This is a genomic window from Rhodococcoides navarretei (assembly GCF_038069675.1).
In the GTDB taxonomy this organism is placed as follows: Bacteria; Actinomycetota; Actinomycetes; order Mycobacteriales; family Mycobacteriaceae; genus Rhodococcoides; species Rhodococcoides navarretei.
On sequence record NZ_JBBPCN010000001.1, the window covers coordinates 57672 to 112342 of the forward strand.

At 63.9% G+C, this 54671-nt stretch carries 66 protein-coding genes and 1 pseudogene (2 of these 67 cut by a window edge); 34 read left to right on the forward strand and 33 right to left on the reverse strand.

Going from position 1 to position 54671, the window contains the following annotated elements:
- Positions 1-271, reverse strand: partial view of a putative bifunctional diguanylate cyclase/phosphodiesterase gene (locus AABD04_RS00240; RefSeq protein WP_341439785.1) — the 5' end (the start) only. The gene continues 1115 nt to the left of window position 1, outside the view; 271 of the gene's 1386 nt are visible here — the first part of the coding sequence; it begins with the start codon at positions 269-271; its stop codon lies beyond the left edge, outside the window.
- Between the two features lie 99 nt (positions 272-370).
- Complete coding sequence (locus AABD04_RS00245; protein WP_341439786.1) at positions 371-1429, reverse strand: substrate-binding domain-containing protein; 1059 nt, start codon at positions 1427-1429, stop codon at positions 371-373.
- A gap of 47 nt (positions 1430-1476) precedes the next feature.
- On the opposite strand from AABD04_RS00245, the gene AABD04_RS00250 reads away from it, so the two are divergent.
- From AABD04_RS00250 to AABD04_RS00265, 4 genes are all read left to right on the forward strand, one after another.
- Positions 1477-2673 carry an MFS transporter gene (locus tag AABD04_RS00250; RefSeq protein ID WP_341439787.1) on the forward strand — a complete coding sequence of 399 codons (1197 nt, stop codon included), beginning with the start codon at positions 1477-1479 and terminating at the stop codon, positions 2671-2673.
- Between the two features lie 176 nt (positions 2674-2849).
- Entirely contained in the window at positions 2850-3878 is a 1029-nt protein-coding gene (locus tag AABD04_RS00255; protein ID WP_341442907.1) for an ABC transporter substrate-binding protein, read from the forward strand.
- Positions 3875-4900, forward strand: coding sequence for a FecCD family ABC transporter permease (locus AABD04_RS00260; RefSeq protein WP_341439788.1), 1026 nt, complete (start codon positions 3875-3877; stop codon positions 4898-4900). Before AABD04_RS00255 ends, AABD04_RS00260 begins: the two co-directional genes overlap by 4 nt.
- Positions 4897-5685 (forward strand): ABC transporter ATP-binding protein, encoded by a 789-nt coding sequence (locus AABD04_RS00265; RefSeq protein WP_341439789.1) that lies wholly within the window; start codon positions 4897-4899, stop codon positions 5683-5685. The genes AABD04_RS00260 and AABD04_RS00265 overlap by 4 nt, the downstream gene beginning before the upstream one ends.
- A gap of 74 nt (positions 5686-5759) precedes the next feature.
- Here the strand turns inward: AABD04_RS00265 and AABD04_RS00270 are convergent, their stop codons facing one another.
- Entirely contained in the window at positions 5760-6230 is a 471-nt protein-coding gene (locus tag AABD04_RS00270) for a nuclear transport factor 2 family protein (RefSeq protein ID WP_341439790.1), read from the reverse strand.
- Positions 6231-6290: 60 nt separating this feature from the next.
- Between AABD04_RS00270 and AABD04_RS00275 the strand changes: the two genes are divergently transcribed.
- The 3 genes from AABD04_RS00275 (at position 6291) to AABD04_RS00285 (ending at position 7796) form a co-directional block, all read left to right on the forward strand.
- Positions 6291-6659 carry a VOC family protein gene (locus AABD04_RS00275; protein WP_341439791.1) on the forward strand — a complete coding sequence of 123 codons (369 nt, stop codon included), beginning with the start codon at positions 6291-6293 and terminating at the stop codon, positions 6657-6659.
- Positions 6660-6741: 82 nt separating this feature from the next.
- Entirely contained in the window at positions 6742-7281 is a 540-nt protein-coding gene (locus tag AABD04_RS00280; protein WP_341439792.1) for a tetratricopeptide repeat protein, read from the forward strand.
- An 83-nt stretch (positions 7282-7364) separates the two neighbouring features.
- Positions 7365-7796 carry a PPOX class F420-dependent oxidoreductase gene (locus AABD04_RS00285; protein ID WP_341439793.1) on the forward strand — a complete coding sequence of 144 codons (432 nt, stop codon included), beginning with the start codon at positions 7365-7367 and terminating at the stop codon, positions 7794-7796.
- A 69-nt stretch (positions 7797-7865) separates the two neighbouring features.
- Here AABD04_RS00285 and AABD04_RS00290 read toward each other — a convergent pair whose 3' ends face one another.
- The 3 genes and pseudogenes from AABD04_RS00290 to AABD04_RS00300 form a co-directional block, all read right to left on the reverse strand.
- Complete coding sequence (locus tag AABD04_RS00290; protein WP_341439794.1) at positions 7866-8933, reverse strand: IS110 family RNA-guided transposase; 1068 nt, start codon at positions 8931-8933, stop codon at positions 7866-7868.
- Between the two features lie 269 nt (positions 8934-9202).
- Positions 9203-9658, reverse strand: coding sequence for a DUF3237 domain-containing protein (locus tag AABD04_RS00295; RefSeq protein WP_341439795.1), 456 nt, complete (start codon positions 9656-9658; stop codon positions 9203-9205).
- A 1-nt stretch (position 9659) separates the two neighbouring features.
- A pseudogene (locus AABD04_RS00300) lies at positions 9660-10187 on the reverse strand (phenolic acid decarboxylase).
- A 59-nt stretch (positions 10188-10246) separates the two neighbouring features.
- On the opposite strand from AABD04_RS00300, the gene AABD04_RS00305 reads away from it, so the two are divergent.
- A complete protein-coding gene (locus tag AABD04_RS00305) occupies positions 10247-10690 on the forward strand; it encodes a MarR family winged helix-turn-helix transcriptional regulator (protein WP_341439796.1) in 444 nt (147 codons plus the stop codon).
- 102 nt (positions 10691-10792) lie between these two features.
- Here AABD04_RS00305 and AABD04_RS00310 read toward each other — a convergent pair whose 3' ends face one another.
- Both AABD04_RS00310 and AABD04_RS00315 read right to left on the reverse strand, forming a co-directional pair.
- A complete protein-coding gene (locus AABD04_RS00310; protein WP_341439797.1) occupies positions 10793-11287 on the reverse strand; it encodes a hypothetical protein in 495 nt (164 codons plus the stop codon).
- Between the two features lie 146 nt (positions 11288-11433).
- The gene (locus AABD04_RS00315) at positions 11434-12303 is read right to left on the reverse strand and encodes an AraC family transcriptional regulator (RefSeq protein WP_341439798.1); all 870 of its coding nucleotides are present in this window, start codon (positions 12301-12303) and stop codon (positions 11434-11436) included.
- Positions 12304-12530: 227 nt separating this feature from the next.
- On the opposite strand from AABD04_RS00315, the gene AABD04_RS00320 reads away from it, so the two are divergent.
- Positions 12531-13013 (forward strand): aldo/keto reductase, encoded by a 483-nt coding sequence (locus tag AABD04_RS00320; protein WP_341439799.1) that lies wholly within the window; start codon positions 12531-12533, stop codon positions 13011-13013.
- Here AABD04_RS00320 and AABD04_RS00325 read toward each other — a convergent pair.
- Together AABD04_RS00325 and AABD04_RS00330 are read right to left on the reverse strand one after the other, a co-directional pair.
- Positions 13000-13479, reverse strand: coding sequence for a GNAT family N-acetyltransferase (locus AABD04_RS00325; RefSeq protein ID WP_243595743.1), 480 nt, complete (start codon positions 13477-13479; stop codon positions 13000-13002). The genes AABD04_RS00320 and AABD04_RS00325 overlap by 14 nt on opposite strands.
- Entirely contained in the window at positions 13476-13799 is a 324-nt protein-coding gene (locus AABD04_RS00330) for a cupin domain-containing protein (protein ID WP_243595923.1), read from the reverse strand. Before AABD04_RS00330 ends, AABD04_RS00325 begins: the two co-directional genes overlap by 4 nt.
- Positions 13800-14111: 312 nt before the next feature.
- Here AABD04_RS00330 and AABD04_RS00335 point away from each other — a divergent pair, with 312 nt between their 5' ends.
- Complete coding sequence (locus AABD04_RS00335; protein ID WP_341439800.1) at positions 14112-14837, forward strand: HAD-IA family hydrolase; 726 nt, start codon at positions 14112-14114, stop codon at positions 14835-14837.
- Positions 14830-15072, forward strand: coding sequence for a hypothetical protein (locus AABD04_RS00340; RefSeq protein WP_243595746.1), 243 nt, complete (start codon positions 14830-14832; stop codon positions 15070-15072). The genes AABD04_RS00335 and AABD04_RS00340 overlap by 8 nt, the downstream gene beginning before the upstream one ends.
- Positions 15073-15231: 159 nt before the next feature.
- Here AABD04_RS00340 and AABD04_RS00345 read toward each other — a convergent pair whose 3' ends face one another.
- Positions 15232-15681, reverse strand: a complete 450-nt coding sequence (locus tag AABD04_RS00345; protein WP_341439801.1) for a MarR family winged helix-turn-helix transcriptional regulator — start codon at positions 15679-15681, stop codon at positions 15232-15234.
- A gap of 54 nt (positions 15682-15735) precedes the next feature.
- Between AABD04_RS00345 and AABD04_RS00350 the strand changes: the two genes are divergently transcribed.
- Positions 15736-16320, forward strand: a complete 585-nt coding sequence (locus AABD04_RS00350; protein WP_341439802.1) for a hypothetical protein — start codon at positions 15736-15738, stop codon at positions 16318-16320.
- A 4-nt stretch (positions 16321-16324) separates the two neighbouring features.
- On the opposite strand, the gene AABD04_RS00355 is transcribed toward AABD04_RS00350, so the two are convergent.
- The 3 genes from AABD04_RS00355 to AABD04_RS00365 all read right to left on the reverse strand — a co-directional run bounded on the left by AABD04_RS00355 (position 16325) and on the right by AABD04_RS00365 (position 18564).
- Positions 16325-16537: an oxidoreductase gene (locus AABD04_RS00355; RefSeq protein WP_341439803.1), complete on the reverse strand. Its 213-nt coding sequence runs from the start codon at positions 16535-16537 to the stop codon at positions 16325-16327.
- A 16-nt stretch (positions 16538-16553) separates the two neighbouring features.
- Positions 16554-17624 carry a phospho-N-acetylmuramoyl-pentapeptide-transferase gene (mraY, locus tag AABD04_RS00360; protein WP_243595750.1) on the reverse strand — a complete coding sequence of 357 codons (1071 nt, stop codon included), beginning with the start codon at positions 17622-17624 and terminating at the stop codon, positions 16554-16556.
- A 115-nt stretch (positions 17625-17739) separates the two neighbouring features.
- On the reverse strand, positions 17740-18564 hold the full coding sequence (locus AABD04_RS00365) for a helix-turn-helix transcriptional regulator (RefSeq protein ID WP_341439804.1): 825 nt from the start codon (positions 18562-18564) through the stop codon (positions 17740-17742).
- A gap of 50 nt (positions 18565-18614) precedes the next feature.
- On the opposite strand from AABD04_RS00365, the gene AABD04_RS00370 reads away from it, so the two are divergent.
- Together AABD04_RS00370 and AABD04_RS00375 are read left to right on the forward strand one after the other, a co-directional pair.
- The gene (locus tag AABD04_RS00370) at positions 18615-18992 is read left to right on the forward strand and encodes a VOC family protein (protein WP_341439805.1); all 378 of its coding nucleotides are present in this window, start codon (positions 18615-18617) and stop codon (positions 18990-18992) included.
- Positions 18973-19398: a VOC family protein gene (locus tag AABD04_RS00375; RefSeq protein WP_423228100.1), complete on the forward strand. Its 426-nt coding sequence runs from the start codon at positions 18973-18975 to the stop codon at positions 19396-19398. Before AABD04_RS00370 ends, AABD04_RS00375 begins: the two co-directional genes overlap by 20 nt.
- A gap of 4 nt (positions 19399-19402) precedes the next feature.
- Here AABD04_RS00375 and AABD04_RS00380 read toward each other — a convergent pair whose 3' ends face one another.
- The 3 genes from AABD04_RS00380 to AABD04_RS00390 all read right to left on the reverse strand — a co-directional run bounded on the left by AABD04_RS00380 (position 19403) and on the right by AABD04_RS00390 (position 21102).
- Entirely contained in the window at positions 19403-19927 is a 525-nt protein-coding gene (locus AABD04_RS00380; RefSeq protein ID WP_341439807.1) for a mycothiol transferase, read from the reverse strand.
- A gap of 102 nt (positions 19928-20029) precedes the next feature.
- A complete protein-coding gene (locus tag AABD04_RS00385; RefSeq protein WP_341439808.1) occupies positions 20030-20383 on the reverse strand; it encodes a PLD nuclease N-terminal domain-containing protein in 354 nt (117 codons plus the stop codon).
- 101 nt (positions 20384-20484) lie between these two features.
- Positions 20485-21102, reverse strand: coding sequence for a LysE/ArgO family amino acid transporter (locus AABD04_RS00390; RefSeq protein WP_341439809.1), 618 nt, complete (start codon positions 21100-21102; stop codon positions 20485-20487).
- 75 nt (positions 21103-21177) lie between these two features.
- On the opposite strand from AABD04_RS00390, the gene AABD04_RS00395 reads away from it, so the two are divergent.
- Entirely contained in the window at positions 21178-22032 is an 855-nt protein-coding gene (locus tag AABD04_RS00395) for a LysR family transcriptional regulator ArgP (protein WP_423228101.1), read from the forward strand.
- A 1-nt stretch (position 22033) separates the two neighbouring features.
- Here AABD04_RS00395 and AABD04_RS00400 read toward each other — a convergent pair whose 3' ends face one another.
- Positions 22034-22438 (reverse strand): hypothetical protein, encoded by a 405-nt coding sequence (locus AABD04_RS00400; RefSeq protein WP_341439811.1) that lies wholly within the window; start codon positions 22436-22438, stop codon positions 22034-22036.
- A 130-nt stretch (positions 22439-22568) separates the two neighbouring features.
- Here AABD04_RS00400 and AABD04_RS00405 point away from each other — a divergent pair, with 130 nt between their 5' ends.
- A complete protein-coding gene (locus AABD04_RS00405; protein ID WP_243595758.1) occupies positions 22569-22895 on the forward strand; it encodes a hypothetical protein in 327 nt (108 codons plus the stop codon).
- On the opposite strand, the gene lat is transcribed toward AABD04_RS00405, so the two are convergent.
- Complete coding sequence (gene lat / locus AABD04_RS00410; protein ID WP_423228196.1) at positions 22892-24187, reverse strand: L-lysine 6-transaminase; 1296 nt, start codon at positions 24185-24187, stop codon at positions 22892-22894. The genes AABD04_RS00405 and lat overlap by 4 nt on opposite strands.
- 157 nt (positions 24188-24344) lie before the next feature.
- Between lat and amaB the strand changes: the two genes are divergently transcribed.
- The 3 genes from amaB (at position 24345) to AABD04_RS00425 (ending at position 27623) form a co-directional block, all read left to right on the forward strand.
- Positions 24345-25880 (forward strand): L-piperidine-6-carboxylate dehydrogenase, encoded by a 1536-nt coding sequence (amaB, locus tag AABD04_RS00415; protein WP_243595760.1) that lies wholly within the window; start codon positions 24345-24347, stop codon positions 25878-25880.
- Positions 25881-25896: 16 nt separating this feature from the next.
- Positions 25897-27123, forward strand: coding sequence for a hypothetical protein (locus AABD04_RS00420; RefSeq protein ID WP_341439813.1), 1227 nt, complete (start codon positions 25897-25899; stop codon positions 27121-27123).
- A gap of 68 nt (positions 27124-27191) precedes the next feature.
- Positions 27192-27623, forward strand: a complete 432-nt coding sequence (locus AABD04_RS00425) for a hypothetical protein (protein ID WP_341439814.1) — start codon at positions 27192-27194, stop codon at positions 27621-27623.
- Positions 27624-27713: 90 nt separating this feature from the next.
- Here the strand turns inward: AABD04_RS00425 and AABD04_RS00430 are convergent, their stop codons facing one another.
- Positions 27714-29423 carry a cutinase family protein gene (locus AABD04_RS00430; protein WP_423228102.1) on the reverse strand — a complete coding sequence of 570 codons (1710 nt, stop codon included), beginning with the start codon at positions 29421-29423 and terminating at the stop codon, positions 27714-27716.
- Between the two features lie 104 nt (positions 29424-29527).
- Between AABD04_RS00430 and AABD04_RS00435 the strand changes: the two genes are divergently transcribed.
- The 7 genes from AABD04_RS00435 to AABD04_RS00465 are packed head-to-tail and all read left to right on the forward strand — an operon-like array spanning position 29528 to position 36169.
- Complete coding sequence (locus AABD04_RS00435) at positions 29528-30040, forward strand: GNAT family N-acetyltransferase (RefSeq protein ID WP_341439816.1); 513 nt, start codon at positions 29528-29530, stop codon at positions 30038-30040.
- 26 nt (positions 30041-30066) lie between these two features.
- Entirely contained in the window at positions 30067-30954 is an 888-nt protein-coding gene (locus AABD04_RS00440; protein WP_341439817.1) for a hypothetical protein, read from the forward strand.
- Complete coding sequence (locus tag AABD04_RS00445) at positions 30951-33137, forward strand: heavy metal translocating P-type ATPase (RefSeq protein WP_341439818.1); 2187 nt, start codon at positions 30951-30953, stop codon at positions 33135-33137. The genes AABD04_RS00440 and AABD04_RS00445 overlap by 4 nt, the downstream gene beginning before the upstream one ends.
- A 43-nt stretch (positions 33138-33180) precedes the next feature.
- Positions 33181-33414, forward strand: a complete 234-nt coding sequence (locus AABD04_RS00450) for an RNA-binding S4 domain-containing protein (RefSeq protein ID WP_032397061.1) — start codon at positions 33181-33183, stop codon at positions 33412-33414.
- On the forward strand, positions 33411-34148 hold the full coding sequence (locus tag AABD04_RS00455) for a class I SAM-dependent methyltransferase (protein WP_243595767.1): 738 nt from the start codon (positions 33411-33413) through the stop codon (positions 34146-34148). Before AABD04_RS00450 ends, AABD04_RS00455 begins: the two co-directional genes overlap by 4 nt.
- On the forward strand, positions 34145-35662 hold the full coding sequence (locus tag AABD04_RS00460) for an NAD(P)/FAD-dependent oxidoreductase (protein WP_341439820.1): 1518 nt from the start codon (positions 34145-34147) through the stop codon (positions 35660-35662). Before AABD04_RS00455 ends, AABD04_RS00460 begins: the two co-directional genes overlap by 4 nt.
- A gap of 51 nt (positions 35663-35713) precedes the next feature.
- Positions 35714-36169, forward strand: a complete 456-nt coding sequence (locus tag AABD04_RS00465) for a GNAT family N-acetyltransferase (protein WP_341439821.1) — start codon at positions 35714-35716, stop codon at positions 36167-36169.
- Between the two features lie 51 nt (positions 36170-36220).
- Here AABD04_RS00465 and AABD04_RS00470 read toward each other — a convergent pair whose 3' ends face one another.
- Complete coding sequence (locus AABD04_RS00470) at positions 36221-36394, reverse strand: hypothetical protein (RefSeq protein WP_243595770.1); 174 nt, start codon at positions 36392-36394, stop codon at positions 36221-36223.
- 39 nt (positions 36395-36433) lie between these two features.
- Positions 36434-36883, reverse strand: coding sequence for an Hsp20/alpha crystallin family protein (locus AABD04_RS00475; protein ID WP_243595771.1), 450 nt, complete (start codon positions 36881-36883; stop codon positions 36434-36436).
- A 230-nt stretch (positions 36884-37113) separates the two neighbouring features.
- On the opposite strand from AABD04_RS00475, the gene AABD04_RS00480 reads away from it, so the two are divergent.
- The 3 genes from AABD04_RS00480 to AABD04_RS00490 all read left to right on the forward strand — a co-directional run bounded on the left by AABD04_RS00480 (position 37114) and on the right by AABD04_RS00490 (position 38484).
- On the forward strand, positions 37114-37605 hold the full coding sequence (locus tag AABD04_RS00480; RefSeq protein ID WP_341442908.1) for a GNAT family N-acetyltransferase: 492 nt from the start codon (positions 37114-37116) through the stop codon (positions 37603-37605).
- Between the two features lie 70 nt (positions 37606-37675).
- Positions 37676-38020 (forward strand): ArsR/SmtB family transcription factor, encoded by a 345-nt coding sequence (locus tag AABD04_RS00485; protein ID WP_335742628.1) that lies wholly within the window; start codon positions 37676-37678, stop codon positions 38018-38020.
- Positions 38017-38484, forward strand: coding sequence for an SRPBCC family protein (locus AABD04_RS00490; protein ID WP_341439822.1), 468 nt, complete (start codon positions 38017-38019; stop codon positions 38482-38484). Before AABD04_RS00485 ends, AABD04_RS00490 begins: the two co-directional genes overlap by 4 nt.
- A 1-nt stretch (position 38485) precedes the next feature.
- Here AABD04_RS00490 and AABD04_RS00495 read toward each other — a convergent pair whose 3' ends face one another.
- From AABD04_RS00495 to AABD04_RS00505, 3 genes are all read right to left on the reverse strand, one after another.
- The gene (locus tag AABD04_RS00495; RefSeq protein WP_341439823.1) at positions 38486-39505 is read right to left on the reverse strand and encodes a DUF5914 domain-containing protein; all 1020 of its coding nucleotides are present in this window, start codon (positions 39503-39505) and stop codon (positions 38486-38488) included.
- A gap of 515 nt (positions 39506-40020) precedes the next feature.
- Entirely contained in the window at positions 40021-40332 is a 312-nt protein-coding gene (locus AABD04_RS00500) for an AzlD domain-containing protein (protein WP_341439824.1), read from the reverse strand.
- A complete protein-coding gene (locus AABD04_RS00505) occupies positions 40329-41057 on the reverse strand; it encodes an AzlC family ABC transporter permease (protein ID WP_341439825.1) in 729 nt (242 codons plus the stop codon). Before AABD04_RS00505 ends, AABD04_RS00500 begins: the two co-directional genes overlap by 4 nt.
- A 66-nt stretch (positions 41058-41123) precedes the next feature.
- Here AABD04_RS00505 and AABD04_RS00510 point away from each other — a divergent pair, with 66 nt between their 5' ends.
- The gene (locus tag AABD04_RS00510) at positions 41124-41681 is read left to right on the forward strand and encodes a helix-turn-helix domain-containing protein (RefSeq protein ID WP_243595777.1); all 558 of its coding nucleotides are present in this window, start codon (positions 41124-41126) and stop codon (positions 41679-41681) included.
- A gap of 285 nt (positions 41682-41966) precedes the next feature.
- On the opposite strand, the gene AABD04_RS00515 is transcribed toward AABD04_RS00510, so the two are convergent.
- From AABD04_RS00515 to AABD04_RS00530, 4 genes are all read right to left on the reverse strand, one after another.
- On the reverse strand, positions 41967-42353 hold the full coding sequence (locus AABD04_RS00515) for a hypothetical protein (RefSeq protein WP_341439826.1): 387 nt from the start codon (positions 42351-42353) through the stop codon (positions 41967-41969).
- 29 nt (positions 42354-42382) lie between these two features.
- Positions 42383-42913, reverse strand: coding sequence for a DUF3558 family protein (locus AABD04_RS00520; RefSeq protein ID WP_341439827.1), 531 nt, complete (start codon positions 42911-42913; stop codon positions 42383-42385).
- 691 nt (positions 42914-43604) lie between these two features.
- A complete protein-coding gene (locus tag AABD04_RS00525; RefSeq protein ID WP_341439828.1) occupies positions 43605-43997 on the reverse strand; it encodes a hypothetical protein in 393 nt (130 codons plus the stop codon).
- Positions 43998-44017: 20 nt separating this feature from the next.
- Positions 44018-44569 carry a DUF3558 family protein gene (locus AABD04_RS00530; protein WP_341439829.1) on the reverse strand — a complete coding sequence of 184 codons (552 nt, stop codon included), beginning with the start codon at positions 44567-44569 and terminating at the stop codon, positions 44018-44020.
- A gap of 441 nt (positions 44570-45010) precedes the next feature.
- On the opposite strand from AABD04_RS00530, the gene AABD04_RS00535 reads away from it, so the two are divergent.
- Positions 45011-46270, forward strand: a complete 1260-nt coding sequence (locus tag AABD04_RS00535; RefSeq protein ID WP_341439830.1) for a reverse transcriptase family protein — start codon at positions 45011-45013, stop codon at positions 46268-46270.
- A gap of 50 nt (positions 46271-46320) precedes the next feature.
- Positions 46321-46596 carry a YrhK family protein gene (locus AABD04_RS00540; RefSeq protein ID WP_243595784.1) on the forward strand — a complete coding sequence of 92 codons (276 nt, stop codon included), beginning with the start codon at positions 46321-46323 and terminating at the stop codon, positions 46594-46596.
- 18 nt (positions 46597-46614) lie between these two features.
- Here AABD04_RS00540 and AABD04_RS00545 read toward each other — a convergent pair whose 3' ends face one another.
- From AABD04_RS00545 to AABD04_RS00560, 4 genes are read right to left on the reverse strand one after another with little or no spacing between them, the layout of a single operon-like run.
- The gene (locus tag AABD04_RS00545; protein WP_341439831.1) at positions 46615-48747 is read right to left on the reverse strand and encodes an alpha-galactosidase; all 2133 of its coding nucleotides are present in this window, start codon (positions 48745-48747) and stop codon (positions 46615-46617) included.
- The gene (locus tag AABD04_RS00550) at positions 48744-49673 is read right to left on the reverse strand and encodes a carbohydrate ABC transporter permease (protein ID WP_341439832.1); all 930 of its coding nucleotides are present in this window, start codon (positions 49671-49673) and stop codon (positions 48744-48746) included. The genes AABD04_RS00545 and AABD04_RS00550 overlap by 4 nt, the downstream gene beginning before the upstream one ends.
- Positions 49673-50572 carry a carbohydrate ABC transporter permease gene (locus AABD04_RS00555; protein WP_243595787.1) on the reverse strand — a complete coding sequence of 300 codons (900 nt, stop codon included), beginning with the start codon at positions 50570-50572 and terminating at the stop codon, positions 49673-49675. Before AABD04_RS00555 ends, AABD04_RS00550 begins: the two co-directional genes overlap by 1 nt.
- A 52-nt stretch (positions 50573-50624) precedes the next feature.
- A complete protein-coding gene (locus AABD04_RS00560) occupies positions 50625-51923 on the reverse strand; it encodes an ABC transporter substrate-binding protein (protein ID WP_341439833.1) in 1299 nt (432 codons plus the stop codon).
- 212 nt (positions 51924-52135) lie between these two features.
- On the opposite strand from AABD04_RS00560, the gene AABD04_RS00565 reads away from it, so the two are divergent.
- Together AABD04_RS00565 and AABD04_RS00570 are read left to right on the forward strand one after the other, a co-directional pair.
- Positions 52136-54169, forward strand: coding sequence for a beta-galactosidase (locus AABD04_RS00565; RefSeq protein WP_341439834.1), 2034 nt, complete (start codon positions 52136-52138; stop codon positions 54167-54169).
- Positions 54169-54671: the 5' portion of a DeoR/GlpR family DNA-binding transcription regulator gene (locus AABD04_RS00570; RefSeq protein WP_243595790.1), read on the forward strand. Its footprint extends 316 nt past the window's final position; 503 of the gene's 819 nt are visible here — the first part of the coding sequence; it begins with the start codon at positions 54169-54171; the stop codon falls past the right edge of the window. The genes AABD04_RS00565 and AABD04_RS00570 overlap by 1 nt, the downstream gene beginning before the upstream one ends.

Sequence of the window (54671 nt, forward strand, 5' to 3'; positions counted from 1 at the left end):
GGAGCCGGTCGGCGATCATGCACAGCAGTTCATCGCCCTGGGCGGGTCCGAGGGCGTCGTTGAATGCTCGGAATCCGTCGATGTCGACCAGCAGGACGCTGAACTGGCGGTCCGGGGTGCGTCCGTCGATCTCGGCGGCGATGAGGGCGAGGATCTCGGCGCGGTTCGGCAAGCCGGTCAGCGCGTCGCGTTGAGCCGCTGTACCGGACACGGCAGCGGTTCCGGACACTGCGGCGACATGATGGGGCGGCGCGTCGTGCTCTCGACTCACTGTTCCCCCTCATGGCCGGATAGCCAAGAGTGATACTAGCCGAAGAGTTTGCTTCAGCGCTATAAACAGGGAACATCCCCTTTTTTAAGATCTATTACATCACACCGTCCTCGGTTTCGGTGCAGTTTCGGATGCGGTCGATGTCCGCTCTTCGACCCGCCAGATCGCGTTCTCCACGCCGTCGCTGAGCCCGAGCACCCACCGCGCCGCCGACCGACCTTGGTCGAACAGCGACTGCGCAACGGTGGTCAGACCGGCGGCGGCAGCGGCGGGGGAGTCGTCCCATCCGGTGACGGCCAGTCGCGCGGGAACGTCGATTCCGGATGCCGCCGCCGCGTCGAGTGTCCCGAGTGCAAGTTCGTCGCTCATCACCAACAGTGCGTCGATATCGTTGTCGTGCAACAGTAGTCGCGCTGCGCGTTCACCTTCGGCTCGGGTGTTGTCGGTGGTGAACAGGGTAGGGACCGTCGACCAGTCGATCCCGGAGTGCAGACAGGCGTCTCGGTAGCCCTCGAGTCGGGATCGGGTCACCGGCATCGATATGTCCGACGCGTCCGCGCCACGCACGACGGTCGATTCGCGTCGGGTATCGGGTCTGAGAGCGATGACTGCCGGGCGAGATCGGCCGTTCAACGCGGCGATGGCGACGGCGCCGGCGGCTGCCCTGTCGTCGATCGCGATCCAGTTCAACCCGGGGTGGTCGGGCCCACCTTGGATGCACGTCGGGCGGCCGGTCTCGACGAGGACGTCGAGCAGGGGGTCGTCGATCTCGGTGGTCCACACGACATACCCGTCGACCTGTGCGTCTCGGATTCGCGCGATGTCCTTGTCGCGGTGCAGGTTCGGCAACATCACCAGCGCGGTGTCCGCGTCGAGGCAGGCGTCGGCGATGCCGGAGAGAAAGCGTCGCGCCTGGGGATCCTCGAAGGCGTACGTGAGTTTTTCGCCGAGGACGACGCCGATGCTGTTGTGCCGGCCACTGCGCAGCGAGCGCGCGGTGCGGTTGGGACCGGCATATCCCAGGGTGGCCGCCGCCGCGCGCACACGTTCCCGAGTGGCAGCCGAGACCCGGCTCGGTCGGTTGTAGGTGTAGGAGACGCTCATGGTGGACACGCCGGCGGACGCCGCGACGTCGGCCATGGTCACCCGAGTGTTCACCGACCCACTGTAGCGCGTCGCACGACGTGTGTGTAACGATACACAACATGTCTTCGCCGCTTCCGAAGCTGCTGGTGCTCGCCGCAGCCGCGTTCATCTACGTCACGGCGGAAACGCTGCCCGTGGGGTTGCTCCCCGAAATTTCCCAGGACCTCGGTGTGGGCGAATCGGCGGTCGGCCTCCTGCTGACCTTCTACGCGTACGGCGTCGCAGTGATGACGATGCCGTTGATCCGGTTCGTGCGCGAGTGGCCACGACGGCGCGTGGTCGTCATCACCGTTGCCGCACTGGCACTCTCACAACTTCTCTCCGCAGTATCCGTCGGCTATCCGATGCTGGTGATCTCCCGAATGCTCTGCGCGGCAACGCACGGAGTCTTCTGGGCCGTGGTCGCGCCCGTCGCGGCGTCGCTCGCACTACCCGGCAAGCAGGGCAAGGCCATCGCCACGGTGTATGCCGGTACCTCGCTGGCATTGGTCGCCGGCAATCCACTCACCGCCGCGATGGGCCAGTGGCTCGGATGGCGAACGGCAGCAACAATTCTCGGTATCGTGGCCGCAGCCATTGCAGTGGCGTTGTACTTCGTCCTCCCGGCCCTACCGGTCAGCCGGGCGGATTCGGCGACGAAAGAGACACCGCGGGTGCTCGCCGGCTCTCTGGCCATTCTGTGTGGCGTGACGTTCCTGGCCGTCCTCGGTCATTTCGCGGCGTACACCTACTTCTCGGTGATCGTCGACCGGGCGATCGGTTCGGCCGGCACCACACTGACTCTGATGTTGATGCTGTACGGATTGTTCGGGGTGATCGGCATCTGGGTGATCGGCCGAACCTACGACCGGTGGCCCCGGCACTCGACCATCGCCGCTCTGGGCGCAGTGACCGCTGCGGTGGCAGTTCTCTGGTGCACCCTGAGCGGAGCGCCGGGAAGCTGGGCCGTGTTCGCCGTCGGTGCCATCGCGTTGTGGGGGCTGGCATTCACCACCCTCCCGGTGTGTATCCAATCGGCAGTGGTCAGAGCGGCCCCGTCCGATGCGGACAAGGCGTCGGCGATCTACGTCGTTGCCTTCCAGTTGGCGATCGCGACGGGCGCTCTGGTGGGCGGTGTGGTGATCGACCTCAGCGGCATCGTGGCCGTCACCGCTGCTGCAACGGCGCTGGTGGCTGCAGCGCTGGCCGTAGTCGTGTTGGCACGCAGGACCTTTCCCCGCAGCTATGCACAGGAGCCGATGACAGCGCCGCACTGACCGCCGAGGTACCCCGCACGATAAGGTCAGCACGCGACGAACGAGGGAATCCGGTGCAATTCCGGAGCTGGCGCGCAACGGTGACGAGCGAGAGCTCGAAGTCCGAATGCTCGGACGTCGTGATTCACCTCCATCCGCGGCTCCGCGACACGAGCCCTCAGCAGGAAGCTCTGACCATGCGCACCACTCTCGCCGTTCTAGGCGCTGTCTCGATCCTCGTTCTCGCCGGTTGCTCGTCCACTGCGACGACCGCCGCAGCCACCCCGACCACCGGATACTACCCGCTGACCATCGCCAATTGCGGCCGCGACGTCGTCGTCGACGCCCCACCGCAACGTGCGGTCTCGTTGAATCAGGGTTCGACGGAAATCCTTCTCTCACTCGGCCTCGCCGACCGGATGGTCGGCACCGCCACCTGGACCGATCCCGTCCGCGCGAACCTCGAATCGGAGAACGCGAAGGTCCCCAGGTTGGCGGACAACAAGCCCTCCCTGGAGGTGGTGTTGGACGCCGAGCCCGACTTCGTTTCCGCGTCGTTCGGCGGCACCCTCGGTTCGGGAGGCGTCGCTGACAGGGATCAGTTCGAGCAGCTCGGTGTGCCGAGCTATCTCTCTCCCACCGACTGCAACGGCAAGACCGACGACAGCGTCAACTCCGACGGCGCGCGTACATCACCGCTCGAAATCGAGACCGTCTACCAGGAGATTCGCGACCTCGCCGCCATCTTCGACGTGCGGGATCGCGGCGAACGCTTCGTCGGCGAGCTGGAGGATCGCTTCGCGAGGGCATCAGGAGCCGTCGACGCATCGGGTGTGACGCTGGCGTACTGGTTCGCCGATACCGACACCCCGTACATGGCCGGATGCTGTGGATCGTCGGGCATCATCACCGGATCCGTCGGTGCCCAGAACATCTACGCCGACACCACCGACGAATGGCCACAGGTCAATTGGGAGAGTGTGCTCGATCGCAATCCCACCGCGCTCGTGCTCGCCGATCTGAGCCGACGGAGCATCGCCGGTGATGCTCTCGACAGCAAGATCGCCTTCCTGGAGTCGAATCCCGTGACGAGTCGGCTCACCGCCGTCGAGGACGAGCGGTACATCGTCGTCAACGGTGCCGACCTCAACCCCTCGATCCGGACGATCGACGGGGTCGAGAAAGTTGCTGCCGCTCTGCAGAATTGGGGCCTGACCACCCCATGAGCCGAACCGATCGCGGATTGCTGATCCCGCTCCTGCTCGGCGGCGTCGTGGTGTTGGTGCTCTCGATCGGCGTGGCAGTGACGATCGGCCCGGCCAGCGTGTCGGTATCCGATGTGTACCGAGTGATACTGGGGCACATCGGGATCGGCACGGCCGAAGTGAGCCGCATCGAGGACGGGATCGTCTGGCAGCTGCGCCTGCCCCGAACTCTGCTCGCCGCCATCTGCGGCGCCGGCCTGGCCCTGTGCGGAGCCATCATGCAGTCGCTGTTGCGTAATCCGTTGGCCGACCCGTTCGTGCTGGGTATCTCGTCCGGCGCATCCACCGGTGCCGTCGTCGTCGCCGTGCTCGGCGTCGGCGGCGGAGCGCTGTCGCTGTCCACCGGAGCGTTCGCCGGAGCACTGTTGTCGTTCGTCCTGGTGATGCTGCTCGCCGCTGGTGCGGGTGGCGGCAACGACCGCGTCGTACTCGCTGGTGTTGCTGGTACGCAACTGTTCTCGGCTCTGACGTCGTTCATCGTCATCTCCTCGGCGGATGCCGAACAGACCAGGGGAGTGCTGTTCTGGCTGCTCGGCTCCCTGAGCGGTGCCGACTGGACGGACGTTGCCCTGTGCGGCGCAGTGGCGCTGCTGGGAATCGTGGTGTGCCTGTTCAACACCTCGGCTCTCGATGCGTTCACCTTCGGTCATGACGCGGCCGCATCTCTGGGCGTTCCCGTGAAGTGGGTGCGAATCCTGTTGCTGGTCATCACCGCATTGATCACGGCCGCCCTCGTCAGTGCCGCCGGCGCCATCGGATTCGTCGGACTCGTGCTTCCGCATGCCGCCCGCTTTCTCGTGGGGGCGCGTCACCGAAGACTGCTGCCCACCACGGTGATGATCGGCGCGATCTTCATGGTCTGGGTCGACACCATCGCTCGAACGGTGTTCGCACCGCAAGAAATTCCCGTCGGAGTGGTCACGGCACTCATCGGAGTGCCGGCTTTCGCTCTCATTCTGTTCCGGCTCAGGAGGTCCCGATGACACTGCACGCCAACCACATTCGATGGACCCGCGGCGGACACCCGATTCTCGACGGAATCAGCTTCGAGCCGGAACCCGGCGAGACCATCGGCTTGATCGGACCCAACGGGTCTGGTAAATCCTCGCTACTGCGCATCCTCGCCGGCATCGTCGCCCCCGACAGCGGCGACGTGCTGCTCGACGGAGACAATCTCCGCACGTTGCGTCGACGCCGCGTTGCCAGACGTGTAGCGATCGTCGATCAACACTCCGACACCGACGTCGACATCAGCGTCCGCGACGTCGTTCGCCTCGGTCGCATCCCACATCACGGGATCCTCGGCGGCGACGCATCCGACGACGACGCCGCCATCGCACGAGCACTCACCGACACCGCCATGGCGTCGAAAGCCACCCGGCGATGGCACACCCTCTCCGGCGGCGAACGCCAACGAGTCCAGATCGCCCGAGCCCTTGCCCAACAACCCACCGAACTACTGCTCGACGAGCCGACCAATCACCTCGACATCCAGCATCAACTCGACATCCTCACCCTCGTCGCAGGCCTACCGCTGAGCAGTTACATCGCCCTCCACGACCTCAACCTCGCCGCCATGTTCTGCGACCGGATCATCGTCCTGAACAACGGTGCCATCGTGGCGTCGGGAACCCCGAGCGAAGTAATCACCGAACACCTGGTGCGCACGGTATACAACGTGCACGCCTGCGTGACGAATGCCGACAACTACCCCCAGGTGACCTATCGCCGCCCCGGCCCATCCGACCCCGGCGTCCACTCGATGTGACATTGACCCCCGAAAAGGCCACCAAATGTCACATCGAGTACCGGCGGATCGCGCAGTGTCACGCGCCGGCGGATCTAGAGTTGCCGCAGTTTCTTCTCGAATGCGTCGATGCGAGTGGTGTCCTCGAAGAAGTCTTCCTGCGAGATGATTTTCCCCCAGCTCGTGCGGACGAGGAGCACTGTGCGGTTGCTGTAGATCTCGGTGCCGTCGGCTGCGTGGGTTTGGTCGTCGAAGCGGACGAGCAGGGTCATGCGCCACGGTGCACCGCCACTGTAAAGTTCGGTGATCTGGCCTTTGATTCCGGCGGCAACGAAGTCCTGGAAGAAGTTTTCGATGGCCGCGCGGCCGCGGTGTGTGCCCGACCAACGGCTGTCTCCATCGGCGAACTTCAGCACTGCGTTTCGGTGGAAGGACGACAGTAGCGGGCGGTAGTCGCCGTTGTTGAGTGCCTCGATGTCTCGCTGCAGCTTGAGTGTCAGCGCTCGCATCACCAGGAGCTTGACTGCGAAGGCCGTCGAGACGCCGGCCAGAAATCTCAGTTGCATACCCATACGTTTGCCTACCGTTCATCGACGTGTCAATCGAGTCGGCGGTACGTTCGTTCGATGATTCACCACGTGCAGGTCGCATGTCCGGCGGGCGGCGAAGACCGCGAGCGTGAGTTCTATTCGGGTGCCTTGGGCTGGGAGGAGATCCCGAAGCCTGCGCCGTTGGCCGTCCGCGGGGGCTGTTGGTTTCGCGTACCGGGAGTCGGCGGTCCCGATGGTGAGGTGCATGTCGGCATCGAGGACGACTTTCGTCCCGCACGGAAGGCGCACCCGGCCTTCGTCGTCGACGTCGATGCAACCGCTGCAGCGTTGACGTCCGCTGGCTACCCAGTGAGTTGGGCCGACCCTCAGGAGATACCGGGTCGTCGACGGTTCCATACCCGCGACGGTGTGGGCAATCGAATCGAATTCGTAGCAGCTCGATAGCTGTCGAGTGTGATCGCTACGTCAGGGAGTCGGCTTCGTCGCTTCTCCGAACTACGTTGCTCGTGTCGCGAAGACACTGCACATGCCGAGGGACACAGCGGTGGCGGCAGACCCCAGCATCGTGGACGATCGTCTCATGCTGAGTTGGGAAGATCGAATGGCCGAATTCTGGCGCGATGCCGACGATGCAGATGCGGTTCGTATGCGAATCCAGATCAACCAATTACTCTCCACTGCAAAGTGTTCCGATGCCCGTGCATTGTTCGAGCGAGCATGCCTCGAGGGCTTCTTGGGTGAAGAATCCGCGGCCGTTCCGCTGTACGAGGCATCGTTGTCCCACGGGCTCGATACCGACAGGGAGAACCAGGCTCGGATTCAACTGGCGAGTTCGCTCCGCAACGTCGGTCGACAGGACGACGCGCTGCGAGTGCTGGAGGAGTTCGAGTTCTCCACCGAATACCGCTCTGCGCGAGATGCATTCGTGGCACTCGCGCTCTGGGACAAAGGCGACGGGGCACAGGCTCTGCGGAACGCACTGCATGCGGCAGACCCGGTGCTGGGGAGATACCGTCGAGCAATCGGGGCCTACGCGGCGGAGCTTTTCGACGACAGACAGTCGTGAGGCCGGAACGGAACAATCGCGTCGTCGACGGCGTTTTCTTCGGAAGCTCGTGCACGCTTGTTTCCACGACCGAAGGGGACTCCATGACCGGAACTACCTACGATCCACACGACCTTCTCGAGCAGAGCCGAATCGGAGTCCTGGCCACCATCAAATCCAGCGGACTTCCGCAGCTATCCCCGGTGACGCCGTTCTACGACCGGGCAGCCGGCACCATCACGATCTCGGTCACCGAAGGACGAGCGAAAACGACGAACCTACGCCGAGATCCTCGCGCCGCGCTCGAAGTGACCAGCGCCGACGGCACCTCATGGGCGACGGCGGAAGGAACCGTCACTCTCACCGGCCCGGGATCGTCACCCGAGAGCCCCGAAGTCGATGCCTTGGTGGACTACTTCCGCGCCGCCGCCGGTGAGCACCCCGATTGGAACGAATACCGAGCAGTCATGGTCGCCGACCGACGAGTACTGGTGACCATCGCGGTGACACACGTCTACGGCCAAGCGATCGCCTGACGCCCCTCCAAGTCCACTCGATGTGCCATTGACCGCCCAAAAGGCCACCGAACGATGCTCCTATGTTTGTCAAGTGGTCTGGGGCGGCTTGAGTAGGCCGTAGATTTCGCGGGCGATGGCGCGTTTGAGGCATCGGGTGATCTCGCGTGGGGTCTTGCCTTCTGTCAGTCGCCGGTCCCGATACTGCTGGGTTCGTTCGTCGCCGCGTAGGCGGGTGATGGCGATCGTGTAGAGCGCCCGGTTCGCTTGACGGTCACCGCCTCGGTCGAGGCGGTGACGTTGTGTGCGGCCCGAGGATGCCTGGATCGGTGCAACTCCGCACAGGTGCGCGAAGGACGCTTCGGAGGTGATCCGTTCGGGGTTGTCGCCGACTGTTATCAACAGTTGTGCAGCTGTGCTGGTTCCGATCCCGAATCGGGCGAGGAGCTGCGGTGCGTGTGCGGTGACGAGTGCCTCTATTTGTTTGGCGAGGATTCGTTCCTCGGCGGTGAGGTCGAGAATTCGGCGGGACACCGACCGCAGTGCGGCACCGACTGCGGAATCGAGATCGACGGGCCGACGCGGTGCGTGTGGCAATGCTGCGCATGCGGCGAACAGGTGCGCGTCGGTGAGCTGACGGAGCTCGGCGCGTATGCCTTCTGGGGCATTGACGATCATCGATTTCAGTTGTGTGACCGCTTCGGCGCGGGCTTTGACTGCCGAGTGACGTGCGTTGTGCAAGAAGCGAATCGCTTCGACGTTGCCGTCGTGGGCCTTCGGTGTGGTGGTGGCCTTTCCGGTCAATGCTGCGCGCGCTGCGGAATGGGCATCGAGTGGGTCGGATTTGCCGTGGAAGCGGCGAGAGCGTCGGTCGGGGCGATCGACATCGACGACCTCGAGCCCGCTCAGGCGTAGCGCAGTGGCCAGTGTCGATCCATAACTGCCGGTACCTTCGACTCCGATTCGCTCGACCTTTCCGGCCGCGGTGATCCAGGCGATCAGGTCCACGTGGCCGGCGGCGGTGGTGGGGAATTCTCGGTCGCCGACCTCGCGTCCGAGGTGGTCGATGATCGCGGCGTGATTGGTGTTCTTGTGTGTGTCGACGCCGACGAAGACGGTGGTGCTGACATCGGGTGGATTGTCGGTCATGCTGGACATGGCTATCCCTTCGTGGTGGTGGCCACGCACCGGCCGGGGACGGCGGACAAGACTGTGATGGGACTCTTTGGACAGGCTCCTATGAAGTCACTTCGCCCCACCGGTCGCGTGTGAGCAGCAACAGCGGGTCGGGTACCGACACATCGTTCGAAGGACAGCCCACCGGGCGTCGGTCACATTGAGAGTCAGGCCCCAACCCACCGCAGATATCCAGTATCACCGGACACATTCATACTCACAGTCACATTGACTGCGCGGAATCGCGTCGGTCAGGTGACCTGGTAGACGTCCAGCTCCACGGAGTTCGGCAATCGCTGGGCGGATCCGATGAACATGCGCTCGTTCATCCATCGGAGTCTGCTCGCGGCGGAGGACAGTCTGGGTTGACTACGGAAGTAGATGCGATCGGCGGGCACAGGTTCACCGCGGACAAGTGCGGCGATGTCATCTTCGGCACCACTTCGTACGCCGACGTTGCGTATCGTGATCCGCTCGCCCGCATCGGTCTCGAGTGCGTATCTGGCGTCCAACTCGGTGAGTGTCGCCGTGCGGAGAATCTGGTGATCCGCACCTCCGGGTAGAACTCGGCCCTGCAGGAACGGGCCCTCGACGGTACCGCCGAGGATCGGCACCAGGCGACGGTGACCATCGGCCACCTCGCCAAGGTCGATCGGTTCACCTACGGTCACCGACAGATGGGCGACGAAGACCAGTTCTGGACGCATGTCAGTTGGTTCGGTCGGCAAATCCGTCGGGCAAATCGCTGGGCGCAACCGACACGATCGTCTCGTCGTCGACGCCGACGTGCTCGAACAGAGTGATGGTGGCGAATTCGGGAACCACATAGATGGGGTAGGTCGGGCCCGTGTCGCGGTAGGCGCGCATTCGGTCGAGGTGGTCATTCTGATACAGAACGGTCTTGGTTCCGTCGAGTTCGATCCATTGCGGGAAGAAGATCGTGCCATGCAGGCGCCGCTTGCCGGGAATGACGTTGACGACGACGGATGTCCCGGTCGGCTCGTTCCACGAGATCTTGTAGACATCGTCGTCGAGTTGGACCAGATCGACTTCCTGGTCCTTGACCCATCGACCACCGACCATGCCGGTGTGGATGCGGTAGTCGATCGTCGTGGCGTTCTTGACGTACATCTCTTACTGCCAGTTGTTCGCGTACGTGTAGATGAATCGATGTCCGACGATGCCGCTCAGGTCCTGATCCGGCACCGGATTCTGAACCGAGGTCTCTGTAGTCATGAAAACATTTTGTCACAAAACTATGTTTGCGGCAAAACTACATGTGAGATCATCGGACAGTGCATTCCTCCGCAATCGAACTCGGTCGACAACTGGGACCGCTGCGGCGCTCGTTGCTCCGCGCGACCCGCGAAGCCGCGGACTTGCCGGACCTCCCTGACTCACACGTCGAAGTGATGAGAGCCCTCGCCGACAAGCCGTCGATGAGCCCCGGAGTCCTCGCCGCACATCTCGACCTCGCCCGCTCCACCGTCAGCAACCTGATCAAAGCAATGGCCGACGCTGGTCTCGTCGAACGATCGATCTCGTCGAACGATCTCCGGGGAGCGACCCTGACGGCGTCGCCGAAGGCCCTCCGTCTACTCGCCGAATATGACGCAGTCAGTTCGCAGGTGCTTTCCGACGCACTCGACGAGCTGACCGTGGACAGCCGTAGAGCACTCTCTGCGGCAATCCCTGCTCTGGCCGACATCGCAAAAATCCTGTCTCGTCGATCGTCCTGAACTCGCAGACCGGTCACCCGAAGTCCACTCGATGTGACATTGACCCCCGAAAAGGCCACCGAATGTCACATCGAGTACCCGCGAGGGACTCCGTCGGTGGCGTCAGGCAACAGTGATCATGTCGTGCGCCAATCGAGGTGTGCGCAGCTGGCTGACATTCGAAAACCAACTGCGGACCGGATAAGAAAGTCTGACGACGAAGTAGTTGACGAATTCGACGACTCCGAAGAGCCACACGGCGACGACGGCGAGAGCAGCGGCGATCCCGGCGGGAAACCAGACGATGATGCCCACCAACCCGGCAGCCAGCAACGCGACGTCGGCAATTCGACATACTCGGTAAACCCCGCGGAGGAAGACGGGCATCGGGTGGTGTTCTACCCAGGAACGCGCCAGCAGCCAGTAGATACCAGCTTGTACGAGCACGATAAGCAATGGGACAAGGGCGGACCACAACGCCAGACGGTCCTGCTGGTCGTCGAGCCTCGGCATCGCCATGGTGAGGGCGACCGTCAGGAAGACAACTGCTGCGGCAAGCTCGCCGAGCCCTAGCGACAGATATCGCCGACGCAACGCCTCGCGTCGACCGGCCCACATGCCTCCACACTATCGAGGGCAGTGCGCTAGGCACCCGCTCGCAGTCCACTCGATGTGACATCGACCCCCGAAAAGGCCACTGAATGTCACATTGAGTGACCATGACAGGCCGCGACGGGAGGTGGGGAGGGGAAGGAGAGAGGCGACTATCGACTTCGTTGAATTGGAATCCACAGTTCTCCCGCTCCCGAGGACCAGTTGGGGGAGGCCTCGGTGACGGTCAGGATTTCCGGTCCCGGGATCACTTCGTAGGGGTTGGAGGGGAACCATTCGCCGAAGGCGTCGGCCCACAGTTGTTGGAGTGCGGGGGCTAAAGCTGTGTCGCTGCTCGTCTGGAATACAGCCCAGGTCGATGCGGGTACGTCCAGGGTGTTCCACTCGTGTGGTGCGGGCGCAGTGCTGGCGACGGCGAAGTAGTAGTCGAAGAGACTGCCGTCTTCGCGGTCGGGCTCGAAGCCGTCGCTGACGAAGAGGATGTCCGGGAATTCGGGTAGGTCGGCGAGGGTGCGTAATCTTTCGCCGGTTCCGGGGCCGAGGCTTCGATGGAACTCGGTCATGGCGGTGTTCTCTCCGCGATACCGAAGTGGGATTCGGGTGGCTTTGCCGACGATGTGGAATGGCGGCAGTTCGGTGATGCGGTATCGCATGGTGCTCCGTCCTTCGATGGTCAGGTGAAATGTCACCGCTGGTCTGGAACGAAGGATGGCTCCCGGTCGACGGGCTCGAGATGGTGTGAGGCCGTGCATGTCTCGGAATGCGCGAGTGAAAGCGTCGGCGGTGTAGCCGTACTTGGATGCCACGTCGAGCACACCCATGCCGTCGAGCAGATCAGCTGCTGCCACCGTCATTCTGCGTTCACGGATGTACAGCGACAGCGGTAGTCCGGCGAGCGCCGAGAACACGCGCCGAAAGTGATACTCCGATGTGAGGGTGATCCGAGCGAGCTCGGTCGGATCGATCTCGCGGTCGAGATGGTCCTCGATGTAGTCGAGCGCCGCGTTCCACGTGTCGAGCATGTTGTTGACCTTCCTTCGTTCCGACTCGAACGATAGGAGCACTGCACCGATGGAGTCTCGACTTTCCGTGCCGCGGAAGGTCGGATTCAGATCGTGCGTAGGTGCCGCTGTTTTCGACGAGAACGTGAGCGGATGAGTTCATCGAGTGCGCAGCGAGATTCGGCATCGGTAGGCCGATATACGATCAGCCGTAGATCCGGGTCGTCGAGAGAACCACCGAACGTGAATTGCTGCCCACGGCTGCAGATCTGGGACTCGGCGTGGTTCCCTGGGCACCGCTGGGCGGCGGAGTGCTGACCGGAAAATACACCACCGCGGACCTCGCGACCCCGGGTTCCGATGCGCCGGCCGGAACTCGACGCGATCATGCGAAGGCGAACGGAACGCTGACGACGCGGGGGCTCGCAATCGCGGACGCCGTCGTCGACGTCGCGCGCCAACTCGGCGTGACTTCTGCTCAGGTGGCTCTGGCGTGGACGCTTCGGCATCCGTCCGTCGTCAGCTCCCTGATCGGCGCGCGAACTCCGGAACAGTTGCAGCAGAACATCTCTGCCCTCGATATCACCTTCGACGAATCCCACCTTCACACACTGCACGCAGCCAGCGATATCGACCTCGGGTTCCCGCACGAGTTCCTGATGAGACCCATGGTCCGGGGCGTCACCACCGGCCGCACCACGGTTCGACCCCGCCCCATCAGGGCCTGGTGATCGTCTGACTCGGCGGAGCGCGAAAGATCATGGGATCTCCGTCGTCGACGAGCTCGAACCCGGCACGCTCGAGCACCCGACGCGAGGCACTGTTTGCCCGATACACCTGCGCGACCATCGCAAGACCATCGGTGTGATCCTGCGCAAGGTCGAGCAGTTCGCCGGCGTAGCCACGACCCCATTGGGCCGGATCCACCCAGTATCCGACCTCGATGTGGTCCGATCGTCGAATCAGACTGAGCAAGCCGACGGGACGTTGCTCTTCGTTCATGCCGATGAACCACCTCGGCACGTCCGGCATCCGGGTGTCCCCAGCGCTCAACGGCCGCGCGAACCGACGGTCGAAATAGGCTCTGTTCCAAGCCGCTCCGTCTCCGATCCATCGAACGACCTCGACGTCCGATGCCATCGAGAACAGGAAATCTGCATCGGTCGGAACAGCGGGCCGCAACAGAATTCGCGTCACATCTCTCGGACCTGCGAAGTTAGGTCCCCGCCCGCATCCCCGGTGTTGACGGTGCCTGCTCTCTCGAACAGCAGAGCGGACACTTCCTCGACGGCCTTGGGGCAGTGTTCGACTCCTGCTGGAACGACGAAAACGTCACCGGGACCGAGAACGACATCACGGTCGCGAAGCTGAATGGTCAGTTCTCCGCTGTGGACGAAGAACATCTCGTCGGTGTCAGGGTGTGTGTGCCAGACGAATTCCCCGAGTAGCTTCACCACTTTGACATCGTGGTCGTTGATGCTGACGAGTCGGTGAGGTTGCCAAGGCTGCTCGATCATGTTTATCGCGTCGGAGACATTACGCACGTCACCGTCGGTGCCGCCGCTGTCGATGCTCATGGGGCTGCCCTTCGTCGTCTGTCGAGTCGACTGGGTGGAATTCTACCCAGGTCGCTTCCCGCCTTGGTGAACAGCTCGACACACTATGTCGCGCAGGAAGTTTGACTTCTGTCGGTCAGTGACGGTCCACTGGTTGCAGCGAGAGTCGGACGGTCGCGGGCAGACAAAGGGCAGTAGGCTGCTCATGACCTGAAGACGGTATCGACACGAACAATCCGCCGCCATAGAACTCTCGCAAGGAGGCCCGGCTACATGAATCTCGCCGATTACGACGTCCTGAGCTTCGATTGCTACGGAACGCTGATCGATTGGGAAGTCGGCATCCTCGAAGTGCTCAGACCATGGGCGCAGCAGGCCGGTTCGCGGTTGTCCGACGACGAGCTTCTTGCCGTCTACGCCGTCAACGAAGCTCAGGCGCAGCGCGATTCGCCCACTGCGCTGTACCCCCGGATACTGGCGGACGCCTTCGCGCGGACCGGCGGTACGTTGGGAATACCTGTCTCGGCCGAGTGGGCGAACAAGCTCGGTGCTTCCGTTCCGGAATGGCCGGCATTCGAGGACTCGGCCGACGCGTTGTCGTCTCTCGGCGAGAGCTACAAGCTCGTCATCCTGTCCAATGTGCATCGCGACGGCTTCGCGGGGAGCAGCCGTCGGCTCGGCGTGCAGTTCGATGCCATCGTGACTGCCGAGGACGTCAAGGCCTACAAGCCGGCCGACAACCACTTCGACGCGCTCGACGGAGTCCTCGAGACGCTGGGTGTCCCCCGATCACGACTACTCCATGTTGCGCAGAGCCTGTTCCACGATCACGTGCCGGCGAAACGGCACGGCATCGCCTCGGTGTGGATCGATCGTCGACACGATCGTCCAGGATGGGGAGCAACGCCGGAGCCGTCCGAGGAATACAGTGTCGACATGACGTTCCCGAGCATGGCCGCATTCGCAGCGGCGGCCCACGAGGCCCGCTCGGATGCGTAAGGTCTCCACACTGATCGGCTTCTCCCTCGGGCTCATCGCGTCGATCGGTATCGTCCTGTGGACCGGTGCGCCGCGTCGAGTGAATTACGCGTTCGTCGCAGGCCATCCGCAGTACTCGGAGTTCCTGGGTATGCCTGGGCAGCTCGCCGTCCTCGTCGTCGGTGTGCCTGTTCTCGGCGCAGTGCTCGGCTTCGTTGTAGGCGTGCTGATTTCGAGAGCTCGACGGAGAACCTGACTTCAGCGTTATTGTCCGCGAACGATATTCGAGCGCGAATGGCGATGACCCCGATGTATGCCAGCCGCACAGTGGCATACAAGGCAATCGAGGCCGAGCAGACGACCGAGATGGTCGAGATACCAACGAGTGCTCGCATGGCCGACAGTCTCACACACGTCACCAATGCCAGGCGTCGCCTCCGACGTTCTGGATTGTTCGTTGCAGGACTTCGATGGTGGTGACGAAGTCGGCCTCACTGATGCCGTTCATTCTCTCGTCCTGCAGCATGTTCTGAAGATCGGCTGCGCTCCGGAACGTGTCGCGACCGTCCGGGGTGAACTTCAGGCTCGAATTCGATTCCACGATCCACCCTTTGGACCGCGCGGAGTCGATGGCCTCGACAATTGCGTCCGGAGTGTCGTTGTGCCCGATCTTCTCGATCGTCTCGCCACGATCGGCCCCGGCGGGATGTAGTGAGATCTGGTGTAGGAGCCACCATTCGGGTTGCGTGACGCCGATATCGTGGAGTGCTCCTCGGGTCCGTGCTCGAATCGCCCCTCCGGCGCGCGCGGTCCAGAACCCGATGGGCTGACGCTCGGGCGGTTGCATCGGTCTGTTCGTTGTCATGAGTTGAACTCTAAAACCTGAACCATGCTTCAGGTCAAGGGTAGCGTCCCGACCGTGGACAGCCCATCAGGGAAGAAGCTGGTCGCGGTGCTTGCCGCAGTCGGTGCCTCGACAGGCGCTGCGGCAGCGGTGGTTTGGGCTGTCGCCATACCCGATCCGCAGGAACTGGGCGTGACCGACGTCCGGCCCAGTTGGTTCGCTGTGTCGCTCTATCTCGTCGCAGCAGGGGTAGCGGTGGGTCTGGTGGTGGCCTCGTTTCTGTGTTGGGCTGCTCCAGCTGCGTCGGCGGAGGTCGTGAGCCTCGACATTCTGCCCGGTCTCAGTGCCGGTCCCACAACGCAGTTCGGGGTGGGGTGCACATATCTCGTCGTGGCTCGGACCGACACACCGAGCGGCCCGCGGGTCGATATCCAGGACTACACGAACGAGTCGGTGATGTTCCCCGAGGAACTGGCATGGAATGTCGATCCGTACTTCAGCACGCCGGTAGTTCTCGGCCACAAGTTCACGCTGTGGACTCCGACCGCACCGGGCGAACACTCGTTGATGGCCTACGAAACGTCAGCGGGCGGCCCGATTCGCACCGTCACCGTCAACCCGGCCACTCCTCTCGGGCCGGGGTGCATCGTCGCGCCCTGAGGCGCTACTCGTCCGTACGTAGTTCGTCGACCAGGTTGAACAGTCGTCCCAGATAGTCGCTGTGGAAGACCTCCGTTGCACGGATTTTGGCGTCGCCGTCGAGACCGAATTGCAGGTTGACGAGTTCTACCCCGATGGCGACGCGTCGAGCATCGAGATTTTCGAGTTCGGCCGCGAGTGCGTCGACCTTGGCAACCGGGGACAGTTCGTTCGTCACCCCAGAATCGTAGTGCTCACCCCACGGCAGCGAGGAACTCGCTGTAGAACAACCCGAGTCCCAGCGCCGACGCGATGGCCGCGAACAGCCACAGTCGGATGATGACCGTCGTTTCCGCCCAGCCGGCCAGCTCGAAGTGGTGGTGAATCGGTGCCATTCGGAACGGCCTTTTTCCGGTGCTCTTGAACGAGGCGACCTGAATGACGACGGAGGCACTCTCGGCGACGAACAGGGCTCCGAAGACGATGGCGATCAGCTCGGTCTTGCTCACGATCGACAGTCCGGCGAGCAGCCCGCCGAGGGCGAGGGAGCCGGTGTCGCCCATGAAGATCTTGGCCGGGGCCGCGTTCCACCACAGGAATCCGATGCAGGCACCCGCGGCCGCGGCGCAGACGACGGCGAGGTCGAGCGGATCGCGCACCTGGTAGCACCCGGCAACGGAATTGGTTGCGCACGACTGCCGGTACTGCCAGAACGTCATCACCGTGTACGCGCCGAGGACGAGGGTCATCGACCCGGCCGCCAAACCGTCGAGCCCGTCGGTGAGGTTGACCGCATTGGACCACGCGACGACGAGGAAGACGCAGAACAGTACGAAGATGATCGGTGCCATGGTGAAGAACGTGGATTGGCGTACCAGCGACAGTTCGACGTTGCCCGGAGTCAGCCCATTGCCGTTGCGGAACTGCAGCGCCAGCACGGCGAAGATCACTGCGGCACTGATCTGCCCGACGTACTTGCCGGTCGCTTTGAGTCCGAGGCTGCGCTTCATGCGGAGCTTGATGTAGTCGTCGAGAAATCCGACGATGCCGAGTGCCGTCGCGAGACCGAGAATCAGCAGGGCGGACGCCGACGGCCCGTCCCCACCCATGGCCACGAGGTGAGAGCCGAGGTAGCCGGCCCACAGACCGACAATGATCGCGACGCCGCCCATGGTCGGCGTCCCGCGTTTGGCGTGGTGGCTCGCCGGACCTTCGACGCGGATCTCCTGGCCGAAGCCCTGCCGGGTGAACAGAGCGATGAGAAATGGCGTCAACAGAATCGAGACCGCCAATGCGATTCCACCGGCGACGAGAATGTTGATCATGCGTTGAAGCCCACTCTTCCTCTGTGCTGCGGTTGCCCACCGGGTGCTACCGAGCACCGCGGGATACTGTGCCAAACGAATCGGCAAAAGTCGCATTGCGTGACGAAGGTGTTACTCACAGTTGATACGTACCCGGGGACACACCGACCAGTTCGGTGAACTCGCGGGTGAAATGCGCCTGGTCGAACCAGCCGTACCGCGCTGCCAACTCTGCCAGCGACCCGGTGTAGCCGTCGTCGAGGTCACGGACGGCGTCGTGAATCCGATACCGACCCAGAACCCACTTGGGCGTCGCACCGACATAGCGCTCGAACAGCCGCTGCAGCCGACGGGTTCCGATGCCGCATCTGTCCTCCACCTGGCCGACGCGTATCAGCGTTCGATCACCGAGCATCGTGCCGATGACATCCAGGACGGTCTCGTACTCCGGCTCCACGTCACGGGTGTAGGGCGCGAGAGCCGCGTCGACGACGGTTCGGCAGTGGTCGACTTCCAGATGCCCACCCAGCTCGGCCAGTGCAGCGACGGTCTCGGACCGGAACGGTGTCGGTGGTGCCACCGGAACGTCGCGCAGGGTTCGTGCCACGGTGCCGGTGAAGCTCGCGTAGCCGCCGGGCCGGAACTTGACGCCGAAGACCCACCCCGACTCGGCGAGGACGACGTCGAAGCGGTGCGTGAGCACCCCCGTCACGACCACCGGCTCGGTGACGCCCTCGCGGGTCCATCCGTGCTCGACGCTGAGCGTGCAGGCCGGGTGAGGGAGCGTCGAGCTGCGATAGGACGTGCCGGACGGCAGATTCCATTGCAGCCGCCAGTAGTTCTCGACCCACGGCTCCAAGGATGGGGCACACGGCAGCCGAACGAGGTCGACGTATTGCGCCAGCTGATCCGGTCGCAGCACGCCGGCCTGGGTGGTTGTCGCGTTTTTCCTATCCGGCACGCGCGTCAGTGTAGGAGTCTGGTCCGACACCGCTGTGGAGGAGGAACACCATGACCGAGACACCCGTTGCCACCCTGAAGATGGTCACCCTGGACTGCTCGGATCCCGAGGTCAGCGCCGCGTTCTGGTCGTCGCTGTTGGGCTGGAGCGTCGTCCATGCGGAGAAGGACTACGCGATGCTGCAGGGACCGAGCAGCGCGCTCGGATTCGGTCGCATCGACGACTATCGGCCCCCCGCGTGGCCCAATGCCAACGGCAGCAAGCAGTTTCACTTCGATCTCGCGGTCGAGGATCTCGACGCTGCAGCGAGTGCGGCAGTGGAGCTGGGCGCGACACTGCCCGAGGATCAGCTGGGCGAGACCTGGAGGGTGTTGCTCGACCCGTCAGGGCATCCGTTCTGTCTGACGAATGCCGCGAACTGGGGCTGACGCGGCTAGCCTTGTGGTCGTGACACCACGTCTGGCAGGAATCGAAATCGTCGTCGCCGATATGGCCGCGTCTCTGGCGTTCTATCGTCTTCTGGGACTGGATATTCTGGCCGACGCCGATGCCGAGCAACACGTCGAAGTGGACCTCGGCGGGGTTCGCCTGTTGTTCGACCTGCCGTCGACCATCACCTCGTTCGATCCGACGTGGACGCCGCCCAGCGGGGGTCACCGCGTTGCGCTCGCTTTCGACTGCGGGACACCCGACGGGGTCGACGCAGTGTGGGAAGCGGTCACCGCGGCGGGGTACACCGGTCACCTGCAGCCGTGGGATGCGTTCTGGGGGCAGCGTTATGCCGTCCTGCACGACCCCGACGGCAGCACCGTCGATCTGTACGCGAACGTCTGAGGCGTCAGCTTTCGGGTTCTTCGCCGGTCGGTCCGCCTGCCAGTTCGACGGCGATATCGAGATGTCCGAGGTGGCGCGCATATTCCTGAAGTACGTGGAAGCAGATCCAGATCAGCGTCGGCTGCTCGTCGGTGAATCGTCCACCCAGAGAGGCCACTTCGTCCATTCGATGTGAGCTCAGTATCTCGTCGGTGAGCCGGGCACCGTCGTCGAGCCTCTGCAGCAGCGCTTCGGCGTCCATCTCTGCCGGCACGTGCCACGAACCGTCCTTCTGGTCTCCCCACGGTTCCTCGACTGCTCTGCCGAGAAATCCCCAGACGAACCACCGCTGCTCCATGTGGACCAGATGGGTGAGCATCTGCAGCGGGGTCCACTTCGAGGGCACCGCTGTGGTGGTCAGGGAATCGCCGCTCAGGTCCGTGATTCGCCGAACCAACTCGCCGCGATAGAAGCGCAGGTACTCGCGAAACAGGTCGGCGGGATCGGAGAGGTCGGAGTTCGGTTCGGGAAACGTCGTCAGCTTGGCCATGGCTTCTCTGGTCGTCGGGTAGTGAGCTGAGTGTCCACAATTCGGCTCGGCGGGCGGAAAACCGTCCGCAGACGAAAATTGTGGACACTGAGCGTTGTTGGCTTATTCGCTCGTGCGCTGCTCGCGGGCGATGCGGCGCTGTTCTTCGGCGCGGGCGCGGCAACGGCGCAGGAATTCCTCGTCGCTTTCCTGCGACTGGGCGACTGCTCGGCCAGGTCTGGCGTCGTACTCGGGGTAGGCCGACGCGGTCCGGGATGCGCCGCTACCACCCCAGATGCCGCCGTTCTCGGGTCTGCCGACGAGGAGCCACGCAAGAGACCCGGCGAGCGGCAGAACGATCACGAGCAGCAGCCACACGATTTTCGGAAGGTGGCGGATGCCGGAGTCGTCGGCAGTGATGACGTCGATCAAGCAGAAGATGGACAGCAGCATGATCAGCAAGCCGAGGTACGGCACGGAAATCCTCCAGGGTTGTCAGACCATGCGGTCGGTCTTTCGCGACTATCAGATCACTCGTTGTACCGCGGATCAAGTGCTGGGACGTCAGGTGTCGTGACTCAGCCGAAAACGAGCAGCGCAGCCAGCGTCAGCATCATGATGCCGATCCCGAGGTCGAGAATCCTCCACGCCGCCGGCCTCGCGAACAGCGGACTGAGCACTCGTGAGCCGTAGCCCAGGGCGGTGAACCACAGAATGCTGCCCAGCATCGCGCCGACTGCGAACCACCACCGCAGGTCTCCCGGCTGACGGTTCCCGATCGAGCCGAGAAACACCACGGTGTCGAGATAGACATGCGGGTTCAGCCAGGTCAGAGCCAGGCAGGTGGCGAGGGCGGCGATCAGTGAACCGCCACCGTGCACCTCCGCCGTCATCGACGATGGCGTGCGGGCCCGGTTCAGTGCCAGCAATCCGTAGACGAGCAGGAACAGCGCACCGAGGACGGTCACGACGCGCAGAGCTACGGGGAACCGGTCGACGAGTACTCCGATTCCTGCCACCCCGGCCAGGATGAGCATGGCGTCGGACAGGGCGCATACCGCCACCACCGGCAACACATGGGTGCGTTGCAAGCCCTTGCGCAGGACGAATGCGTTCTGGGCTCCGATCGCGACGATGAGGGAGAGTCCGACGCCCAACCCGGTGAGGGTCGATTGTGCGGCGGCAAGCGATGTCATGACTCCAACGCTAGGAGGGCACACCGATTAGGTCCAGCGAATGTATTTCAGGAATGATTAACGTATCTTCATTTGGTGGAGATCGAGCAGCTCAGGGCTCTGAAGGCTGTGGTCGACGGCGGAACGTTCGAGGCCGCGGCTCGCGCGCTGTACGTGACACCGTCGGCAGTGAGTCAGCGAATCAAGTCCCTCGAGCAGTCGTTGGGCCGGACCTTGGTGCAACGAAGCAAACCGGTGGTGGCCACCCAATCCGGCATTGCGGTGCTGCGACTGGCGCACCAGATCGATACGTTGACCGACCAGACTCGGGCGGAATTGAACGACGACGGCATGGCTGCTCCGATTTCCCTTGCCGTCAATGCGGATTCGATGGCGACCTGGGTGTTGCCGGCACTCGCGCCACTGGCGTCCCAGACGACCTTCAACCTGCATCGGCAAGATCAGGATCGTACCGCTCAACTGCTGCACGACGGGATCGTCTCCGCCGCAATAACGTCCGTGGCCAGTCCGGTTCGTGGCTGCACCGTCCGACGCCTCGGTGCGATGCGCTACCGGCCGTCGGCCACGCCTGAATTCATCGAACGGTGGTTCCCTACAGGTGTGACGGCCGCTGCGTTGCGCGTCGCCCCAGTGGTCGTCTTCGATGCCGACGACCGATTGCAGGACAACTACTTACGCCGCTTCGGTATCGACCACGACGAGCCGCCCCGCCACCTGGTGCCGGCCTCTGCGGACTATGCGCGGGCCGTTGATCTGGGCTTCGGCTGGGGCATGATTCCCGATCTGCAGGCCCGCGACTCGCTGAAGTGCTTCGACAACAATGGAATCGACGACGTGACGCTGTACTGGCAGCAATGGTCACTGTCGTCTGCGGCACTTCAGCGGACGGCCGACGCCGTGGCAGCAGGCGCAGCACGAATGCTGTTGTAATTCAGGCCGGACTGTCGTTCGGCACGATCTCGGGCAGTCCGTCGCCGACGGGGTCGAGAATCGCCGTCGATCGGGCACCCCACCGCTCGTGCGCAGACTGCCGTGACATGCCGACCGCGGTGCCGATGGTCGCCCAGGTTGCACCCTGAACTCGCAGCACCACAACGGTTTCGAGGCCGTCGAGCCCCGCTGCCAGTTGAACACGAAGGCTCAACAGATGCCACGCGAGGCTGCGTCGTGCGGGCAGGTCGGTCGATTGCTCGGCCTCCCAGTCCGGTGTGCCCGGCAGGGGGCCGGTGCCGATGATCTCGTCGGCGATGCGCCCGGCCTCGGTGGCTGCTGCCGTTACGACCGCCTGTGTTGCAGCGGTGATATCTGCCTCGGTTGCGAGGGTGATGGGATCCATGACCGACCTCCTGTGTCAGGATGAGCCTGACAGAAGGCCAAGGCGCTGTCAAGGTTTTCCTGACGTGGAGTCGACGAGGGCGAGCCGATAATCGCTGTACCAGGCGAACTCCCGTTGCTATCTTGTGCCGATGACCATTCGCTATCACGTGACCTCGGTGCTCAACCGTGAGTCGATTCGGCAGCACGGACTCGACTGGCGTCGCATGGGTGCTGCTCGCGGTATTGCCGGTAGCCACCAGCCCGAGCAGGAAGGGTGCTTTCTGGCAGCCGATGCGTGGGAACGTGATTGGTTCGTTGGCATGAACAACACCGGAGGTCCGGTCGATGTCTGGGAGGTCAGCGGCGTCGAAGACGGTGATCTGCGGCAGTCGCCGGAGAACTTCTACTTCCGTCCCGGTGCCATTCCGACGTCACAGATTCGATTGGTGCAGAAGGACATCGAGCCCGAGCGCTAGAGCATGCTCAGCACCCGGTCGATGGACTCGACTGCCTGTGTCAGTTCGGCTTCGGTGATCGTCAGTGCAGGGCGGAATCGCACTGCCGCGTCGCCGCAGCCGAGCGCCAGGACATGCTCCTCGGTACGCAACAGTTCGATCACTCGGTCGCGGGTGGAGGCGTCGGGCAGGGAGAAGGCGCACATCAGACCGCGTCCACGGACCTCGGATACAACTGAGTGTCGAGTTGCCAACTCCTGCAGCATCGTCAGCAGTACGTCTCCGAGCTGACCGGCACGAGAGATGAGGTTGTCGGATTCGACGACTTCCAGGATTCGACGCGACCGCACCATGTCGGTGAGGTTGCCGCCCCACGTCGAATTGATGCGTGAGCTGACGGCGAAGACGTTGTCGTCGATGTCGTCGACGCGACCGCCGGCCATCACTCCGCAGACCTGGACCTTCTTGCCGAAGGCGACGACGTCCGGGACGACGTCGAGTTGCTGGAATGCCCATGCGGTGCCGGTCATTCCGGCTCCGGTCTGCACTTCGTCCATGACGAACAGTGCATCGAACTCATGGCAGAGGGTGCGCAGTTTCTGCAGGAATCGAGGTCGGAAGTGATGGTCCCCACCCTCGCCCTGGATGGGTTCGATGATGGCGCAGGCGATGTCGTGCGGACTGGCCTCGAACGCCGCCCGCGCTGCTGCCAACGATGCGTCCTCGAGTTCGTCCATGTTCGCGTCGGATCTGATGAACGGGGACGGAATTCTCGGCCAATCGAACTTCGGGAATCGTGCGACCTTGTTGGGGTCGGTGTTGGTCAAAGACATCGTGTACCCGGAGCGGCCGTGGAACGCGTGCTCGAAGTGCATCACCTGTGAGCCCAGGGATGGATCGATGCCGTTGCGCTCGTTCCAGCGTGACTTCCAGTCGAAGGCGACCTTCAGCGCGTTCTCCACCGCCAAGGCGCCGCCTTCGACGAAGAACAGGTGGGGCAGTCGATCGTCACCGAGGACCCGCGCGAACGTGTCCACGAACCGTGCCATGGGGACGGTGTAGATATCGGAATTGCTGGGCTTGTTCATCGCCGCCTGCATGAGATCCGCCCGAAAGTCCGGGTCGTCGATCAGAGCGGGATGGTTCATGCCGAGGGCGTTGGACGCGAAGAACGTGAACAGGTCCAGGTAGCGGGTGCCGTCCCTGGCGTCGACCAGGGTGCATCCGGTCGAGGCATCGAGGTCGAGGACCAACTCGAAACCGTCGGCCAACAGATGTTCACCGATCACCTCGCGAACGTTGGAGGCATCGATGGTCACTCCGGTGCGCTGTAATACTTGCGTCATGAGGACGAAGATACGCGTAAATAATCCGTAAGCAAGCCCATATAGCAGGAAATTATACGGTTGTGACCTCAATCGGTAGGCTGACCTTCGACAGTTCGGTTTTCTTCACGGAAGGTGTACGCGCATGTCTGCATCCATCACCCACGACGAGTTGAGTGTGCGCACTCGCGCCATCCTCGACCGGCTGGGTGCCACGATCGCGCTCGACGCCCCCGCGGGACCCGACTCGATCATCGCGCGGTCGCCGATCACCGGTGGGAATCTGGCGTCGCTGGCGTCGGCCTCTGCGTCCGATGTCGAGACCGTCGTCGCCGACGCGCGCACCGCGTTCGTGTCGTGGTCGCAGGTGCCGGCCCCCGTGCGTGGTCAGGTGATCAGGGAACTCGGTGAACTGCTGCGCGTACACAAGGAGGATCTGGGCGCGCTGGTGTCCATCGAGGCCGGGAAGATCGTCTCCGAGGGGCTCGGTGAGGTGCAGGAGATGATCGACATCTGCGACTTCGCCGTCGGACTGTCCCGTCAGCTGTACGGAAACACGATCGCCACCGAGCGGCCCGGGCATCGGATGATGGAGCAGTGGCATCCGCTTGGTGTCGTAGGCGTCATCACCGCGTTCAATTTCCCCGTCGCGGTGTGGAGTTGGAACACCGCTCTCGCCCTCGTCGCGGGAGACACGGTGATCTGGAAGCCGTCGGAGAAGACTCCGCTGACCGCCGTCGGAGTGCAGGCACTCTTCGAGCGCGCTGCGGCCGCGGCCGGAGTCGACCCCAAGATCGCGCAGCTGGTGATCGGTGATCGCGCGTCCGGCGAAGCGCTGGTGGATGATTCGCGGGTGGCGTTGGTCTCGGCAACCGGTTCGACGAGGATGGGCCGGGCCGTCGCGCCTCGCGTCGCCGAGCGATTCGGCCGGGTGTTGCTCGAACTCGGTGGGAACAACGCCGCGATCGTGACGCCGTCGGCCGATCTCGATCTGACCACGCGTGGGCTGGTGTTCTCGGCTGCGGGTACGGCCGGTCAGCGCTGTACCTCGCTGCGCCGCGTCATCGTGCATGCCTCCGTCGCGGACGAGTTGGTGGGCAAGCTGGTTGCGGCCTACGAGACGCTGTCGATCGGATCCCCTTTGGCCAGTGACACTTTGGTGGGCCCGCTCATCGATGCCGGTGCGTTCGCGGGGTATCAGAAAGCGCTGGAGGCTGCGGTGTCCGACGGCGGAACAGTGGTCGTCGGCGGTGAGCGGGTGAATGTGGTCGACGAGTACTCGTTCTACGTCCAGCCCGCGATCGTGACGATGCCTGCGCAGACCGACATCGTCAAGCACGAGACGTTCGCTCCCATCATGTACGTGCTGACGTACGACACCCTCGACGAGGCCATCGCACTGCACAACGATGTGCCGCAGGGTCTTTCGTCGTCGATCTTCACCACGGACCTCCGTGAGGCGGAGCGCTTCCTGTCCGCTGCCGGCTCTGACTGCGGTATTGCCAACGTCAACATCGGACCGTCCGGAGCCGAGATCGGCGGGGCATTCGGCGGCGAGAAGGAAACCGGCGGCGGACGTGAATCCGGTTCGGACGCATGGAAGGCCTACATGCGTCGAGCGACGAACACGGTCAACTACTCCAACGAACTGCCCCTGGCGCAGGGAGTGAAATTCGGCTGACGGCATGATCGGCAGTATGAAAGTTCTGTCGATGATCCTCGCCGGCTTCGTCGTCGGCTATGCGATCAGTGATATCCGACCGTTCTACTCCCTGCTGAGCAGCACGGCCGAATTCGGTTCACCGGCAACGATCGTCAACGGGCTCACCGTCCTCGCGCTGACCGCGTGCCTGACCAGCGTCGCGCTGGCGCGTTGGAATGCACGGGGTGTGCTCGTGTTGGCGATAGGAGCTGTATTCGTCGTCGTGTTCCGGACAGTCGGCATGGTGACCGGATTGGTCGGCGACTGGGCCGGCGCTGTGGGAGCAGGCGCCCTGCTCGGCGCGTCCGCCGTGCTGGCGGGGCGACATCGCGGAGCACAGGCATCGCTGGCGGTCGCCGCTGTCGGAGCCGGTCTTCTCGGTAGAGCGCTGGATGCCTTGCTGCAAGCCGACGACGGCCCCGTGTTCGTGTGGGATGTCGTCGGTGCCGAGGACGCGGTGGTTCCGGAGCGGGCGATCATCATGGTGCTTGCGGCTCTGGGTGCGGCGATCTCGCTGTACGTGGCACACCGCGACGTGGCTTTGCAGTCGCACGAGACCCGAAGAATTCTGCTGGTCGGTCTTCCGTTGCCTGTGGTTGCCGGTGTTCTGAACTGGTTCGCCGACGGTCACGACAGTGGGGAAGCCGTGTGGCTCGGTGCACTCGCCGGTATGACGGCCATTGCGCTGTTGGCGTCGTTCGTGTTTCCGGGTCGGGACGGGCGCGTGCTGTTGGTGCTGTTCGCGTCGGCGACGGTCGGTTCGATGGGATTCGCCGTCGAGGATTCGCTGCAGTTGGCCTCAAGTGCCGCGTTGCTGGTCGTCGGAGCGGGGATCGGCTACCGGTGGCCGCAGATTTACGTCGGACTGGGCGGGCTGTTCGTCGTTGCAGGCGCATCCCTGGTCGAGGGCTACCTCAATCTGCCGTCGGTGTCGCAGTTCGCCCTGCCGTTCGTCGTCGCGTACGCACTGGTGTCCGTGCTGTCTGCTGCGCCGGGTTCATTGGCCGTCGCGTTGCCTGCGCTGTTCACCATGACCCTGCCGGTGACGGTGTACGCCGCAAGCTCGCAGATCGCCTCTACCTACGACCGCGCAGTTGCCACGCGCACGATCGAGCCCGACCACCTGGTGTTGTCGGTCGCCGGGCTGGCGGTCGTTGCAGTGGTGACGGTTGCCTGCGCGGTGCTGATGCGTCGGCCCGCCGTCGAGAGCGGCGATAGCTGAGCGAACGGTCGAACACGACTCCCGAAACGCCCGACCGATCTGGGCACCGTGGCCGTAGCCTGCAGGTGATGTCCGATCACAGCGGGAACACAAATCTGCCCGACGACGCCTCCGACGTGACACTGGGGTTCTTCCTCGCCGTTGCGGTGTTCTTGCCTTCGTATTTCGGCGCGACACTCATCACCGACGCGTTGCTGGGCCGAGTAGGACTGCCGCTGTCCCCGTTATTGTGGCTGTTCGTGGCGATACCGCTGGCGACAGTCATGGTGCATGTGGAAGATCGGATCCAGAGCCGTTCCGACTGGGAACGAATCAAGGGGTTCTGGTACGGCGGCGGCGTCGGCGCACTGACTCTGCCGCCGCTGGCGCTCGCACTGCTCGCGCCGCTTCCGACGTTGACCGGTCTCGACCGTGGCGGTCCGTCGATGGTGGTGTTCGTGGCGGTGGCGCTACTGATCGTGGGCATCGTGGTCCGAGGGAAGCTACGCGGCACGGCCTGAGGCCCGTCGTACTCTCGATGTGAAAACACAGAGCCCGCCCACCCGATGATTGCGGTGGACGGGCTCGTGAGCGATCTGCGAGCAAACGGACTACGACGCAGGTACAACCTCGGTGGTCGTCGGAACCGCGGTCTCGGTCGCTGTTTCAGCAGCCGTCTCGGTCGCGGTGACACAGAGCGGCGGTGCACCCTCGACGGGGGTCTCACCCTCGACCGGGACGGTGCACTCGGGGGTTACGACCGGCTCGGATGCCGGTGCCGGTGACGGTGCTGGTGCTGGTGCTTCTGCCGCGGGTGCAGGCACAACCGGAACCGTGGTGGTCACGACGGGCGTCGAGGTTGCCGGCGCGGTCGTCGTGGCCTTCGGGGTTGCCGTGGCCGAGGTGGTCTTCGGGGCCACGATCGTCTCGACCGCTGCACGTCCGGCCTTCTCCTGCACCTCTTTGGTCTTCACCGGCTCGCCCCTGTTGGCCTGCTCGGCCAGCTGGGTCAACCACGCCGCGGCGTACTGCACCGAGGTCAACGGCTTACCGTTGGCGGCGTCGGAGTCACGCCAGTAGTCGAAGTGATGTCCCGATCCGGGTGCCAGGGTGAGGCCGTACGGGTCGTTCATGATCACCGGAACGGTGTTCTGGTTGGAAGAGATGAAGCCAGTGATCTCGCGGAAGATCTTCTGCGGCAAGTACACGAGGTCCACCATCTGACCGGTTTCGATCGGCTCCTGCTCGCCGTCGACCGTGGCCGAGACGGGGGTGGTGACTGCGCCGGGCTTGTAGTTGGGCTCGGACACCTTGATCAACACGTCGAGGAACGTCTCGTCGCTCTGCATCCAGTTGGGCTGCGAGGCGATGTCGTTGAAGGCGTTGACTGCGATGCGTCCCATGGCCAGTGCGAGATCGGCACCGGTGGCGGGGGTGAGCTGCTCGTTCTGCAATGCGTCGGCATTGACCTGACGACCGACGTTGGCGGCCAGGTGAATCAGTGACGTGTTCTCCGGCAGTGCGCAGGTGAGGTCGCCGTCGGAGCAGAAGGAGGCCACTCGGCCGTCGAGCGCGCCGAATCCGCCGGACGTGCCGGGCAGTGCGCCCTGGCCGGGAATTGCGGTGTTGCCGTTCTGGTACTTGGTGTCGAAGCCGTCCGGGTTGCTGAACGGGTTGTCGGCACCGGGGAACGGACCCTCGCCAGCGACGCGACCTGCATCGGCGAGAATGACGACTCCGACGACCTGCGAGGGGTCGATGATGCCGTACTTGCCGTCCTGAGGAACGGTCTGGTTTCCGATCTCCATTGCGGTGCGACGGGCGACGTCCGCGCCCTCGCTGTAGCCCACGATGGCGAAACGTGTCTGCGGGCAGGACGCCGAGATGGACTTCATGATGGTCTGCGAGTTGGTGACGCCGGTCTGCACGGCGTTCTCGTAGCTCGCCATGTCGGCGGGGTATTCCACGTAGACGGCGGCGTACGAATCGGCATCGACCTTCCCGATCGGCGCACGCACCGCCTGGTCGATCCAGTCACTGGTGTAGTCGCCCGACATTGCTGCGGGAAGTCGCGTGCCATCGGGAGTCGTGAGCCACTTGACGCCCTCGCGGGGTGTGTCGCTGCGTCCGCCGATGGCGATGCTGACCATGTCGTAGCACGTTGCCGTAGACACCAGTTCGATGGACGCTTCGGTGGTCGTGGACGGAGCCGACCACGGTGCGGCCACTACTACTCCGGCACCGAGTGCTCCGATCGCGAACGCGCTCAGCGCAACGCGCACACGCTTCGACTTGCCAACATTCATGTTTTCGATCCCCATCACGTCCGCCCGAACCGATCCCGACTGCAGTTGCCAGTGGGTTACCCGGGATTTCGTCGGTCGGGTCGTTCGCGTTACAAAGCGCATCATTTACCGTCGTACGCATGGCTTTTCACCCTCGAATGACATCGACGGGATTCGACCTGCCCGACGGCACCCACTGTGTTCTGCGTGAGGCGGTGGCGTCGGACCTGGAGTCGATCGTGGCGTTGCTGGTCGACGACCCGCTGGGTGTCACGCGTGAGTCCGCCGAAGACATGAGCAGGTATCGGAGTGCATTCGAGGACATTGCTTCGGACCCACGAAACCTGCAGGTAGTGGTGGTGCACGGTGAAGCGGTGGTGGCAACGCTGCAATTGACGGTCATTCCCGGGCTTGCGCGAGCAGGCGCATTGCGGGCACAGATCGAAGCCGTTCGGGTGGACGCGCGGTGGCGCGGCCGGGGACTCGGCGGTGCGCTGATCAGGTGGGCGATCGCTGAGGCCGAGCGGCGTGGGTGTGCTCTGGTGCAGTTGACCTACGACGCCAGTCGAAAGGACGCCCATCGCTTCTACACCCGCCTCGGCTTCGTCGATTCCCACGTCGGCTACAAGATGCACCTCGAACCTACCGCTTAGATACCCTGGGGGGGTAGGGTAGTGATGTGAACTCAGGACGGCAGGAACCCGACGCACCCACCAAGCTCGTCGGCTTTGTCGTCGGGATTGCGTTCCTGTTCCTGGCGGCCCTGTTCGTCGGCGACAAGATCGGACCCGACGCGCAGGCGACGGCAGCAACGCCGCACAGCGACCACGGCGCGCACGATGACACCACTGCCTCGGCCGCAGTGCCTGCCGGGCTGCAGGCGACCCAGGACGGTTACACACTGTCGCTAGATCGGGTCGTCGTCGAATCCGGCGCCGACGTACCGCTCGCCTTCACGATCAACGGACCGGACGGGGCTGCTCTGACCGACTACGACGTCGTGCACACCAAGGAACTGCACCTCGTCGCCGTGCGGCGCGATCTGACGGACTTCCAGCACGTACATCCGACGCGTGACGCGTCGGGAACATGGTCGACGGCTCTCGATCTCAGCAGGCCCGGCCCGTACCGTCTGTTCGCCGACTTCACCCCGGCGGGCGGGGAGAACATCACCCTCGGAGCCGAGCTGACCGTTCCCGGTGACTATCGGCCGCAGCCCCCGAGTACACCAAATGTGACATCGAGTGTCGACGGTTACGACGTGACGCTCGCCGGCGCGGTGGTCGCGGGGGAGGAATCCACCGTCACTCTGACGGTCGATCAGAACGGCCGCGAGGTCACCGACCTGGAGCCGTACCTCGGCGCGTACGGACACCTGGTGGCCCTGCGCGCCGACGACCTCGCCTACCTGCACGTACATCCGGAGGACGGGCCGCCGGGGCCGACGGTCGACTTCATCGTCGACGCACCGACCGCGGGAACATATGCGCTCTATCTGGACTTCCAGCACCGGGGAGTCGTGCACACCGCCGAATTCGTCATCGAGGTAGAAGGGAATCAGGGATGAGTACGGAAACCGAACTGATTCTGGGTGGCATGACCTGTGCGTCGTGCGCCAACCGCATCGAACGCAAGCTCAACAAGCTCGACGGAGTATCGGCGACGGTCAACTACGCCACCGAGAAGGCGCGCGTCACCAGTGACGGCGTGGCCACCGACGAGCTGATTGCGGCCGTCGAAGCCGCCGGCTACACCGCCACTCTTCCCGCGGCCGAACCAGCCGACGAACTCCCCACCGACCCGCTGAAGCAGCGGCTGATCGTCTCGGCGGTGCTCAGCGTGCCGGTGATCGCGATGGCGATGATCCCGGCGTTGCAGTTCACCAACTGGCAGTGGCTGTCGTTGACTCTCGCCGCGCCCGTGGTGGTGTGGGGCGCACTGCCGTTCCACCGCGCGGCATGGACCAACCTTCGGCACGGCACCTCGACCATGGACACCCTCGTCAGCATGGGCACCCTCGCTGCGTTGGGGTGGTCGCTCTACGCACTGTTCTTCGGCACCGCAGGCACACCAGGCATGACGCATCCGTTCGAGTTCACGATCGCGCGGACGGACGGGGCGAGCAACATCTACCTCGAGGCCGCGGCGGGTGTGACCACCTTCATCCTGGCCGGGCGATGGTTCGAGAGTCGGTCCAAGCGTCAGGCCGGGGCGGCGCTGCGTGCCCTCATGGACCTCGGTGCAAAGACGGTTTCCGTACTGAAAGACGGTAGAGAACAACAGATTCCGATCGAGCAGTTGGCCGTCGGCGACCTGTTCGTCGTTCGTCCGGGCGAGAAGGTGGCCACCGACGGCACCGTCGAGAGCGGATCCTCGGCCGTCGACAGATCGATGCTGACGGGCGAATCCGTGCCCGTGGAAGTCGGCGTCGGCGACACCGTGGTCGGCGCGACGCTGAACGTGGGTGGCCGAATCACCGTGCGGACGCAGCGAATTGGTTCCGATACTCAACTCGCCCAGATGGCGAAGGCCGTCGAGGACGCGCAGACCGGCAAGGCGCAGGCGCAGCGATTGGCCGATCGCATCTCCGGGATCTTCGTACCGATCGTCATCGCGATCTCGGTCGCGACGCTCGGATTCTGGCTCGGTGCAGGCAGTTCCGCGGCAGGTGCGTTCACCGCTGCGGTCGCGGTGCTCATCATCGCGTGCCCGTGCGCGCTCGGACTGGCCACACCCACCGCACTGATGGTCGGTACCGGTCGGGCGGCGCAACTCGGCATCCTGATCAAGGGTCCGGAAATTCTCGAATCCACGCGACGCATCGATACTGTCGTGCTCGACAAGACGGGAACCGTCACCACCGGTGAGATGACACTGCAGTCGGTGCACGTGGCCGACGGCGAGGACGAGAACGTGGTCCGTGCCGTGGCAGCGGCGTTGGAATCGGGTTCGGAGCACCCCATCGCCCGCGCCATCGCGGATTCGACCCAGTCCATGCCCGTCGAGGAATTCACCAACCTCGACGGCCTCGGGGTGCAGGGCGTCGTCGATGGTCGCGCCGCGGTCATCGGGCGCCGTTCACTGCTTGCCGACTGGTCGATGCCTCTACCGGCGGAGTTGGCCGACGCCTTCGAGACGGCCGAACATCAGGGCCGTACCGCCGTCGCCCTCGGCTGGGACGGAAGGGCCCGCGGCGTGCTGGTGGTCTCGGATGCGGTGAAGCCGACCTCGAAGCAGGCCGTCGCGGAACTCCGAGCACTCGGCCTGACTCCTGTCATGCTGACCGGCGACAACGAGGCCGCCGCGCGCACGATCGCCGCCGAGGTGGGAGTCGACCAGGTCATCGCCGGTGTCCTGCCGACGGGCAAGGTCGATGCCGTCACCGAACTGCAGGCGTCGGGCAAGGTCGTGGCGATGGTGGGCGACGGCATCAACGACGCGGCCGCGCTGGCCACGGCCGATCTGGGTCTCGCGATGGGTACCGGCACCGATGTGGCGATCGAGGCCAGCGACCTGACGTTGGTGCGTGGTGATCTCCGGGCCGTGGGCGACGCCATCAGGCTCTCCCGGCGCACGCTGAGCACCATCAAGGGCAACCTGTTCTGGGCCTTCGCCTACAACGTCGCGGCGATCCCGCTGGCCGCGGCGGGCCTGCTCAACCCGATGCTCGCGGGCGCTGCGATGGCGCTGTCCTCGGTGTTCGTGGTGAGCAACAGCCTGCGGTTGCGCCGGTTCCGTTCCTCGATGTGACCGGTTGGTAGCAGCGAACGGCTTGCTAGTACAGGATGGAGCCATGTCCGACGCACACGATGTCCCCATCCGCGACGAATCGATCAGACTGGGTCAGTTCCTCAAGCTCGCCAACCTCATCGAATCCGGTGCCGAGGCGAAGGGTGTGATCGCCGACGGTTTGGTCAGCGTCAACGGGGATGTGGACGTGCGGCGCGGACGGCAGTTGCAGCACGGTGATGTCGTATCGGTCCAGGGTGGGCCCTCTGCCCGCGTGAGCAAGGAAGAGGCACTGTGAAGGTCGGTAAGAGCGGACTGCCGCGCAACGAAGTTCCCGGGGCATTCGACGTCGGAGCGAAGGCGTACGACCGACTCGTCGGAGCGAACCCCGGTTACCACGAACACCTGCTCAAGTCGGCCAAGCGGCTGCGGATCCCGAACCTGGGGGCAGGCCTCCGTCTGCTCGACATCGGTTGTGGCACCGGCGCATCCACTGCAGCGCTGCTCGAAGCCGCGCCGCATGCGGAGATCGTCGCCGCCGACGCGTCGGCCGAGATGCTCGACGTCGCGCGGAGCAAGGAGTGGCCGTCGAACGTGACGTTCGTGCACTCACGCGTCGAGGATCTGGCGATGAACGGGGTCGACGGTCCGTTCGACGCCATTCTCGCTGCGTACCTCATCAGGAACGTCGACGATCCGGACACGGAGCTGAAATCGCTTCTGTCGCTGCTGCGTCCGGGCTCGACCATCGCATTCCACGAGTACTCCGTGCATGATTCGCTGCGGGCCAGGATCTCCTGGAACGTGGTGAGCTGGGGCATCATCATTCCGCTCGGCTGGCTGGCGACGCGCGATGCGACCCTGTATCGGCACCTGTGGCGCAGCGTGGTGACTTTTGACGGCGCATCGGCCTTCATGCGGCGGATGCAGCGTGCCGGCTACACCGGTGTCGCCAGAGAAACCATGACCGGTTGGCAGAACGATGTGGTGCACACGTTCCTCGGTTCTCGTCCCGCGGAGGAAGAGCGTTGACCGATTCGAAAAAGGTCACCCATGCTGCCGCGCAGGGCTATTCCAGTGCCGGTCAACTGGCGGACATCCCGCACGTGGTGGTGGTCGGTGGTGGTATCGCAGGTTTGAGTGCTGCGACCGCACTGGCCGAGCGCGGGGTGAAAGTGCACGTGGTCGAGCGCGAGAGCTACCTCGGTGGTCGTGTCGGTGGGTGGGATACCACGCTCGACGACGGCTCGCCCGCGACGATGAGCCGCGGCTTCCATGCGTTCTTCCGGCAGTACTACAACCTCAGAAACCTGTTGCGGCGCACCGATCCGGGGCTGGCCCGGTTGCGTCCGGTCGACGACTACCCGCTGATCGACGGCGACGGTCGAATCGACGGATTCAAGGGGCTGCCGGAGACGCCGCCGCTCAACGCCTTCGCGTTCGTCAAGCGCAGTCCGACGTTCCGGTGGAAGGATCTCACCGACCTCAACGGCATCGCCGCGCTGCCGCTGATGACGGTGAGTGTGCCCAAGACCTTCGACGAGCTGGACACCACTCCGGCCGCAGAATTTCTGCGCAACATCAACTTCCCCGAGGCAGCACGGCACCTGGCGTTCGGAGTGTTCTCCCGAAGCTTCTTCGCCGACCCCGAGAAGATGTCCGCCGCCGAGCTGGCGATGATGTTCCACATCTACTTCCTCGGCTCCTCCGAGGGGTTGATCTTCGACGTTCCCCGTGACCCGTACCCGCAGGCGCTGTGGAACCCGTTAGGGGACTACCTCACCGGTCTGGGCGTCGACATCAGAACCTCCACACCGTGCGGCGAGATCACCCGCGGCGGTTTGCGCAAGTTTCGCGTCGACGCAGGCGGCATCATCGACGCCGACGCGGTGGTACTCGCCACCGACATCGCCGGACTGCAGCGGGTGCTCGAGCAGTCCACGGAGCTCGGGACGCCGGAGTGGCGCGAACAGATTGCGGCCCTGCAGAACACGCCGCCGTTCCTGGTGCACCGAGTCTGGTTGAGCAAGGCCGTCAACGCTGATCGTCCCGCCTTCATCGGCACCGGTGGTATGCCCCCGATCGACAACATCAGTGTGCTCGAACGATTCGAGGACGAGGCGGCGCAGTGGGCTGCCCGCACCGGCGGCTCCGTCGTCGAACTGCACGCCTACGCCGCCGAGGAATCCGAGGAGGTCACCCGGCAGCAGCTGATGGATCGGATGCACGAGATCTATCCGGAAACCGCTGCTGCAGAGGTCGTCGCAGAGCGATCCGAGTGGCGCGACGACTGCCCCATGTTCGGCCTCGGCGCGTTCGCCGAACGCCCGACCGTCCGTACCCCCGAACCCGCACTGGTACTCGCGGGTGACGGCATCCGCATCGACCTGCCGGTGGCACTGATGGAACGTGCGGCCACCACCGGTCTGCACGCTGCCAACACGCTTCTGGCGAGCTGGGGCATCACCGGGCACGACATCGAAACAGTGCCCACCAGTGGACGATTCAAGATGTTCGAAGCCTTGGAGCGGCTTCGCCGCAGGTGAGCGAAACTTCGTAGCAGGGGTCGAATTTCCGTTCACGACAGGGAGGCTGCAGTGGGGATCGAGGCCGACGATCTCACGCGTCCTGAGGTGCATGCCCTGCTCACCGAGCATCTTGCGGACATGCATGCGACGTCGCCGGCCGAGAGTGTGCATGCTCTCGATCTGACAGGTCTGCGTGGACCGGACGTCAGCGTGTGGACTGCCTGGGAGGCAGACGCTCTGCTGGGAATCGTTGCTTTGAAGCAGCTTTCACCTGCTCACGGTGAGCTGAAGTCGATGCGGACCACAAAGGCGGCGCGGGGGCAGGGTGTCGCGTCGCGTTTGCTCGGTCACGCGCTGGAGAACGCGAGGCGACGTGGTTACGAGCGGGTGAGCTTGGAGACGGGAACTCAGGACTATTTCGCCGCCGCCCGCAGGCTGTATGTGCGAAACGGATTCGTCGAGTGCCCGCCGTTCGCGGACTACGTGGTGGATCCATCGAGTGCGTTCTTTTCGTTGTCCCTGTAGATGTTCCGATGAGAAGGGCCGGCACCGAGTGTTCGGTGCCGCCCCTTCTCGTCAGGCTGCCTGCTGTGAATGCGGATAGAGATCGTCGTCGAGAGGTTCTACTCGACATTGATCGAGCAGATCCGCCGTCGAGCACTCGCGCAAGCCCGTCTCGACGCCCACCACCGTGCGCCACCACTGCTCACGGTCGGTCGATTCCGTCCACACCACTGCCTCGGATTGCATAGTGCATCACCCCCATTGCCGTGTCGTGGTCGGTTCGGTTCAGGCCGGCTCGTGTTCGATGGACTTCTGCTCGCTGGGCGACTCGGCGCGAGTGATGTCGATCTTTCGAGGTTTCGCACGCTCGGCGAGCGGAATCGTCACCGACAGAACGCCGTTGTCGTAGGACGCAGCGATGCGTTCGGTGTCGACACCGTCACCGAGTGAGACCTGGCGACGATAGGTTCCGGCGAAGCGCTCCGAGGAAATCCACTGCACACCCGAGCTTTCCGGTGCCGAACGATGCGCGGTGAGCGTCAAGGTGCCGCGATCGACGTCGACGTCGATGGATCCCGGGTCGATGCCGGGCAGATCGGCGCTGAGTACGTAGTGATCATCGACCTTGTACAGATCCATCGGCATGAAACGTGGAGCGCGGTCCGAACCGGAAGAGACACCCAGCATCGCCGAGGCCAGTGAATCGACGTCACGGAACGGATCGAATCGAAGCACAGCAACCACCTCCTGTACGCAGATGCGCTCACCCCTGTGGTGAGGCGCTCCTGAACTGTGCAGAACAAAAATTAGCACTCTCATGTGGTGAGTGCCAAGAGTGTTCTGCTACTTTCTCAGAAAACTTTCAGCACCGATAGTGCTGCGGCGCAGCAGGGGTCGGGCTCGCGGCCCGACTGGCAGACAATGATCGGTCGCGGACTCGACCACCGCTTACACTCACGCTGGTGATGACCATCGTGCCGTACGACGAGCAGTACCGGGCCGAGGTGCTTGCGCTGTCACTTCGCGCGTGGGAACCGGCGTTTCCGCTCGTGCAGGAGTCCGTCCCTCCGTTCGTGTACGACTGTTTCTATCCGGCGGGGTGGAGAGCGCGTCAGTACGACGATCTGGCGGCCGTCGTCGACGACGAACCCGAGAACGTGGACGTTGCTCTGGACGGTGACAGTCCGATCGGCTGGGTCTGCACCCGACTGCACCCCGACGACAACATGGGTGAGATGTATGTCCTCGTCGTCGATCCAGCCCGGCAACGAGACGGTATCGGTCGAGCGCTCATGAAAGGATCGTTCGAAAGGGTGAAGGCAGCCGGACTGCGGATGATCATGGTAGAGACCGGTGATGATCCCGGCCACGCGCCAGCGCGAGCAGCGTACGAGGCGAACGGTTTTCAGCGATGGCCTGTTGCTCGGTACTTCAAGGATCTTGCCGACGGTTCGTAGCGTGGTCGGGTCGGAAGATCCGTGATACTTAGCCCTTGCGCTAAGTATGACTGCAGCGATAGTGTGCCTTATGGCTCAGTATTCGGAAGTTCTCGACGACGTGTTCCAGGCCTTGGCCGATCCGACGCGGCGAGCGGTTCTGGGTCGGCTCGGGTCGGGACCGGCAACTGTGGGGGAGCTCGCCGAACCGTTCGACATGACGTTGCCGTCGTTCATGAAACACATTCGTCTGCTCGAACGCAGTGGCTGGATCAGTACGCGCAAGGTCGGCCGCGTCCGTGCGTGCTCGATCGAGCGAGCCAACTTGGACGTGGCCGGTCACTGGCTGGAAGACCAACGGGCCGTCTGGGAATCCCGGACGGATCGCCTCGAACAGTTCGTCACCGGCTCCTCGAAAGAAAGTGAAGCGCAATGACATCGATCGATCCTGCATTGGACCTGACCATCTCCCGCGTCATCAAGGCTCCACGCGCTGCAGTCTGGAGTGCGTGGACGGACCCGTCGAAATTCGAGAAGTGGTGGGTCCCCGCGCCGGCGTTGTGCGAGTTCGACGCCTGGGATCCTCAGCCCGGTGGTGCCTTCCGAACGCTGATCAGCGAATCCGGTGGCGACTTCGCGCCGCACATCGACGGGTGCTTCCTGGCCGTCGACGACGGTGAGCGCATCGTGTTCACCAACTCGCTCGTCGAAGGGTGGCGGCCGGCACCGCAGCTGTTCATGACCGCGGTGATCACCCTCTCCGACCACCCCCACGGAACCAACTACCACGCCCACGTGATGCACCGCAACGAAGAGGACCGAAAGATGCACGAGGAGTACGGCTTCCACGACGGCTGGGGGACCGTCATCGCACAACTCGCCGAGTTCGTCGAAGGCTAGATCAGGCCCGGCCCTGCGAACGCAACTCGTAGCGTCGCTCGGCGTAGTCGAGATCGTCCTTCCACAACCGTGCAGCGGTGAAGTTCATCGCCGGACGCAGGAGCCCCGCTGCCTTGCGCGCCATCTGGAATCCCGGACGATCCGAGCTGGCGATCGTGGCCTCGATGACGGCGGTGCGCGGGGTGCCGTCGGCTGCGGGGGCAAGTGGCGTCGCGTGCGTTTCGACGACGCTTCCCGCTCCTTCACCGTCGAGGATGCGCATCACGATGGTACGAGGACCTGGGCAGACGAACTCGGCCCGCACCGGAACGCCGATGCCCCGGCTGACGCGGAAGGTCACGTCGACCAAGAAGCGATCGTCCTCGTCGGGCACGTCGATCTCGGTCGGCGCACTGACCACCTTCAGGCGTGCGAACGAGTACGGGTGGAACCACGCGCCGTGCCAGGGATCGAGACGATTGGCGATGATGTCGTCGGGCTCGCATTTGCCGACCAGGGTGACCACGCCGGCGATGGCGGTGGAGGCTGGTGGGCGGATAGGGACCACGGGGACGGGCGTCGGCTCCTCACCGCCGAGCTCGTCGAGTCGCACCCACACCAGAACGCCGTCGTCGAATGCGGGAACCGGACGCCAACCCGTCTTCCCTTTCGGGCCGAGCGCCAGACCGTGCCAGCGACACACCAACGTGTCGCACTCGATCTTCGCGGTATCCAGCGCGGCACCTAGATGCGGACACGCGCCGGGGCCGATGTGCACCTTGCCTGCGGAGTCACGCCAGGCCACGAGTTCGGTAGTGCCGACATAGCGACCGAACGGCTTGTCGGCCTTGACGTCGCGACTGGCGGCGAACACGAACCAGTTACCGGAGGTCCGAGTCTTCGCACGCTTCAATGCGGACTCGATGACCTGCGGATTCGCACCCTTCCAGGTGGGCTCCTGCTTGGCCCACGACTCCGACGGCAGCGGCTGCAACGGCATCGTCTTCGGCCACCGTCGTCGTACTGCATCCAGCGCGGTCATTGCTGCTCCCAAAGTCGACAGTCGATTTCCCGTGTTCCTTCCCCATTGTTCCCGTTCCCCGGTACTCAATGTGACATCTGGTGGCCTTTTCGGGGGTCAATGTCACATCGAGTGGACTTGGGGAGTCAGTGAGCGGGGAGGGAGGGGGCAGTACGGAGATGGTGACCGCATGGGACGGGTGGGTCCGCGCATGCGTCGGCGGTGTCGGGGCTGCTCGAAGCGACTGCTGTCAGTGTCCACAATTTGGTTCGAGGAGCGGGATTCGGTGGTTGCAGAGCAATAGTGGACGCTCAGGTGAGTAGGTTCGGGTATCGATCTCCCGGGATGCCGCGTGTCGATGGATTTGCGAGCCGAGATCGCCAGTACGGCGAATCGGGCGATTGCCGTGTCGGTAGTGCGCGAAGGGTCCGGCGGCGGGGTTGTCTTTGCTCCCGTGCCTTGGTACTCAATGTGACATCTGGTGGCGTTTTCGGGGGTCAATGTCACATCGAGTGGACCAACTGACCGCTGCGGAGTCAGTCGACGCCGATCCAGCGGAGGACGGCAGTGGTCGCTGCCGCCGCGATCACGATGACGACGAAGGGCGCTTTGCGCCAGGCCAGTACGGCGGCAACGGCGACGCCTGCAGGGAGTGCGAATCCCGCGAAGTCCTTGCCCACGAGGAGGGTCGATGTGGCGATCAGTGCCACGAAGATGACGGCGACGGCAGTGGTCATGACCTTGTCGATGCGAGGCGCGATGGTGACTCGGGTTCGGAGTGCCGGCCCTGCGATGCGGAGCGCATAGGTGCCGATGATCAGCGCGATCAGGGGAATCGTGAGGTTCATGCGGATTCCTTCGGTGCTACAGGAGCAGTGGACAGCATGGCCGGGACGACAGCGATCAAGGCCAGGAGCACGGGCAGCCCGCTCGGCAAGAACATCGACGCGACGAGAGCGACACCCGCTCCGAGAAGGGCTGCAGTGCGGGTGGCCTTGTCTCGAAGGGCAGGCATGATCAGTCCCAGCAGAATCGCCGGGAATGCGGCATCGAGACCGAGTGCGGCAGTGTCGGTGATCGCTCCGCCGCCGAGGGTGCCGATCACGACGCCGATGTTCCAGGTGACGAACAGACCGATGCCGCACAGCCAGAACGCTGTTCGACGACTGACCTCGTCCTTTTCGGACACACTGAAGGCCACCGCCTCGTCCGTGATGAGGTGAGTTCCGAGCAGCCGCTTGATCGGCGACAGGTTCTGGAAGACCTCGCCGATGGAGAAGCCGAGCGGAACGAGTCGGGTGTTGGCGAGCAACGCGCTCGCGACGGCGGCAACGGGATTGCCGCCTGCCGCAAGAATGCCGACGAAAATGAACTGGGAGGAGCCCGCGAAGACCACCAGCGACATCACGACCGGCAACCACAGGGGCAGGCCAGCGGCCACCGAGATGGCACCGAACGATGCTCCGACGAGCGCGTCGGCCAGACAGACGAGCGCTATGTCGCGGATGTTGACCCCGCCGAAGTTTCTGAGCCAATTGCTCGAACCGCCTGGGGTTCGCCATGTCGAACGCATGGTCGTTATAGTGGACGATGTTAGGCTGTTCGTCAAATCAAACGCGCGTACCGATGGAGTGAACGAATGGCGGACACCGGACCACCGATTGCGGCCATCGCTGCCGCTCTCCAGCAGGAACGACGACGGGTCGGCCTGTCTCTCGCGGAAGTGGCTCGTCGAGCAGGAATTGCCAAATCGACTCTGTCACAACTGGAATCGGGTACCGGAAACCCGAGTCTCGAGACCCTCTGGGCGCTCAGCGTCACGCTGGACGTGCCGTTCTCCAGACTGGTCGAACCCGCGAAGCAGTCTGTCCGTCTGATCCGTGCGGGGGAGGGGCCGAGATTCGCGTCGGACAGGGCGGACTACTCGGCGACGCTGCTGGCGTCGTCTCCACCGAACGCTCGACGGGACATCTATCTGATCAGCGCGAACGTCGGTGAACCGAGGCGCTCGGACCCGCATTCGCCGGGAGTTGTCGAACATGTGGTGCTCAGTGCCGGGCGGGCGATGGTCGGGCCGATGGGTGAGGCCGTCGAATTGGCTCCGGGTGACTACGTCGCCTATCCCGGCGATGGGCCGCACATCTTCGAGGCGCTCGAGCCGAACACCATGGCAGTGATGATCACCGAACACAGCTGACGTGGGTGGGAATAGTCAGCGAAGGCACCTCGTTGGACTCTTTCGACGGCGTTCGCTTGGCAAGCCCCGGGCCTCACCCCATTTGTCGCTTCGAGCGACCACTCGCCGAGAGGCGTTTGCAGCGGACGTCGTCCCTTACTTTTCGCACCTGTGCGTTCACGACCGCATCCGATCGGAGGCTGTCCGCGCATCGCGGTTGATAGTGAATGCTCAGGTGCGCGACAACCAGCCGTATTCGCGTGCAGGGGACGTGGATCGTGCGTCGCGCAAATTCGAGAGCGCGAGTCAGTTTTCTGGAGTGAGCGCGGTGATGCTCGCAGTTGTCTGGTCGTCGGAAGCCTCGGTCTCGTTGAAGTAGCGACGAAAGAGCATCCGCATCGATTCGATGACGTCGATGTGCTGCTGAAGAATCACGTCGAGTGACCGATCGGTGCCGGTGGCCTTCTTGAGGAATTTGTCGCGCAGGTCCTGGGCGGACTTCAAGTCGCCCCAGTCTTTCGCTTCTGCCAACGCGAGCGCGTCGATCTGCATCTTCTCGAGGTGCGCGAGGTAAGTGACACACGCCGCGTCGCACTTGGCAGCGACGTCAGCGGGAATGGCCATGGTGCCTTCGTCGGCTTGGGCATTGAGGTCCCGCCAGTACGTGAGCAGGTCCGGTTGGGAATCGGCCACGAGTTCGACGCCTTTCGTATCGGGGTGGTCTAGGTGGGAAGTTCGGAATCGAGAGCGGCCACGACCGCGTTTAACTCGGTGCACGGGTCGTACGGCGGGTTGCCAACCTGTGTGCCCGTGATTATTGTCGCCCTGATCAATTCAGCACCTGCGACGAAGGCGACACCGCAGTTCAGAGCTGCATCGGCCGCAAGTTGTTGGTACTGCGTGGCGTCGCGTGTGCCCACCCGGACAGGTTGAAGTCGATCGAAGTAGCTCGGATCGTCGACAAAGTCCAAGGTCTCGAAACCGACGAAAACACGCACGTAATACTTGCTACTCGGCGGCCGGCTTTCCCATCCGCATATCTTGAATCCGTTCTGATCGCGGCCGAACACCCCCGACTCCTTGGTGCCCACATTCAATCCCGCTCGCTCGATGGCCTCGTCGGGGATGGTGCATGGGTCCCAGGGCGTCGGCGCGGGGTTGGTCGTACTAGCCACCGCACTCGATGTCGCTGTGGCGAGGGCGTCACCATCGGTGGTGCTCGCGCAGCCCGCGAGCAGTAGAAGTGCTGCCATCGCCGGCGTCCATCGTTGTGCCCTGCCCATTGCTCTTGTCCGTTCCTCGAGAACACCTAAGTGCTTGGACGCACGCCGGCGGGCAACGGTTCCCGGGACGGGCGAGGTGCCCGCTTACGCGCCTGACGCTGGATTCACGCCGGTAGTGGGGATCCACACCTCTTCGACGGGGTGTACTTGACGATCCTGGGCGTGGATCGAGGGGTCGGCCATCGTAGACACAGCGCACGCCGCAGTTGGTATGGCTGACCCACGGATTTTTCGTAGTGCGCGCGTCACTGTGCCGCGTCGATGAAACAGATTCTATGACTGCATGATTCGACAGGATGCAGTTGCGGTTCGGCTCCACGATGTTCGGAAGGTGCATGGTGAGGGCTCGCGTGCGGTGACAGCTCTCGACGGGGTGACGATGGACTTCGAGCGGGGGAGTGTTTCAGGCGTTCAATCTGGTGGGCTCAACTGACCGCTGCGCAGAACGTCGAACTGCCCGTGCGGTTCGCCGGTCGCCGGGTCCCGGCGAGGGAGGTGACGGCAGCCTTGGCCGATGTCGGGCTCGGGGATCGTGCGTCGCATCGTCCTGACGGGTGGTCGCGGGGTTCGGCCCTCGCGCTGGTGGCAACCGTGACAGTGACCCGACGCGTGCTTCGGGTGCGGGCGGGATAGCCGGGGGTCCGGCGACAGCGGCGGTCTATCAGTTCTTCGGAGTGAGTGCGGTGATGTTCGCAGACGTCTGGGCATCGGCAGCTTCGGTCTCGTCGAAGTAGCGACGAAACAGCATCCGCATCGATTCGATGACGTCGATGTGCTGCTGAAGAATCACGTCGAGTGACCGATCCGTACCGGTGGCCTTCTTGAGGAATCTGTCGCGCAGGTCCTGGGCGGACTTCAAATCGCCCCAGTCTTGAAATTCGCCCAGCTGGGCCGCCTGTGCCTGCATCTTTTGAAGGTGAGCGAGATAGGTGACACAGGCTGCGTCGCAATTTGCGGCGACATCGGGGGGAATGGTGATCGTGCCGGCGTCGGCTCGGGCATTGAGTTCTTGCCAATGTGCGATGAGGTTCGGCTGGGCGTCGGTCACAGTCACGGCATCCTTTGATCGAAGATCTAGCTGGGAAATTCGGGATCGAGCTTTGTGACCACGGAGTTGAGCTCCATGCACGGGTCGTACGCCGGTTTGCGGACGAGTGCGCCAGTGATCCAAGTTGCTCTTATCAATTCCGGTCCGGCGGTGAACGCGACACCGCAGTTGCGCGTCGAATCGGCATTGACCTGCTGATACTGGATGGCGTTGCGAGTGCCCACTCGCACGGGCTGGAGTCGATCGAAAGTACTCGGTTCGTCGATGTAGTCGATGCTTTCGAGCCCGACGAAGATCGAGAAGTAGTACACACCGGTTGGTGCCTGGTTCTCCCAACCACAAATCTTGAATCCGTATTGATCGCGTCCGAAGATTCCCGACTCCTTCGTCTCCACGTTCAATCCCGCTCGCTCGATGGCCTCGTCGCGGATGGTGCAGGGATCCCACGGCGTAGTGGCGGCCGCGACGGTGGTGCTGGTTTCCGTTTCCGGCGACGCGGCAACTTCGGTGGTGCTCGCGCAGCCCGTGGCGATCAGCAGCACCGCCATCGCCGGCATCCATCGTTGTGCCCTGCGCATTGCCTCACCCATTTCTCGCGAATGTCTACGGTCTTGGACGCGGCGGAGCTCCTGATGGTTCCACTACCTTCGCTTCGGACTTAGGCGTTCGGAATCGGCGTCGATCGGCGGGTAGTTGCGCGCGGTGGACGATAGTGAACCAGCAGGTGCGGCCGCAGCTCTACGACGATTGTCATGGGCACCGTGGAATCAATCTTTCCCTGACGGTCCCGCTGACAGATCTACCTCCCTTTGGCATGGTGGAGGGATGCAGCGGCGCGTGGGCGAGAGTTGGTCCACGAGACCGGTCTCAGGGGTAACCCCTGGGTACATCATGAAAATCGAGCACTGCGTCCGAAGCTGGTCCGCACGCTCCGCGTGCTTGGCAGCTCCGAGGACGAAAGATTTCGGTCGCCCCGCGCCGTTGCATGTCACAGCGTTGCACCCGATCAGTAGCCATCCATGACCGAGCCGGAATTCACCCCGCGAGCAGCTGCGACACTGGCGCGCCTGGCTGCCGATGCCGAATGGACGCGGTCGGGACTCGAGGAGGCGTTCGAGCCACTCGTCCCGGCCAAGGCGTCGTGGTTGGCAGATCGGGTCGTCAATCTGTATCCGAGTCCGCCGTTCGACGAGGCGTCGATTTTCGTTCTGCTGCGCGACCTTCCGTTCATTCCGGAGCCGTCGGTATCGTCACAGAGACCGACTCGCAACAGTGACAAGCCCTGGCGATTCGAGGTACCGCGGTACGAGACCACCGGCCAGCTCGCGCGGTCGCTGGATCTGACGATCTCGGAAATCGAATGGTTCGCCGATCTGCAGGGCAGGCTGCGCACCGCGCCGTTTCCGTTGCAGCACTATCGGTCTGCGCGACTCGACAAGCGTAAGGGCGTCCGCTTGCTGGAGGTGCCGAAACCGCGTCTGCGGGAGATTCAACGAAAGATACTGCGCCGCATCCTCGATCGAATTCCCGCCCACGCGGCCGCGCACGGCTTTCGCAACGCGCGCAGTCCGCGTACCTTCGCGATGCCGCATTCCGGACGCGACGTGGTGATCTCGGTGGATCTCCGACGCTTCTTCCCGTCCATCGGGTTCGATCGAGTGGTCGCGATCTTCGAGGCCGTGGGCTATCCGCGAACGGTCGCAGCCACACTCGCGGCACTGTGCACGACGGTCACCCCGGCATCCGAATTGATCGGGATGGACCGTCCTACTGCGGCGAGGCTACGCACCACCCACCTACCGCAGGGCGCGCCCACGTCCCCCGCCCTGGCGAATCTGGCTGCGCGACAACTCGATATCCGAGCCGCAGGCCTGGCCCGGTCCGTCGGCGCCCGCTACAGCCGATACGCCGACGATCTGGCGTTCTCCGGTGGTGCAGACATCGATGTCGACCGACTGCTGTGGCTGATTTCCCAGATAGCCCACGACGAAGGCTTCACGATTCACCCCGACAAGACCCGGATCCGGCGCGCACATCAGCGGCAACAGCTCACCGGACTCGTCGTCAACTCGTGGCCGGCAGTACCCCGACAGGAATACGACGATCTCAGGGCGCTGCTGCACAACTGCATCACCACCGGTCCTGTCGAGCAGAATCTCCAGGATCGCAACGACTTTCGAGCGCATGTCTACGGACGAATTGCCCGAATCGGTGAGACGAACGAGACCCGTCGGGCGAAGCTGCTGAACATGGCAACGCAGGTCCAGTGGTTCGAGTAGCTGAATTGGGGTAGGCGAATTCAACATACTCATCTTCCCCAGGAGCCGCTATGAACGACCTGACCTTCACCATCGGACACGAGGAACTGGTGATCCGGCAGCGATGGGAAGTCGTCAGCATCATCAACGACATTCTCGTTGCCGTCTGGTTCATCATCGGCAGCATCCTGTTCTTCCACGAGAGCACCACTGTGGCCGGCACGTGGTTGTTCCTCCTCGGAAGTATCGAACTGCTCATTCGGCCGCTGATTCGCCTCGCCCGACGCGTGCACCTGACGAGAATCGGGCGCGGCCGGTCGGCCTCGGACAGCGACGAGGACTACTGACCAGTGGCCCGATCCGGCTCACTGTGCGGTGACTCGCAGCAGCACCCCTGTCTGCGGGAACAGCACCGGTAGTGCCACGCCCGCCCGCGCCAACATCGAACCAGTCAGTTCGACCACTCCACTCTCGGCGATCCATGGCGGTAGTTCGATGCCGTTGCCCAGGTCGCTGAGCTCACGCACGAACTCGACCCGATACCGAGCGGTCGGATCGAGACCGGGAAGCCGAACCCGATCGGTGCGATCCTCGGGCGAGGTGTCCAACCGCACCACGGCGTACGCAGCCTCCGAGAAGTCCGCTGCTACGACGCCGTGCACCCACACACTCGGGTCGGGATGGTCGGCGCGTACCACGTCCCCGGTGTGGAGAAGGGCGCGCAGTTCCTTGTACAGCGCAGTCCACGACCTCAGGTACTCGTGGTCCTCCGACGAGAGCTCGGTGACATCCATCTCCAGTCCGGCGTGACCGAACAGCGATGTCAAGCAACGGAACTGAAGAGTCGACCAGCGGCCGGACGTGTGCGCGATCTGAGGCCCGACGTGCGAGCCGATCAGCTCCGGCGGCAGCAACTGCGTCGTCCATCGTTGCAGGCGTTGACGTTCGAGTGGATCGTTGGTGTCCGACGCCCAGACCCGGTCGGTGTGTTCGAGGACCTCGAGGTCGATGCGCGCACCACCGGAGGCGCAGGATTCGAACTCGACGTTCGGATGTCGGGACCGAAGCTCGTCCAGCAACCGGTAGAACGCCGAGGTCTGGGCATGCACCGCTGCCCGTCCGTCGGCGTCGACCGCCAGCATCAGGTCTCGGTTGTGATCCCACTTCACGTAGTCCGGCCGCTCGGTCGTCAGCACCGAATCGATCGACGAGAGCAGGTAGTCGAACACCTCGTCGCGAGTCAGGTCGAGCACGTGCTGGTGACGCCATTCGAGTGGGATCCGCCCGGGTGCCGTGAGCAGCCAATCCGGATGCGCCCGAGCAATATCGGAGTCGAGGTTCACCATCTCCGGTTCGAACCACAGCCCTGGACTCATACCGAGCCCGCGGACGTGATCGAAGAGGGGTGCAAGCCCGTCGGGCCAGACGCCCTCGTCCACCTGCCAATCACCCAGACCGGCTCGATCGTCGCGACGGTGCCGGAACCAACCGTCGTCGAGCACGAATCGTTCGACACCCACATGCGCGGCGACGTCGGCGATCCCCCGGAGCCGGGCGAGATCGTGATCGAAGTAGACGCCTTCCCACACGTTCAACACCACCGGCCGCGGCGAGGTGGGATGTGCGGGCCGGGACCTCATCCAGCGATGCAGCGAATGCGCCGAACCATCCAGCCCGGCAGCGGAATACACGAAGTGCACCCACGGCGTCGTGTAGCTGTCACCGCTCGGCAGCACGACCTCGCCGGGAGCGAGCAGCTCTCCGCCACCGAGCACACCCGAGGCCTGGCCGGCGCGCTCGGGGAGGCGCTCGGCCAGATGCAGGTGATCACCGCTCCACGCGACGTGCGCGCCCCACACCTCGCCGCTGCGAAAGCCGAAGCCTTCGCTGCCGGCGGTGAGGACCAGGGTGGCGTCGTGCCCGGTTCTTCCGCGACGCGACGCGCGCACGGTCGAGCCGTGGTCGAACCGTCGACGCTGCGGGGTGCGCTCACGGCAGTGCCGTCCCGTCAGGTCGAGAAGTTCGGTTGCAGTGTCCGGCAACGGCATCAGGGTCACGACGCCGTCGACGGTCAAGGGTCCGCCGGAGTCGTTCCGGACACTCTGCCGCACCCGCAGTGATCCACCGACCTCGAGGGACAACTCGATCGACCACGAGATTCCCAACTCGCCATCGGAAGCGTCCACAACACAACCGAATTCGGTAGCGGCAATCTGCACGTCCGCCCAGCGTGGGTACTGCACGGTGCCGGAGCGGTGCAATGCCAGAGCCGGTGTTCCCTGCCAGGCGTCGTCGCCGCCGGGTGCGAGGGTGAGCCACCGTGGCACGTCCACGCTCGAGTGTGGAACAGCGGGGATGGCGGCCCTGCGCAGCTCGGTGAGGTCGCTCTCGGACAGCTCGCCCAGATCGGAACCCCAGTGCAACACGGCCGGAACGGCGGTGGACGACTGCCCGAGGATCACCATGACACCGTCACGGCGAAGGACGACAAAGCTCACTTGTTGGCACCCATCGTCAGACCGGACACGAAATGGCGTTGCAGCGCAACGAATACCAGCACTGTCGGCAGAGCCACCATGACAGAGCCGGCGGCGAGCAAGTTGGTGTCGGTGAAGAAGCTACCCTGCAGATTCTGCAGCGCCGTCGTCACCGGGAGCTTGTCTCCGCTGACCATCAGGGCCAGTGCCCAGAAGAAGTCGTTGTAGATCCACGTCACCATCAGCGTGGCAAGGGCGGCGAGGGCAGGCCGGCACAGCGGCATCACCACCTGCCAGTACTGGCGGAAGAGGCTCGCTCCGTCGACGGTGGCGGCCTCGAGCAGTTCGTGCGGAACGGTTTTCATGTAGTTGCTCAGCACGAACACGCAGAATCCGGTCTGGAAGGCGACGTGCACGATGATCAGGCCCCAGTAGCTGTCGTACAGCGAACCGGACGAGCTCATCCAGTACGGAACGGGAATTGCGTTGTACAGACGGAACAGTGGCGTGAGGAGGGTCTGCTGGGGCAGTAGGTTGCCTGCAATGAACACCGCGAGCATGAAGATGTTGAACTTCCAGCTGAAGCGGGCCAGGATGAACGCCGCCATCGAGCCGAAGAACAGGATGAGCAACACCGACGGCACGGTGATGATCAGCGAGTTGAAGAAGTAGTGCGGGATCCCGCCGATCTGCCACGAATCGATGTAGTTGCTCAGCGTGTAACCACCCACGGAGAGATAGCCGTTGAGCAGTACGTAGTCGTAGTCGCGGAACGAGTTGTACACCGCCCACACGAGCGGAAAGAGCCAGACGAGAGCCATGACGGTCAGCAGCACGTACATCGCGATCTGGGCGGTGCCTGCGCGCCGACGGTTGGCGACGGCAGCGCGGTTGCGGGTCAGTGGATCACGCTCGGGAGGCGCTGTGCGGGTGAGTGAAGTGGTCATCAGTCTTTGCTCCGAAGAACGATGGCGAGGTACAGGGCGATGAAGACGAGAGAGATGAGAAGCATGACGGTCGCGAGGGCCGAGCCGAAGCCGATGCGGCCTGCTTCACCGACGACGTTGGCCGTGACCAACGCCGAGATCAGTTCCAATCCGTTTCTGCCCCTGTTGATCACCCAGACCAGGTCGAAGGCGCGCAGTGCCTCGATGACGGTGATGACGACGATGAGCAGATTGGTGTTCTTCATCAGCGGGAAGATGACGCTGAAGAACGTGCGGATCGGCCCCGCGCCGTCCATCACCGCGGCTTCGCGGACGGACGGATCGATGGCCTTGAGGCCGGCCAAGTACAACAGCATGATGTAGCCGGTATGACGCCACCCGGCCGCGACCATCACGGCCCAGATGTTGATGTCCGGGTCTCCGAGCCAGTCGACGTCGGTGCCCAGCAGGCTGTTGAGGACGCCGCCTTCGGTGGAGTAGATGAGCTGCCAGATGAAGCCGATGAGGGCCATCGACAGCACCACGGGAATGTAGAAGATGCTCTGGTAGAGCCGAGATCCCTTGAGGTTCTTGTCCAGCAGGATCGCCAGCAGAATGCCGATGACGGTGGGAACCAGGAACAGGAACACGAGCCAGAGCACGTTGTTGTGCAGAGCCTGCTGGAACGGGGGGTAGGCCTGCACCGCGTCGACGTAGTTCTGAGTGCCGATCCACTCGATGCTCGACGTGCCGCCGATGCCGTCCCAACGGGCGAAGGACAGGATCACCGTGAAGATCGTCGGAATCCAGACGAGGCCGATGACGATCAGCGCGGGAAGCCCGAGCATGAGAGCGATGGTCCACTTCTCGCGGACACTGCGCCGAACCTTCGGGGACGCAACCCGTTCGGTGGTGGTCATGGCTGTACCTGATCTCGAGGTCGGCGGGATGGGACAGTGACGTCGTTGCGGCTCATGTCGTTCCGAACACCGCCGACTTCTGGCGTTCGATACTGCGGACCAGGCCGTCGACATCGTTGGGGTTGCCGATGAACTGCTGCAGGGCCGGAATCATGACGATGGATGCGAAATCGGGACGGGTATCGCGGTCGAAGAACTGGGTGATCTCCTCGGCGTTCTGCACGAGATCCGCCGATTTGCGTACCAGCGCAGGGAAACTCGACAGGTTGGCGTCGCGGTGAGCGGGAATCGCCTGCGGATCCTGCTTCGCGTAGGCGACGGCAGGGTCGGGTCCGGTCATGAATGTGAGGAAGTCCTCGGCCCCCGGGCGGTTGCGTGGGTCGGTGCGCATCATGAACCCGTCCATCGGAGCCTCGACCGTGGATGTTCCGACGGCGGAGTCGAGTTCGGGGAAGGTGAAGAAATCCAGATCGTCGCGTTCGGCACCGGCGGGGAAGCTCTGCGCGACGAACATGCCGGCGACCAGGGAGCCGACGCTCTTGTTCAGCAGCGCCATCTGCGCATCGGCGATCTTGCGGCCCAGTGGCTGTGGCTGGTGGAACGGCAGCAGTTCACGCCAGGTGTCGAACACGGCGCGGACGCGATTGTCGGTCCAACTCACGTCGCCGGCGAGGAGGGTTCGGTGGAACTCGACGCCGTTGAGTCGCAGGTTCAGATAGTCGAACGTTCCGAACGGCGGCCACCCGTCGCGGGCACCGAAGCCGAGTGGGGTGAGGCTGTCGGCCTGCATCTGCTTGCTCAGCGCCACCCACTGGTCGTAGGTCGCCGGGGGCTCGTACCCTCGCTCGGCCCACAGGCTCGGCCGGTAGAACACCGCCCACGGGTAGTAGAAGAACGGGATCAGGTACTGCTTGCCGTCCATACCGGTCGAGTTGTCGCGGAAGCTCTCGTTGAAGCCGCCGCCGTGGTTGGCCCAGATCGGCGACAGGTCCTCCACCAGACCCTTCTCGGCGAAGTACTTCACCCGGTACCCACCCATCCAGGTGATGACGTCGTCGGGGGTGCCCTGGAGGTAGTTGTTGACGTTCTCCTGGAAGGACGTCGAGTCGACGGTGTTGACGGCCAACTCGCGCCCGGTCTGCTGTCGGTACATCGCGACGAAGTCCTCGACACCCAGCTTGGAGTTGGGGTCGGACAGGCGTGACCCGAGCGTGGTGACGTTCGGGTCGACGCTGTTCGAGCATGCCGACAGCGCGCCACCGGCGGTGATCGCACCCGCAGCGACGAGTGCGGACCGCAGGAAGTCGCGTCGGGACGGCTGCCACGTACGCGGCCACTCGTGTGGGTTCATGGAAGTCCTTCGACGAAAAGTATCGATAACGATCAGAAGTGAACATCGCAGCTGTGCGTTCCGAGGTGTTCATTCGACCATTCGGGGTGATGCAGGTTACAGAAACACGACGGCTGGGCGTCTGTCAAGCCTTCGGTAGCCCGCTCACCTGCGTCAGTAAGAAAATGTTCATTCATGTTGACATCTGAGAACGCCTCGTTCATATTGTGAGCATGGACACAGCGCGACGCAGCACCTGGCCGACCCAGGGAATCTCCTTCGGCGGCGACTACAACCCCGAGCAGTGGCCCGAGGACGTCTGGCGCCGCGACGTCGAGCTGATGCACGAGGCAGGCGTCGACTTCGTGACCGTCGGTGTTTTCTCCTGGGCGCGCCTGCAGCCGACCGCGTCGACGTGGGACTTCGAATGGCTCGACCGCGTCATGGATCTGATGCACGAGGGCGACATTCGCGTCGACCTGGCCACGGCGACCGCGTCGCCCCCGCCGTGGTTGGCCACTGCGTACCCGCAGATGCGCCCGGTCGACGACCGCGGCTACCGGTACGCGATCGGCAGCCGTCAGACGTGGAGCCCCAGTTCCGCTGTGTACCGCGAACATTCACTCGCGCTGGTCGAGAAGATGGCGCACCGCTACGGCGAGCATCCCGCGCTGGCGATGTGGCACGTCTCCAACGAACTCGGCTGCCACAACGCCCTGTGCTATTCCGACGACAGCGCGCACGCGTTCCGAGAATGGCTCAGCGCCAGGTACATCGACCTCGAGACCCTCAATACCGCCTGGGGCACCGACTTCTGGAGCCAGCGCTACAGCGACTGGGACGAGATCGTTCCCCCGTCGGTGAGCACCACGTTCGGCAACCCGACGCACCAGCTCGACTGGCGGCGCTTCTGCTCCGACGCCCTCCTCGAGCAGTACCGCGCCGAGAAGGCCGTGCTGAACCGGATCACCCCGGACGTGCCGGTCACCACGAACTTCATGGTGGGCATGGGTCAGGGACCGGCGCTCGCCGGCAACATGGACTACGCCTCCTGGGCCCCGGAACAGGACATCGTCTCCACCGACCACTACCTCGTCGGCCCCGAGACCGGCGACGGCGCAGCGCATCACAAGCTCTCGTTCTCGGCCGATCTGACCCGTGGTGTCGCCGGCCGTCGACCCTGGTTGTTGATGGAGCATTCCACCAGCGCCGTCAACTGGCAGCACATCAACCGGGCCAAGGTCCCCGGCGAGATGATGCGAAACTCGCTGGCACACATGGCCCGTGGAGCAGACGGAATCGCCTACTTCCAGTTCCGCGCCTCCAAGGCCGGGGCGGAGAAGTTCCATTCGGCGCTGGTACCGCACGCAGGTGAGGACTCCGCCCGCTGGCGTGAGGTCGTCGAGCTCGGCGCTGCTCTGCGTCGCATGGCCCCGGTGGCAGGAAGCACCGTCGACGCTCGGGTGGCCGTGCTCTTCGACTGGGCCTCGCAGTGGGCATGCGAGCAGGAGGGTCATCCGTCGATGGCCATGCAGCCCATGGAGATTGCCCGACGCGCACATCACGGATTCACCTCCGCAGGCGTGACCTGCGACGTCGTTCCGTCGTCGACGGATCTGAGCGGCTACGACATCGTCGTCGTACCGGCCCTGTATCTGTGCAGCGACGAGACTGCCGCGCGGATAGCCGACGCGGCCGATGGCGGCGCGCAGGTACTCGTCACCGCATTCTCGGGAATCGCCGACGAGGACGACCACGTGCGCCTCGGCGGCTACCCGGGCGCATTCCGCGAGCTGCTCGGCGTGCGCGTCGAAGAGTTCTTCCCGCTCGCCGACGGGGAATCCCTCGTCCTCGACGACGAGACCGTCGGCGAGATCTGGAGCGAATATCTCACCGCGTCGGAGGACGTCGATGTGCTGGCGCGGCACACCGAGGGACATCTGCGGGGCGTCCCCGCACTGACCAAGCGCACCGTCGGCAACGGCGCCGCCTGGTACGCGGCCACCGTTCCCGACGCGGCGGCTTGGGCCACGCTGGCCGACAAGCTCTGCGCTGCAGCTGAAATCGACACCCGACGCGATCTCGGATCGGATGTGGAGATCGTTCGACGGTCGGCAGGGGAGCGGTCCTGGCTGTTCGTCCTCAACCACGGAACCGACAAGGTCAGCGTGCCTGCCTCGGGTACCGATCTGGTCAGCGGCGCGCAGATCGACGGCGAACTCATCCTGGCTGCCGGTGCGAGCGCCGTGATTGCCGAAGCACGCTGATGCTTGCCCACCAGCGTCAGCAGAAGATCCTGGACCAGGTGACGGCCCAGGGCGCTGTCAAGGTCGCGGATCTGGGAGCCGCACTGTCGGTGTCGGACATGACCATTCGACGCGACGTCAACGAACTCGTCGCCCGAGGTCTGGTCGAGCGGGTGCACGGCGGTGTGACGTTGCCGCGGTCGGCCAGCGTGTTCGAGCCCGGCTTCTCGGCCAAGTCCGAACTCGATCGAGATGCCAAGGCTGCCATCGCCCGTGCCGCAGCGCGTTTCGTTCGGCCGGGGACATCCATCGGGATTTCCGGCGGCACTACGACGCACGCCCTGGCACAGGAACTACTCGATGTTCCGGACATCACCGTCGTGACGAACTCACTGCCGGTTGCGGAGGTCTTCCACACCGGTGGCCGAACGGATCAGACCGTGTTGCTCACCGGCGGGCAGCGGACGCCGTCCTACGCGCTCGTCGGACCGCTCACGGTCAGTGCACTGCAGAGTATCCACTT

Coding starts and splice junctions, on each gene's coding strand:
- AABD04_RS00565 (WP_341439834.1), top strand. CDS start 52,136: ATGGACACAGCGCGACGCAGCACCTGGCCGACCCAGGGAATCTCCTTC.
- AABD04_RS00375 (WP_423228100.1), top strand. CDS start 18,973: ATGCCGCGAACTGGGGCTGACGCGGCTAGCCTTGTGGTCGTGACACCA.
- AABD04_RS00555 (WP_243595787.1), bottom strand. CDS start 50,572: ATGACCACCACCGAACGGGTTGCGTCCCCGAAGGTTCGGCGCAGTGTC.
- AABD04_RS00310 (WP_341439797.1), bottom strand. CDS start 11,287: ATGTGGGCCGGTCGACGCGAGGCGTTGCGTCGGCGATATCTGTCGCTA.
- AABD04_RS00405 (WP_243595758.1), top strand. CDS start 22,569: ATGACCATTCGCTATCACGTGACCTCGGTGCTCAACCGTGAGTCGATT.
- AABD04_RS00530 (WP_341439829.1), bottom strand. CDS start 44,569: ATGCGCAGGGCACAACGATGGATGCCGGCGATGGCGGTGCTGCTGATC.
- AABD04_RS00425 (WP_341439814.1), top strand. CDS start 27,192: ATGTCCGATCACAGCGGGAACACAAATCTGCCCGACGACGCCTCCGAC.
- AABD04_RS00495 (WP_341439823.1), bottom strand. CDS start 39,505: ATGACCGCGCTGGATGCAGTACGACGACGGTGGCCGAAGACGATGCCG.
- AABD04_RS00285 (WP_341439793.1), top strand. CDS start 7,365: ATGACCGGAACTACCTACGATCCACACGACCTTCTCGAGCAGAGCCGA.
- AABD04_RS00265 (WP_341439789.1), top strand. CDS start 4,897: ATGACACTGCACGCCAACCACATTCGATGGACCCGCGGCGGACACCCG.
- AABD04_RS00275 (WP_341439791.1), top strand. CDS start 6,291: ATGATTCACCACGTGCAGGTCGCATGTCCGGCGGGCGGCGAAGACCGC.
- AABD04_RS00400 (WP_341439811.1), bottom strand. CDS start 22,438: ATGGATCCCATCACCCTCGCAACCGAGGCAGATATCACCGCTGCAACA.
- AABD04_RS00420 (WP_341439813.1), top strand. CDS start 25,897: ATGAAAGTTCTGTCGATGATCCTCGCCGGCTTCGTCGTCGGCTATGCG.
- mraY (WP_243595750.1), bottom strand. CDS start 17,624: ATGATCAACATTCTCGTCGCCGGTGGAATCGCATTGGCGGTCTCGATT.
- AABD04_RS00510 (WP_243595777.1), top strand. CDS start 41,124: ATGGCGGACACCGGACCACCGATTGCGGCCATCGCTGCCGCTCTCCAG.
- AABD04_RS00345 (WP_341439801.1), bottom strand. CDS start 15,681: ATGACAACGAACAGACCGATGCAACCGCCCGAGCGTCAGCCCATCGGG.
- AABD04_RS00260 (WP_341439788.1), top strand. CDS start 3,875: ATGAGCCGAACCGATCGCGGATTGCTGATCCCGCTCCTGCTCGGCGGC.
- AABD04_RS00490 (WP_341439822.1), top strand. CDS start 38,017: ATGACATCGATCGATCCTGCATTGGACCTGACCATCTCCCGCGTCATC.
- AABD04_RS00435 (WP_341439816.1), top strand. CDS start 29,528: ATGGCTTTTCACCCTCGAATGACATCGACGGGATTCGACCTGCCCGAC.
- AABD04_RS00450 (WP_032397061.1), top strand. CDS start 33,181: ATGTCCGACGCACACGATGTCCCCATCCGCGACGAATCGATCAGACTG.
- AABD04_RS00370 (WP_341439805.1), top strand. CDS start 18,615: ATGACCGAGACACCCGTTGCCACCCTGAAGATGGTCACCCTGGACTGC.
- AABD04_RS00340 (WP_243595746.1), top strand. CDS start 14,830: ATGCGTAAGGTCTCCACACTGATCGGCTTCTCCCTCGGGCTCATCGCG.
- AABD04_RS00540 (WP_243595784.1), top strand. CDS start 46,321: ATGAACGACCTGACCTTCACCATCGGACACGAGGAACTGGTGATCCGG.
- AABD04_RS00520 (WP_341439827.1), bottom strand. CDS start 42,913: ATGGCAGCACTTCTACTGCTCGCGGGCTGCGCGAGCACCACCGATGGT.
- AABD04_RS00330 (WP_243595923.1), bottom strand. CDS start 13,799: ATGATCGAGCAGCCTTGGCAACCTCACCGACTCGTCAGCATCAACGAC.
- AABD04_RS00500 (WP_341439824.1), bottom strand. CDS start 40,332: ATGAACCTCACGATTCCCCTGATCGCGCTGATCATCGGCACCTATGCG.
- AABD04_RS00255 (WP_341442907.1), top strand. CDS start 2,850: ATGCGCACCACTCTCGCCGTTCTAGGCGCTGTCTCGATCCTCGTTCTC.
- AABD04_RS00380 (WP_341439807.1), bottom strand. CDS start 19,927: ATGGCCAAGCTGACGACGTTTCCCGAACCGAACTCCGACCTCTCCGAT.
- AABD04_RS00480 (WP_341442908.1), top strand. CDS start 37,114: ATGACCATCGTGCCGTACGACGAGCAGTACCGGGCCGAGGTGCTTGCG.
- AABD04_RS00560 (WP_341439833.1), bottom strand. CDS start 51,923: ATGAACCCACACGAGTGGCCGCGTACGTGGCAGCCGTCCCGACGCGAC.
- AABD04_RS00295 (WP_341439795.1), bottom strand. CDS start 9,658: ATGCGTCCAGAACTGGTCTTCGTCGCCCATCTGTCGGTGACCGTAGGT.
- AABD04_RS00270 (WP_341439790.1), bottom strand. CDS start 6,230: ATGCAACTGAGATTTCTGGCCGGCGTCTCGACGGCCTTCGCAGTCAAG.
- AABD04_RS00535 (WP_341439830.1), top strand. CDS start 45,011: ATGACCGAGCCGGAATTCACCCCGCGAGCAGCTGCGACACTGGCGCGC.
- AABD04_RS00335 (WP_341439800.1), top strand. CDS start 14,112: ATGAATCTCGCCGATTACGACGTCCTGAGCTTCGATTGCTACGGAACG.
- AABD04_RS00290 (WP_341439794.1), bottom strand. CDS start 8,933: ATGTCCAGCATGACCGACAATCCACCCGATGTCAGCACCACCGTCTTC.
- AABD04_RS00430 (WP_423228102.1), bottom strand. CDS start 29,423: ATGGGGATCGAAAACATGAATGTTGGCAAGTCGAAGCGTGTGCGCGTT.
- AABD04_RS00315 (WP_341439798.1), bottom strand. CDS start 12,303: ATGCTCGACACGTGGAACGCGGCGCTCGACTACATCGAGGACCATCTC.
- AABD04_RS00250 (WP_341439787.1), top strand. CDS start 1,477: ATGTCTTCGCCGCTTCCGAAGCTGCTGGTGCTCGCCGCAGCCGCGTTC.
- AABD04_RS00505 (WP_341439825.1), bottom strand. CDS start 41,057: ATGCGTTCGACATGGCGAACCCCAGGCGGTTCGAGCAATTGGCTCAGA.
- AABD04_RS00470 (WP_243595770.1), bottom strand. CDS start 36,394: ATGCAATCCGAGGCAGTGGTGTGGACGGAATCGACCGACCGTGAGCAG.
- AABD04_RS00280 (WP_341439792.1), top strand. CDS start 6,742: ATGCCGAGGGACACAGCGGTGGCGGCAGACCCCAGCATCGTGGACGAT.
- amaB (WP_243595760.1), top strand. CDS start 24,345: ATGTCTGCATCCATCACCCACGACGAGTTGAGTGTGCGCACTCGCGCC.
- AABD04_RS00485 (WP_335742628.1), top strand. CDS start 37,676: ATGGCTCAGTATTCGGAAGTTCTCGACGACGTGTTCCAGGCCTTGGCC.
- AABD04_RS00390 (WP_341439809.1), bottom strand. CDS start 21,102: ATGACATCGCTTGCCGCCGCACAATCGACCCTCACCGGGTTGGGCGTC.
- AABD04_RS00445 (WP_341439818.1), top strand. CDS start 30,951: ATGAGTACGGAAACCGAACTGATTCTGGGTGGCATGACCTGTGCGTCG.
- AABD04_RS00550 (WP_341439832.1), bottom strand. CDS start 49,673: ATGACCACTTCACTCACCCGCACAGCGCCTCCCGAGCGTGATCCACTG.